This window comes from Pseudomonas sp. TE24901, from assembly GCF_054058375.1.
The window spans coordinates 1-50,743 of sequence record NZ_JBSSAF010000024.1 but is presented as its reverse complement, the minus strand read 5'-3'; the positions used below and the strand labels follow the sequence as shown (position 1 = coordinate 50,743).

The window sequence follows — 50,743 nt, the reverse complement described above, 5'->3', positions numbered from 1 at the left end:
CCGACTGGCCTGCGCTACTGCATCAACTCGGTGTGCCTGGACCTCGTTCCGCGCTGATTCAACACCGTACCCGTAAGAGACCGGCTTGCCGGCGAGGGCGATCTCACGGACGCCATCGCCGGCAAGCCGGGCTCCTACAGGGGTGATTCAGTACACGCTGCCTGCGTAGGTGGCCTCGGGAGTGCCCTTGAATTTCCCTGCCAGCGCCTGCAACCCGCGCATCAACACCGTGGTGTCCACACCCACTGCCACAAACGTCGCGCCCAACTCGATATAGCGCCGCGCCAGGCTTTCATCGGCACTGAGGATCCCCGCCGCCTTGCCCGACTGCACGATGCGCCCGATGGCGTCTTCAATCGCCGCCTGCACCTCGGGATGCCCCGGATTACCCCGGTGTCCCATCGACGCACTCAAATCCGCCGGGCCGATGAACACGCCGTCCACGCCGTCCACGGCAGCAATCTCCTCCAGATTCGCCAGGCCTTCGCGGTTTTCGATCTGCACCAGCAGGCACATCTGTTCATCCGCCAGGTCGAGGTAACCCGGGATGCTGTTCCAGCGTGAAGCCCGCGCCAGGGCACTGCCCACCCCTCGAATCCCCTGAGGCGGGTAACGCATGGCGCGCACCAGTTCGCGGGCCTGAGCGGCGCTTTCGACCATGGGCACCAGCAGGGTCTGGGCGCCGATGTCCAGCAGTTGCTTGATCAGCCCACTGTCGCCGGTCACCGGGCGAATCAGCGCCTGGCTGGGGTAGGGCGCCACGGCCTGCAACTGGGCGAGCAGGCCTGGCAGCTGATTGGGCGCGTGTTCGCCGTCGATCAGCAGCCAGTCGAAACCGGCGTTGGCGGCCAACTCCGCGCAGTACGCATCGGCGAGGCCGAGCCACAGGCCTATCTGCACCTCACCGTTGTGCAGGCGTTGTTTGAAGCGGTTGATGGGCATGTCCATGGCAAACCTCCTGGGTTCAGACGAAGCGGCAGGCAATCGAGCCGAGCTGGTCGTAGTCGACGTGGAAGGTGTCGCCTGGGCGGGCTGCGACCGGGCGGGTGAAGGAACCGCCGAGAATCACCTGCCCGGGCAGCAGGGTCACGTCATAGGGCGCCAGCTTGTTCGCCAGCCAGGCCACGCCCTTGGCCGGGTGGTTAAGCACCGCCGCCGACACCCCGGATTCCTCGATCACACCATTGCGGTACAGCACGGCCGGTACCTTGCGCAGGTCGATCTCGGTGGGTCGTACCGCACGGCCGCCCAGCACCACGCCGGCATTGGCGGCGTTGTCGGAAATGGTGTCGAACACCTTGCGCGTGGCGTGGGTGTGGGGGTCGACCTGCTGGATGCGCGCGTCAATGATCTCCAATGCCGGGATCACCCATTCGGTGGCGTCGAGCACATCGAACACGGTGCAGTTAGGGCCCTTGAGCGGTTTGCCGAGAATGAACGCCAGCTCCACTTCCACCCTTGGCACGATGAAGCGTTCGAAGGGAATGTCGCTGCCTTCGTCGAAGAACATGTCGTCGAGCAACGCGCCGTAATCCGGTTCGGTGATGTTCGACGACACTTGCATGGCTCGCGAGGTCAGGCCGATCTTGTGGCCCTTCAACGTGCGCCCGTCCTTGATCTTCTGCGCGACCCAGGCGCGCTGGATTGCGTAGGCGTCCTCGATCGTGATGCCGGGGTAGTCGAGGGAAAACTGGCGCACCTGTTCGCGGCTGCGTTCGGCGCGGTCCAGGTGGGCAGCGGCGGCGAGGATTTGCGGGGAGTCGAGCATGGCGACGGTCCTTAGTGTGGGTTGACGATGGCGGCGTGGGTGCGCAGCACCAGCAGGCCGCCGAGGGCGATAAACAGGGCGAGTACGTAGAGGGCCAGGCTGGCGCTCTGGGTGGCGTCGCGCATCCAGCCGATCAGGTAGGGCGCGAGGAACGCGGCGACGCTGCCGAACGAGCTGATCATGGCGATGCCGGCCGCCTGGGTGGTGTCCGATAGAAACGCCGGGGGCAGTTGCCAGAACATCGGCAATGCGGCGCTGGCGCCCATGCCGGCCACCACCAGCCCGGCCATCACCAGCAGTGGGTTGTGCGGTGCCAGGCCGGCCACGGCGATGCCGACGGCGGCCATCAGCAACGGCACGCACAGGTGCCAGCGACGTTCACGATGGCGGTCGGACGAACGCCCGCAACCGATCATCAAGAAACACCCGGCCAGGTACGGCACGGCGCTGAGCAGGCCCACCTGGCTGTCGCGGCCGATGCCGGCGCCGTGGATCAGCGTGGGCATCCAGAACGCCAGGGTGTTCACCGCCAGCATCACCGCGAAATACACCGCCACCAGCAGCCACACCTGGGGGTCGCGCAGGATGCCGCCGAACGAGGTGATGGTCTTGCGCTGTTCTTCGCTGCGCAGTTGGATACTCAGTTGTCGCTTTTGCTCGGCGGTCAGCCAGTGCACCGAATCGAAACTGTCCGGCAACCCCTTGAGCACCACCAGCCCCAGCAACACCACTGGCAGGCCTTCGATCAGGAACATCCACTGCCAGCCGCGCAGCCCGCCAACCTCATGGAAGTGTTCGAGGATCGCCCCGGACAACGGCCCGCCCAGCACGCCGGCCATGGGCACGGCGATGGCGAACAAGGCGGTGACCTGGGCGCGGCGGCGAGCCGGGTACCAGCGGTTGAGGTACACCAGGATCCCCGGGAAAAACCCGGCCTCGGCCACCCCCAGCAAAAAGCGCAGCACATAGAAACCCCGGGCGCTCTCCACCCACAGCATGCCGGTGGACAACAGGCCCCACACCACCATCAGGCTAGCGATCCAGCGCCGGGGCCCGACGCGGTCCAGCGCCAGGTTGCTGGGCACGCCGAACAGTGCGTAGGCGATGAAGAACAGGCCGGCGCCAAAGCCGTAGACCGTGTCGCTGAAGTGCAGGTCGCTGCTCATCTGCATCTTGGCGAAGCCGATGTTGATGCGGTCCAGGTGGGCGAACAGGTAGCACACCAGCAACAGGGGCATCAGGCGCCAGGTGACTAAACGATGGGTGCGGTCGTGCTCGGCCAGCACGCGGCTGGCCGTGGTGTGGGCTGTGCTCATGATGTTGTACTTTTTGTCTGAGAGGCCGTGGATATAAATCCCTGTAGGGGCTGGCTTGTTGTGGCGAGCAAGCTTGCTTGCGCTGGGGGGCGAAGCGCCCCCAAAAAGCCGGCTCCAGCTGCGCTGTCGAACGGGACGATTCGACAAGCGTCCTCGCCACAACAAGCCAGTTCCTACAAGGGGGTGTGTTGGCTCAGGAAGGCGTGCACATTGTTCTGCTTGAAGTTGAGCTGCGGGTGCAGCTCGACCATCTCGAACGACAGCGCGAGTAAGCGTTGTGCCTGGAGTTCAGCGAAGTGCGTGGTGATCACCGCAAACACCGCCTCGGCCACCGCCTGGCGCGTGGGCAGGTCGCGGCCGTGGCCGACCTTGAGGGTCATGTGCACGAAGGCGTAGTCGTGTTTGCCATCGGCCATGCGCCAGGTGTCCAGGCGCACGCCACGGCTGCGGATGCCGCCCAGGGGGAACACGCCACTGTCCCCCAGCACGCGGTGGACCTTGTCAAACAGGCCGGGCAGGTCGGCCTGTGGTTCGATGTTGTCGGTGTACTCGGCGATAAAGTGCGGCATGGGTTTCTCCCAGGGTTACAGCGGGAAAATCGCGTTGATCTGGCCGGTGCCCGAGCTGCCGAACGGCGGCGTGATGATCTCGGCCGGCTTGGCGTAATCCGGCCCGCCGAGCAGCCCCAGAAGCATGGCGGTGTCGTGCATCTTGCCCTCGCCGAAGCAGTGCTCGGCGTAGTCGGGCAGCATGGCGCAGAACTCTTTGAAGCGGCCTTGCTTCCACATTTCCACCACGTGCAGGTCCACCTGCTTGTCGAATTCGCGGGTCCAGTTATGGATGTTCGCTTCGGCCTGGCGGTCGTCCGAGAAACGGTGGGACAAGGAACCGGAAGCCAGCACCAGCACCTTGCGATCACTCTTCTCGATGGCCCGGCGCACGGCGGCGCCAAACGCAAAGCTGTCTTCCAGGCGATGCCAGGCGCACCAGGCGGCGATGGAGATGACCTTGAATTTTTCATCTTCCGGCACGCCCATGTGCATGTAGCGCATGGGCACCAGGGTGCCGTATTCCAGCTCCAGGCTCGGGATGTTGTGGGCCATGCTGCGCACGCCGGCTTCGTTGGCTTCGGCGGCGATCAACTCGCCCAGCTCGGGGCAGCCGGGGTAGGCGTACTCCATGTTCTTGATGAAGTGCGGCAGCTCGTTGCTGGTGTAGGTGCCCTGGAACTGCGCGCCGCAGTTGACGTGGTAACCGCTGTTGACCAGCCAGTGCACGTCGAACACCACGGCGGTGTCGGCGCCCAGCTCACGGGCACGCCGGCCGATCTCCTTGTGCCCGGCAATCGCCGCTTCGCGACAGCCGTGATGCTTGCCGGGCAGTTCCGACAGGTACATCGACGGTACGTGGCAGATCTTCGCCGCCAGGACCACTTCGCCCATGATGATTCTCCTGAATAATTATTCTTGTGATGGTAATGAGATCCTTGTGGGAGCCGGGTTATACCCCCCACCGCGGGATGTGATGGCTGCCCATGGAAATGCACACGTTCTTGATCTCGGCAAACACTTCGAAGCTGTATTGCCCACCCTCACGGCCGGTGCCGGAGCCCTTGACCCCACCAAACGGCTGGCGCAGGTCGCGCACGTTCTGGCTGTTGATAAATACCATGCCGGCTTCGATTCCGCGCGCCAGGCGGTGGGCCTTGCCGATGTCCTGGGTCCAGATGTAGGAGGCCAGGCCGTATTCGGTGTCGTTGGCCAGTTGCAAGGCTTCGGCCTCGTCCTTGAACGGGATCAGGCACACCACTGGGCCGAAGATTTCTTCCTGGGCGATGCGCATCTTGTTGTTCACGTCGGCAAATACGGTCGGCTGGATGAACTGACCACGGCTCAGATGCGCCGGCAGGTTGGCCGGGCGCTCCAGGCCACCGGCGAGCAGGGTGGCGCCTTCTTCGAGGCCGATCTTGATGTAGCCGGTGACCTTGTCGTAATGCGCCTGGGTGATCATCGAGCCGACCTGGGTGTTCGGGTCTTGCGGGTCGCCGACGATCAAGCGTTTGGCGCGGGCGGCAAATTCGGCGACGAACTGCGGGTAGACGCTTTCCTGGATGAAAATGCGGCTGCCGGCGGTGCAGCGCTCGCCATTCAAGGAGAAGATGGTGAACAGTGCCGCGTCGAGGGCGCGTTCCAGGTCGGCGTCTTCGAAGATCAGCACCGGCGACTTGCCGCCCAGTTCCATGGAGTACTTCTTCAAGCCGGCGGTCTGCATGATCTTCTTGCCGGTGGCGGTGCCGCCGGTAAAGGAAATCGCCCGCACGTCGGGGTGACGCACCAGCGCATCACCGGCCGTGGCGCCGTAGCCCTGGATCACGTTGAGCACGCCGTTGGGAATCCCGGCTTCCACCGCCAGGCGCCCCAGTTCGTTGGCAGTCAGTGGTGACAGTTCCGACATCTTCAACACCGCCGTGTTGCCCAGGGCCAGGCATGGCGCGGTCTTCCAGGTGGCGGTCATGAACGGCACGTTCCACGGCGATACCAACCCGCACACGCCTACCGGTTGGTAGAGGGTGTAGTTGAGCATCTGGTCATCCACCGGGTAGCTGTGGCCGTCCATGCGTGTGCAGACTTCGGCGAAGAAATCGAAGTTGTGCGAAGCACGGGGGATCAGCACGTTCCTGGTCTGGTGGATCGGCAGGCCGGTGTCGAGGGTTTCCAGTTCGGCCAGGTGTGGCACGTTCTGCTCGATCAGTTCACCGAGCTTGCGCATCAGGCGTGCGCGCTCCTTGGCCGGGGTGTTGGCCCACTTGGGGAACGCATTCTTGGCGGCGGCGACCGCTTGGGCGACTTCTTCTGCGCCGCCGCTGGCTACCTCACCAATGGCTTCGCCGGTGGCCGGGTTGTAGTTGATGAATACGTCTTTGCTCTCGACCTCGCGGCCGTTGATCCAGTGTTTGATCATGTCGCTCACGCCTCTTTCCGGGCGGAGAAAAAGTCCGCCTCGCTGACAATTCGGTTGACCAGGCGGCCCACGCCTTCGACTTCCACCACCACTTCATCGCCGGGCACCACATCGGCCAGGCCTTCGGGGGTGCCGGTGGCGATCATGTCGCCGGGTTGCAGGGTCATGAAGCTCGACAGGTATTCGATGAGGTAGGGGATATCGAAAATCATGTCGCGGGTGCTGCCCTCCTGGCGCAGCTCACCGTTGATCCAGGTGCGCAGGGTCAGGTTGCTCGCATCGGGCACATCCGCCACGTCGACGATCCACGGGCCGACCGGGGTGGTGGCGTCGCGGTTTTTCACGCGCAGGTTGGGGCGGTAGTAGTTTTCCAGGTAGTCGCGGATCGCGTAGTCGTTACACACGGTGTAGCCGGCCAGGTAGTCCAGGGCGTCGGCACGCTTGACGTTGCGCGCGGCCTTGCCGATGACCGCCACCAGCTCGCACTCGTAGTGCATGTAGGCAACGTTGTCCGGGCGCCAGGTGACTTGGCGGTGGCCGGTGTAGGTGCCGACGGACTTGATGAAGACCAGCGGTTCGGTCGGTGGGGTGAAGGCCAGTTCGGCGGCGTGGTCGGCGTAGTTCAAGCCCAGGGCGAACATGCTGCCGGTGGCCGGTGGTAGCCACTCGACCTGGTCCTCGGCGAGCAGGCGCCCGTCGCTCAGGCGCACGGCGTTGTCGGCCTCGACCGTCACGGCATGGATTTCATGTTCATAGCGGATGCGGGCGTGTTTCATGCTGGGGTCTCCGCCTGGATCTGGTTGGTCAGGCGACCTACGCCGCTGATCTCGACGTCAACCCTGTCGCCCGGCACTACATCCACGCGGCCTTCGGGCGTGCCGGTGATCAGCACGTCGCCAGGGTGCAGGGTCATGAACTCGCTGATTTCGGCGATCAACTGCGGGATGTCTCGCACCCAATTCGCGGTGGAGTTTTCCTGGCGCAGTTCACCGTTGACCCACAGTTTCAGGCTCAACTGATTGGCGTTTGCCACCTGATCACGTGGAACCAGTTGCGGCCCCAACGCGCAGAACCCATCGCGGCATTTGGCTTTGACGGCAGGGCGGTAGTAGCTGTCTTCCGGCAGGCTGAACTCGTTGACCACCACATAGCCGGCCACATGGGCCATGGCATTTTCCAGGCTGACACGGCTGGCGCGTTCGCCGATCACCACACCCAGCGCCGGGCCGGGTTGCAGGCGCTCGCCCTGGGGGTGCAACACCACACCAGCGTGCTCGTTGCGCGTATTCGGGGTCTTGATAAACAGCACCGGCTTGGTGGGCGGCTTCTGGTAGGGCGCCTGCTGGAAGGCGGCGAGATGCTGGTCCAGCAGGCCCTGGTAGTTCAGCGCAACGCCGAACAGGGTGCCGCTGGCAACATCATGCAGGGTACGGCTCATGCGTTTCTCCTGGCGGTGGCGACTGCTGCATAGGCAGTTCGTTAATGTGTTAACGTTATAATTAATATGTTAACAACCGTCAAGCATGGCAAAATCCAGGCGCACTCCAATAACAACAAGGGGGCAGCGTGCAGCCTATTCCCAACATCAACATCGGGCAGGTCTACGACCAGCGTTACAGCGACGCCGAGGTGCATTACGACAAGCTCGGCAACCTGGCGGGTTTTTTCGGGCGCAACATGCCCGTGCACCGGCATGACCGGTTTTTCCAGGTGCATTACGTGAAGAGTGGCGCGGTGCGGGTGTATCTGGATGACCGCCAGTACGTGGAATCGGGGCCGATGTTTTTTCTCACGCCGCCCACCGTGCCCCACGCCTTCGTCACCGAAGCGGACGCCGACGGCCATGTGCTGACGGTGCGCCAGCAATTGGTGTGGGCCTTGATCGACGCCGATCCCAGCCTGGCCTCCGGCGCCGCTTGTGTGGCGTTGACCGGCGGCGACCAGGGGCTGGATGCGCTGTTCGAAGACTTGAACGACGAGATCAACGCCCAGCGGCCCGGGCGCGCCGCCGCGCTGGACAGCCTCACGCGGCTGATCATGCTTCGCCTGCTGCGCCTGTGCGCCCATTCCTTGCCGTCACGCCCGACGCGGCACGAAGACCTGCGCATCTTTCATCGCTTCAACGAACTGATCGAGGCCCATTACCTGGAACACTGGCCGCTGGCGCGCTACGCCGAGGGGATCGGCGTGACCGAGGCGCGCCTCAATGAGGTGTGCCGACGCCTGGCCGACCTGCCGTCCAAGCGCTTGATCCTGGAACGGGTGATGCAGGAAGCCAAGCGCCTGCTGCTGTTTACCGGCAGCTCGGCCAACGAGATCTGCTACCAGCTGGGGTTCAAGGACCCGGCCTATTTCAGCCGGTTTTTCCTTCGTTATGCGCAGGTGACGCCGGGGGAGTATCGGCTGCGGCAGTCGGGTTTGCGCTGACATCCCAGGCGCCGCCCAGCGCCGTGTACAGGTTCACCTCCGCCACCAGCTGCGCCAGCCGGTCGACGATCAGCGCCTGCTGGGAGGCGAACAGCGACCGCTGCGCATCGAGGAACGTCAGGTTGCTGTCGACGCCGCTGCGGTAGCGGTGCTGCGCCAGGTCGTAGTAGGCCTGGTTGGCGGCGACGAAATCACGTTGCGCGGCCAACTGGTCGTTGAAGGTCTGGCGCGCAGCGAGGCCGTCGGCGACTTCCTGGAAGGCGGTCTGGATGGACTTTTCGTACTGCGCCACGCCGATGTCTTTTTGCAGCTTCGCGTAGTCGAGGCTGGCGCGCAGGCTGCCGGCGTTGAAGATCGGCAGGTTGATCTGCGGCTGGAATGTCCAGGTGCCCGCACCGCCCTTGAACAGCCCCGACAGTTCGTTGCTGGTACTGCCGGCGTTGGCGGTCAGGCTGATCGACGGGAAGAATGCTGCCCGGGCGGCGCCGATGTTCGCGTTGGCGGCCTGCAGCTGGTATTCGGCTTGCAGGATGTCCGGGCGCCGTCGCAGCAGGTCCGACGGCAGGCCGGCCGGCACACGCGCCACCAGGTCGTCGGCCAGCGGGCGTGACGGCAGGCGCTCATCCACCGGGCCGCCAACCAGCAGCGCGAGGCTGTTGAGGTCCTGGGCCACTTGGCGTTCATAACGGGCCACGCTGGCACGGGTGCTCTCGACCGCGGTGCGGGCTTGCACTGCATCCAGCGCCGAGGCTTTGCCGGCGCTTTTGCTGCGGCGGGTCAGCTGCCAGCTGTGATCGTTGGCGACCAGCGTCTGCTGGGCCAGGGCCAGCAGTTCCTGATCAGCGCGCCAGGTCAGGTAGGCATTGGCGACGTTGGCCACCAGGCTCAATTGTGCACTGCGGCGTGCCTCTTCGGTGCCCAAGTAGGTGAGCATCGCCTGTTCACTGAGGCTGCGCACGCGGCCGAACAGGTCCAGCTCATACGCGCTGATGCCCAGGGTGGCGGAGTAGTTGGAGGTGATCGCGGGTTTGCCGGTGCCGGTGACGTCGCCCGGCAGCCGCTGGCGTTTGCCGGCCCCCGTGGCAGACACCGCCGGGAACAGGTCCGCACGCTGGATGCGGTATTGCGCCTGGAAGGCCTCCACATTCAGCGCTGCCACCCGCAGGTCGCGGTTATTGGCCAATGCGTCGCCGATCAACTGCTGCAGGGCCGGGTCGTGGAACAGTTGCCGCCAGTCCGGCGTGATTGCCACGGTGCCAGCCTGCGCCAGGCGGTAAATGCCATTCTGCGGGAACTGTGCCGGCACCGGCGCCTCGGGGCGCTGGTACTCGGGGATCAACGAACAGCCGCCAAGCATCCAGGCCAGGCCAACGCCGGTAAGGGTCAGTCTGTTCATCAGGCGCCCACCATCCATTTGGCCAGGCCATGGCGGCCGCTCACGCCCAACTTGGCGGCGGCGCGCTTGAGGTAGGTCTCGATCGAACTGTTTTTCACGCTGAGTTTTTCCGCCATTTGCGGCACGGTGCCGCCGGTCAGCAAGCCCAGGCACACTTCCTGCTCCCGGGCCGACAGGGTGATGTCGCTGAGGGACAAGCGTTTGTAGAACTCACGTTGCAACTGTGACTGTTCCAGCAAGCGGTGCGCAGGTTCAGTGGAGGCGGGCGGCGCCTGACGCAGGATCTGTGCGTGGCGCTCCATCAACGGCAACAGCGTCTCCGACAGGCTCTTGAGAAACGACAGTTCCGCCAGGGAAAATCCGCGCTGGCCCGGCAAACGGTACAGCGAAATCACACAGCGCCGGTTGCCCTGGCGTGACACCAGGTTGCACTGGTGCGACGTGCCGCGCAGGTGCGTGCTCTTGGCCTTGGCCTTCATCTGGATCAGCAGCGGGTCCTGCATGCCGAGCATTTCCCGCAGCAGCGGGTGGTCGTTGAGCGAATGCAGTGTCTGGGACGTCGGCAGGTCCTTGTTCAGGCCCGCACTGCCCAGCAGCTTGATGTCGAGCGCGCTGTCGCGAGGTTCGTCGAGGGTCCATTCACTCAAGTCCACCAGGTGAATCGGCACCCATTTGTCCACGAGGTGCAGCATCTTGCTGGCAAATTCCTCGTGGCCGCTGGTGGAAATCAACTCGCCCATTTCGGCGTAGAAATGCGGGCTTTCCGTGTTGTTGATGCTGCGCGTCAAACTCATAGCCATCTCATCCTTGAAGTCGTACACCGTCAACGGACTCCCTGGGCCTCTGCGGGGTCGATCCGTTCCTCATGAACGTGAGTCGGCGCTCGAGATGTCATTTAGCCAGGGGATTTGTCCTACGTATGTAGCGGGAACGTGGGACACAAGCTGCCATAAAAACATCGTCATTAATTCGACGTTTCTGACGGCCTATTCCGCCGAAGAAATTTCACTCAGGGTATTTAGAGTTTTTTAACTATATGAAAAATAAAGTAAAAAATTATATGTGGGGCAAATTTGGTAAAGGTGACATCGGCCAGATATAGCCAATTTCCTACACTCATTTAATCGATTCAGCAGTGAACCATCAGCAGGCCCCGTTTCCATCCGTTTGGGTGTCCGGGTTTCGGGTGACAGACAGTCCCCCACCCCCATGCTCAAATCCGGCAATTTCGGCCTCCCTGCGCGGCCAGTGCCTGCCCCCCATGAGAAGGATCTTATGAAGCATTTCCCCAGCCTGCCGGCCAGCTTCCCCCTCACCGCTGCGCAACAGGACATCTGGCTCGACCAACTGCGTGCAGGCGACTCACCGCTGTACAACATCGGCGGTTATGTCGATTTCGCCGGCGCGGTGGTGCCTGATCGGATTCAGCGCGCCATCGAGCAGTTGGTCGCCAAGCACGACGCCTTGCGTACCCAATTGCACAGCGATGCCGATGGCCTGCCTCGGCAAACCTTCGTCAGCGAATTGCCGGTCGAAGTGGCCCTGCATGATTTTTCCGCGCTGCCCGACCCGTCGGCCGCCGCCCAGGCCTTGATGCAGGCGCATATGGCCCGGCCGTATACCATGGAGGGAGAGCCGCTGTTCCGGTTTTTCCTGGTCAAGCTCGACGACAACCACTATCGCCTGGGCACGCAAGCTCACCACCTGATCCTCGACGGCTGGGGCTTCGGCCAAATGCTGCAATCCCTGGCCCGCTTGTACACCGACCTGGAGCACGGGCGGCAACCCGAGCCGCTGGCGCCGTCCTATGTCGACTTTATCGAGGCCGACCAGCGTTACCATCAGTCGCCACGCTACGCCCGTGACCGTGCCTATTGGCTGGGCAAGTACCAGGCGCTGCCGGAGCCGTTGCTCACACCCCGGCACAGCGCGCAAACCGCCAGTAATACCCTCGTGCAAGCGTTTCCCGTGGCCTTGCTCGACCGCATGGAGCACGTGGCCAACCGTTACCAGGCGTCGGCGTTCCATGTGCTGCTGGCGGCGATGTACGTGTATTTCACCCGTACTCACCAGCGCGATGAGTGGGCAGTGGGGTTGCCAATCCTCAATCGCTCCAACGCACGGTTCCGTTCCACCGTCGGGTTGTTCACCCAGGTCAGTGCGGTGCGTTTTCAGTTCAGCGAAGCGCTGCCGTTCAGCGCCCTGGTGCGCGGTGTGCGTGACCAGCTCAAGCAGGACTTCCGCCACCAGCGCTTCCCCTTGAGCGAGATGAACCGCGAACTGGGCCTGCGCCGTGCGGATCGCGGCCAGTTGTTCGACCTGTCGGTGTCGTTCGAGCAGGACGACCATGACCTGCGCTACGGCCAGGTCCAGGCGCGGGCGGTCAAGGTGTCCAACCTGCATGAGCCGCTGCCCCTCGCCATCCACTTGCGCAGCAACCGCTACCAGGACACCGCGTGCCTGCATTGCGTTTACAACGAAGCCTATTTGCAGCACGACGAAGTCCAGGCACTGGCGCAGCGCTTTACCTGGTTGCTGGAACAGGGGCTGGAAGACACCGGGTTGAAAGTCGGCGAATTCTCCCTCGTGACGCCTGCTGAACAGGCGCTGCTGCAACGGTGGAACGCCACCGCCCAACCCAACAGTGAACCCCAGACCCTGCACGGGCGTATCGAGGCCCAGGCGGCCCGTACACCGGAGGCCATCGCGGCGATTTACCAGGGCCGGAACCTGACCTACGCCCAGCTCAATCAACAAGCCAATGCGTTGGCCCATCGCCTGCTGGAACACGGCGTGAAACCGGATGACCGCGTGGTGATCCTGGCCCGGCGCAGCCTGGAAACCCTGGTGGGGTTGCTGGCGATTCTCAAGTCCGGCGCCTGCTATGTGCCGGTGGACCCGGCGCATCCGGCCGAGCGCCTGAATTACCTGGTGCAAGACAGTGCCCCGGTGGTGGTGCTGACCCAGCACGACCTGCTGCACCGGCTGCCGGCATCGAACGTGCCGGTGATCGAACTGGACCGCCCGACCTTCCACCTGGGCAGCAACCCCCGGGTGGCCGTCACCTCGTCCAACCTGGCCTATGTGATCTACACCTCGGGCTCCACGGGCTTGCCCAAGGGCGTGATGGTCGAGCACCACACCGTGTCGAACCTGGTGGACTGGCACTGCCAGGCGTTCCACCTGCACGCCGGCAGCCACACCGCCAGCGTCGCCGGGTTCGGCTTTGACGCGATGGCCTGGGAAGTCTGGCCGGCGCTGTGCGTGGGCGCGACGTTGCACCTGCCACCCGCCCACGAGGGCGCAGAAGACATCGACGCGCTGCTGAGCTGGTGGCAAGCGCAGCCGCTGCACGTGTGCTTCCTGCCCACGCCCGTGGCCGAGTACGCCTTCAGCCAGCGCCTGGAACACCCGACCCTGCACACGTTGCTGATCGGCGGTGATCGCCTGCGTGCGTTCACTCGGGCGCAGACGTTTGATGTGATCAACAACTATGGGCCCACCGAGGCCACGGTGGTCGCGACGTCGGGCCGCGTGGACATCGGCCGGCCGTTGCACATTGGCGGGCCGATCGCCAATGCCCGGGTGTACCTGCTCGACGAGCAACAGCGCCCGGTGCCGCTCGGCGCGGCGGGGGAACTCTACGTAGGCGGCAAGGGGGTGGCGCGGGGTTACCTGAACCGCCCCGAACTCAGCGCCGAGCGCTTCCTCGACGACCCCTTCAACGAGGGCCGCATGTACCGCACCGGCGACCTGGCGCGCTGGCTGCCCGACGGCAACCTCGACTACCTGGGGCGCAACGATGACCAGGTGAAAATCCGTGGGGTGCGAATCGAGCTGGGCGAAATCGAATCGGCCCTGACGACCCATCTCCAGGTCCAGGAAGCCGTGGTGCAGTACCGCGACGGTCAACTGCTGGCCTGGTTCGTCCCGCGTGAACCGGTGGCCATCGAAGCCCTGCGAGCTCATTTGCAGGCCACGTTGCCGGACTACATGCTGCCGGCGGCCTACATGGCACTCGATACGCTGCCGCTGACCGCCAACGGCAAACTCGACCGCAAGGCCCTGCCGGCGCCGACCCAGGAGGCCTTCGTCACCCGCCGCTATGAAGCGCCGCTCCCCGGCGTGGAAACCCTGCTGGCAGAGATCTGGGCCGAGCTGTTGCAGGTGCAGCAGATCGGTCGTCATGACCATTTCTTCGAGCTGGGCGGGCATTCGTTGCTGGCGGTGCAACTGGTGCAGCGCATGCGCCAAGTGGGGTTGCGCGCCGATGTGCAGGTGCTGTTCGGCCAGCCGACCCTGGCGGCATTGGCAGCGGCGAGTGCGGCCGGCGACGTGGAGGCAACCGAACTGGCCGGCCCGGACCCTGCCAGCCTGGCGCGCATTGTTGCGAGCATTCCCGGTGGCGCGGAAAACATACAAGACATCTACCCACTGGCCCCGTTGCAGGAAGGCTTGCTCTACCACCACATCACCGATGAACACGACCCGTATCAGCAGCAGGCCCTGTTCAGCTTTGCCCGTCGCGACCAGTTGGAGGCTTTTGCGCAAGCCCTGCAACAGGTGATCAACCGCCACGATATCCTGCGCACCAGCCTGGTCTGGGACGCGCTCGAACAACCGATGCAGGTGGTGTGGCGCACCGCGCAGTTGCGCGTCGAACCCATGGGCGAACACCCAGCGCCGCTGGACTTGCGCCAGGCGCCGCTGATGGCCTTGGACTACGCCGAAGAACCCCACGCGCAACGCTGGGTCGCGCGGCTGCGCTTCCACCATTTGGTCAATGACGCCACGTCCACCACGATCCTGATGCAGGAAATCCGTGCCCACTTGCTGGGTCAGCAGGCGCAGCTGCCGGCGCCGGTGCCGTATCGCAACGTGGTGGTGCAGGCCCGCTCACCGGCCCGGCAAGCGGCGCACGAGGGGTTTTTCCGCGAGCAGCTGGGGGACGTGGACGAGCCGACCCTGGCGTTTGGCTTGCAGGAGCGCCAGGCGGATCGGGCACAGACCGAAGAGGCTGAACACCCATTGAGCGATCAGCTCAATCAGCGCTTGCGCAGCCAGGCGCGTGGCCTGGGGGTCAGCGTCGCCAGTCTGTTCCACCTGGCCTGGGCCCAAGTACTCGGCCGGGTCAGCAGTCGTGACGACGTGGTGTTCGGCACCGTGTTGCTCGGCCGCTTGCAGGCGGGTGAGGGCGCCGACCGCGCCCTGGGCATGTTCATCAACACCTTGCCCTTGCGCTTGCGGCTGGCCGGCCAGAGCGTGACCGATGCACTGCGCGACACCCACGCGCGGCTCAGCGCGTTGCTGGTCCACGAGCAGGCCTCCCTGGCCCTGGCCCAGCGTTGCAGCAGCGCCTCGCCGCTGTTCAACAGCTTGCTCAACTACCGCCATACCGACGCCGAGCGCGACCTGACCCTGGTGCCGGGCATCGCCTTGATCAGCAGCGAAGACATCCTCAGCTACCCGCTGATGCTCACCGTGGACGACACCGCCAGTGGCTTCCTGATCAAGGCCAAGGCTCCGCGCAAGGTGGGGGCCGAGCGCCTGCTGGACTACCTGGAAACCGTGCTGATCCACCTGGCGGACGCGCTGGAGCAAGCGCCGCAAACGCCATTGCGCGAGGTGCCGGTGTTGCCCGCCGGTGAACTGAACACCCTGCTGCTGGACTTCAACGCCACCGAGACCGACTACCCCGACACCCTCACCGTGCAAGCGCTGTTCGAAGCCCATGCGCGGCATACTCCCCACGCCATTGCCGTGCAGGCCGGCGAGCGGCAGCTCACCTATCGCGAACTCAACGAGCGCGCGAACCGGCTCGCCTTCTACCTGCGCGAGCGCGGTGTGCAGCCGGACGCGCGGGTGGCGCTGTGCGTCGAACGCGGGCTGGACCTGGTGGTGGGCTTGCTGGCCATCCTCAAGGCGGGCGGCGCCTATGTGCCGCTGGACCCGGGCTACCCCCGCGAGCGGCTCGCCTACATGCTGCAAGACAGCCAGCCGGTGGCGCTGCTGGTGCACGCGGCGACTCGTGACCTTACGGGTGACGTATCGATTCCGGTCATCGACTTCGACCACTGCGCCTGGAGCCAGGCGCCCAGCGGCAACCCGTTGGTGCCGGGCCTGAGCGTCGCCAACCTGGCATACGTGATGTACACCTCCGGCTCCACCGGCACGCCCAAGGGCGTGATGATCGAGCATCGCGGCCTGGGCAACCTGATGCACTGGGGCTCCCGGCTGTGCCCGAACGCTGAAGGCGGGGCGTTGTTGCAGCGTGCGCCGTTCAGCTTCGACGGTTCGGTGTGGGAGCTGTTCTGGCCGCTCACCAACGGCATGCGCCTGGTGCTGGCGCGGCCCGACGGCCACCGCGAACCGGCTTACCTGGCACAGGTGATTCGCGAGCAGCAGATCACGGTGATCAAGTTCGTGCCGGCGATGTTGCAGCAGTTCCTTGAGTTGGAAGAGTCTGCCTTGTGCACCAGCCTCACTGACGTGCTGTGTGGCGGTGGCGAACTCACCGAAGCCCTGGCCCGGGGCGTGCAGGCCCGCTTGCCCAACGTGCGTTTGCATAACGTCTACGGCCCGACCGAAGCCACGGTGGACAGCAGCGCCTGGACGCTGGAGCCCGGCGCGCCGGTGCCGGCGTTGCAGTTGCCGATTGGCCGAGCGATAGACAACACGCGCCTGTATGTGCTCGATGAGCACGATGCGCCAGTGCCGATGGGTGTCAGCGGCCAACTGCACATTGGTGGGGTAGGGGTTGCCCGTGGTTACCTGGGGTTGGTGCAACTGACGGCCGAGCGCTTTATCGACAGCCCGTTTGTCGAGGGTGATCGCCTGTATCGCACCGGCGACCTGGTGCGTTATCTGCCGGATGGCAACCTCGAATTCCTTGGGCGCAATGACTTCCAGGTGAAGTTGCGCGGGGTGCGCCTGGAGCTGGGGGAAATCGAGTCACGGTTGGCGGCGCACCCGGCGTTGCGCGAAGTGGCGGTGTTGATCCGGGATGAGCGCCTGGTGGCGTATTTCACCGTGCGAGGGGAGGCGCCGACGTTGGAGGCGTTGCGCACACATGTGCTGGCGCAGTTGCCCGAGTACATGGTGCCTGCGGCGTTTGTGCAGTTGGAGGCGCTGCCACTGAATCCGGCGGGTAAGCTGGACCGCAAGGCCCTGCCGGAGCCGGGGTTGGAGTCGGTGCTCAGCCGGGCTTATGAAGCGCCGGTTGGCGAGGTGGAGACCTTGATGGCGGGCATCTGGGCCGATGTCCTGAAGCTGGAGCGGGTGGGGCGGCATGACCACTTCTTTGAGTTGGGTGGGCATTCGTTGCTGGCGGTGAACTTGGTGGCTCGTTTGCGCAAGGCGGGGTTGGAGGTGGATGCGCGTACCTTGTTCAGCCAGCCGACGTTGGCGCAATTGGCGGCTTGCACGGTGGCGCAGGTGCAGCGGGTGGAAGTGCCTGAGACTGCCATTCCGCAGCTCAATCGCCGGCGTCGTATCTAAGGCCTGGCACAAACTGTAGGAGCCGAACGCACACTGTGGGAGCTGGCTTGCCGGCGATGGCGGTTTGTTCGTGTACATATCCATTGCTGCGGTAACGGCTACTTAGGGTTCCGCTCTTACAGCGGGTCACTTTTTGAAGAGCGCAAAAAGTAACCAAAAACGCTTCGCCCCACCACTCGGCACCTCGCCTAGGCTCGGTGTTCCCTCACTCCGGCTTGAATCCGTGGGCCGCCGCCACGCGCCATCCATGGCGCGGGGCGGCTAACCCGGCGTCCTGCCGGGTTGCCCACGGATTCAAGCCTGCGTTCGGCCAGCGTGGTTGACGGGGCGCCTCAGATCAAAATCAAAAGCGACTCGCTACGCATCGTGGATGCGTTTTTTTCCTCTGTAGGAGCCGGCTTGCCGGCGATGGCGCCGGACCTGTCGGCAACGCTCAGGCGGTCAGGTTGCGCAACAACGGCACTACTTCCGCCCCCACATGTATCGCTTCTTCCAAATGTGGAAATCCCGACAGGATAAAACTGTCCACTCCCAACTGGTGATACTCCTCGATCCGCTCCGCCACTCGGGCATAACTGCCCACCAGCGCGGTACCCGCACCGCCACGGACCAACCCCACACCGGCCCACAGGTTGGCCGACACTTCCAGCTCTCGGGCGCCACGGCCACGGCCTTGCATCAGCTGGGTCTGGCGGTTCTGGCCTACCGATTCGTAAGCCGCCATCTGCCGCTGTGCCTGATCGATGGCGTCCTTGGGGATTTCTTGCAGCAGGCGTTCTACGTGGGCCCACGCGGCGTCATCGGTGGGGGCGGCGAACACGTGCAGGCGCAGGCCGAAGCGCAAGGTGCGGCCCTGGGCGGCCGCCAGGTCGCGCATGCGGTGGATGCGCTCGGCGATCATCGCCGGCGGTTCGCACCACATCAGGTAGGTTTGCCCATGGGCCGCGCCCACACGTTCGGCGGCTTCGGAGGCGCCGCCGAAGTAGATCGGCGGTGCCTCGGCGCCCGGTGCAATCGGCGTATGGAGCGCGCTGCGGTAGTAGCGGCCCGGATGGGGCGGCGGTTGCCCGGCCCACACGGCCTGGAACATCTGCAGGAATTCAGCCGTGCGTGCATAGCGCTCGTCATGTTCCAGGAAATCTCCCAGGGAGCGTTGTTCAAAGCGGCTGGAGCCGGTCACCACATGCAGGGCCAGGCGGTTCTCGCTGAGCAGCTGCAAAGTGGCCGCACGGTGTGCGGTGTAGGCCGGCAACTCGGTGCCAGGCCGCAGGGTGAGCAGAAACCTCAGGCGGCGTACTTCCTGGGCCAGCACGGCGGTGATCAGCCACGGGTCCTCGAAGCCGCTGGCGGTGGGCACCATGATGCCGTCGAAACCGGCCTGTTCGGTGGCCCGCACGATCTGGCGCAGGTAGTCCAGGGTGGGCGCGCGTTCGCCTTGCTGGAACAACCCGACCTTGGGCAAGCCGCTGCTGGTGAGGTGGCGACCGTCGCCATTGGTGGGCAGGAACCAGTCGAGCTGGATCGGTGGGCGTGCGTCTGTGCTCATGCTACGGGCGCTCCTTGCGCAAGAGGGGCAGTACCTGTTCGCCAAACCGCAGCACATCGCCCACGGCCGGCCCGCCTTCGAGGATCAGCTGGTTCAAGCCCAGCCCGTGCAGTTCCTGCAGGCGCGTGGCGATCTGCTGCGGTGTGCCCACCAGGATCAGCGGTTGCCCCGGCGCGCGTTGCAGCAGGTTCGGGTGCACCTCCCATTGGCGCAGCGGGTGGCGCGCGCGGGGCAGGGTGGCGAGCAGTTCGTCCGGGACGTCCGCCACGGGCAACAACGCGGCGGCGGTCTCCCAGGCCAGGTCTTCGCTGTCGCCCAGGATCAGGCCGAAGGTGCAGGCGAAACCCAGTGCTGGTTGAATCGCCCGCCAGCGCTGGATCTCCTTGGCGAGGGCCTTGGGAGCGCCAGGGGCGAGCAGGCAGGTCTGGGCGTGGGCGCTCACCAGGCTGTGGCTCTGGCTGTCGTCGAGGATCAGGCCTGGGGCGGGCAGTTCGCGACGGGCGACGCCGGCGTTTTCCAGTTGGAAATAGCGGCCCTGGTAATCCAGGCCCGCATCATCGGGCGCCAGCAACTGCTGCAGGATCTCCAGGTACTCGCCGATGCGCTCGCTGCGCTGGTCACGGTTGAGCCATTCGCCAAAGGCGCTGCGTTCGCTGTTGGGCAGGTGCAACTGCACCCGGTGGCCGCTGATCGATTGCAGGCTTTGCAAGGTCGTGGCCAGCGCGGCGGGCAGCATCACCTCGGGTGGCACGCTGACCGACAAGCGCACCCGCCGCGTGTGCGCGCACAACGCCGCCGCCACGCCCAGGCTGTCAGCGCACAGTGCACCACCGGGAATCCACAGGCCATCGAGGCCGGCGTATTCCACGGCTTGGGCCAGTTGAATCCATTGCCCCGGCCGCGCCGCCCAGTCGGGGGTACACAGGGGCATCAGCCAGCTGAATTCGAGGGGCATGCATAAGCTCCGTCAGTCATCGTCTTTTCCAACCCAAGGCCGGGGCGATGTCCCGGGCAATCGTTTCCAGGCGCTTGAGGATCTGCGCCTGGGTCGAGCTTTCCGCCTGGACCACGGCGATCACGTAATCAGCATAAGGCAGCAGGGCAGGATCCTGTTGCAAGCTTTCGATCACTTCATCGGGATGGCCGTGGTGCACATTCATCAGGCGCAAATGGGCCTGCAGGTCCACCGCCTCATCGATCAGGCCTTCACGTTGCAGGCGCGGGATATGCCGCTCGATGTCCACCGCCAGTTCGGCCTGGGCGTCGGCGCGGCTGGACGCCGGGAAAATCGCACGGACCACGCCGATACGTGGCGCGCGGTCCGTGCGCGACCACGCCTGCAAGTAAGCCTCGGCCAGTGGTTTTTGCACGGTGAGTGGGTCGTGGGTCGCGGTGCCCAGCAGCAGGCCATTACCTTGTCGGGCCGTGTAGACCGCACCGTCGGTGCTGCCATGGGAATGCCACAGTCGCTCCCCCAGGCGAGGCGCGGGAGGTTGCAGGGTCAATTCACCGGCGAGCGGCTGGCCGGCCAGCAGGTGCTGCAAGCGTTGCTGATGCTCGGCAAATTCCACTTGGCGCTGGGTGGGGTCACGGTCAAACGCACTGAAGTTATCCAGGTTCGCGCCGCCGCTGCCCAGGCCCAATTGCACTCGGCCGCGACTCAATGCGTCGAGCACGCTGGCGTCTTCGGCCAGGCGGATCGGGTCCTCAAATGGCAGCACAATCACCCCGGTGCCCAGTTCGATCCGCTGGGTACGCTCGGCCACCGCCGCCAGCAGCACCAGTGGTGACGGCAGCCGACCAAAGCCGTTGTTCAGGTGGTGCTGGGCGATCCAGCCGCCGTCGAAGCCCAGCGCCTCGGCGACTTCGAATTGTTCGATCAGGTCGCGGTAGACCTGCTGCGGGTCGTCGCCAAAGGCGTGGCTGAGAAAGCCCAGTTTGAAGGTCATGACAGGGCTCCTGAGGGCCGGGCCGGTTGCCAGCCCAGGGCGGGGGCGATGTGTTCGCGCAGGGTTTCCAGGGCGCGGATGGCGTCGCGCAGCGGTGTGCTGACGGTCTGCACTTGCAGGATCAGGTGATCGTGGGCCGTCAATGCGGGGCCTTGCTGCAACTGCTCGACGATGCGCTCCACCGGGCCATGCAAGATGCCCAGGCGTTCGAGCGTGGTGTCGAAGTTGTCGTCAAGCGCGCCCTTGAACACGCCGATGCGTTGCTGGCGATCCACATAAGCCAGGATGTCGCGGCGCGTGGCGTCGCCGGGCGACGGGAACAGCGCCTGCACCCGCACAACGCGGGCCGGTGTGCCGTTGTCGCCGGTCCAGGCCTTGCGGTAGCGGTCCACCAGTTCCACGCCAGCGTGTGCCGGCAGGTGGGGGTTGGGGGCCATGATCAGGCCGTGGCCACGCTCCGCCACCCGTTCCACCCGTGAGGTGGCTTCCCACACGCGGTGGCTCAGGCCATTGGCCCGTGGCAGCAGGCGCGCCCCGTTATCGGCCAGTGGCGCGTTGCCCAGGGCACGGAGCAACTGTTGCAGGTGCTGCTCGTAATCCCGGTGCCTTGCCTCATGCTCGCGGCCGAAGGCCAGGAACGTCTCGGGATCAAACCCCGCGCCAAGGCCCAGCTCCAGGCGGCCGTTGCAGAGCAGGTCCAGCACCGCCGCGTCTTCGGCCAGGCGCAGCGGGGCTTCCTGGGGCAGCACGATAATCCCTGTGCCCAGGCTGATGCGCTGCGTGTGCTGGGCAATCGCGGCGAGCAACACCAGGGGCGAGGGCAGGCGCCCCTGCTCACTGGCGAAATGGTGTTGTGCGACCCAGCCACTGTCGAAGCCCAGTTCTTCGGCGACCTTGAACAGCGCCAGGGTGTCGCGGTAAACCTTGGGATCAGCGCTGGGGCTGTAGACCCGGCTGAGGAACCCCAGGGAAAAGCCAGTGCTCATGGTGTCAGCTCCCGGGTCAATTGTTTTTGCAGGGCGGGGCCGGCATTGAGGGATTCCGGCAGGCCGCTGAACGGGCTGATGGTCAGGTAGCCTTTGTTCAGCCACACCGCTTCATCATGCTGTTGTGCGGCGGTGGCAGCAGGGCTGTACTGGAACCCGATGCCAGGCTTCCCAGGCAGGTTGAACCGCTTGAGGTCGTCGGTGTACAGCGCTTCAAACCCCACGTAGCTGCCGATCCGCGTGAGTTTCACGCCCTTGGGCTGCGGCTCTTTGGGCAGGTTGATATTCAGGCCCAGGCCGGTCGGCAGCAGGGCGCCGTTGGGTTGGCGATGGCGGTCGAGGGCGTGTACCAACTTCGCCACCCACCGGGCGACGCGCTGTGGGTCTTGTTCTTTCAGGTCGGTACTCACCGCCAGCGCCGGGATGCCCGCCTGGACCGCCGCACTGGCAGCGTTGAACGTGCCCGACGCCAGGTTAATTGCGCCCAGGTTATTGCCGGGGTTGGGGCCGACGATGACCAGGTCGGGGTGGGGCAGGACTTTTTTCAGGCCCATCAGCAGTGCCATCACCGGGGTGCCGCTGATTTCGATCTGCACGGCCTTGCCGGCGCACTCAGGGCTTTGGCACACGCCGTTTTCGTGGGTGCTGATGTAGTAACTGTCAGGGTAGGCGGGGTCGCTGTCGCGGCCCACGCTGACTTCACGGCCAAAGAAGAACGCGCCGCCGCGCGCGCTCTGGTCGCTCTGCGGCGCGGCGATCCGCACGGTATGCCCCTGGGCCTTGAGCTCGGTGTACAAGGCGCGAATATTCGGGTGCTGATAACCGTCGTCATTGGTCAGCAGGATGTTCAAGGCAAAGGCTTTGCACGCGAACACACTGCCGCAGGCCAGCATCCAGGCGCTGCGTTTCATGCAGGAGCCCCCGTCGTAAAACGATTGGCGGGGCGTGGCAGGCCCAGGTTTTCACGCAAGGTGGTGCCTTCGTAGGTTTCGCGAAACAGCCCGCGCGCCTGCAACAGCGGGATCACTCGGTCCACAAACAGGTCAATGGCGCCGGGGAAATACGGGAAGAACACGTTGAAACCATCACAGGCCCGCGCCTGGAACCACGCCTCGAAGTGGTCGGCCACGTCTTCGGCCGTACCAATCACCGGGTTGCCACCGGCCAGGCGCAGGTACAGCTGGCGGATGCTCAGGTTTTCCTTGCGCGCCAGTTCCAGCACTTTGTCACGCCGGCTGCCGCGTTGGCCGACCGGCGTCTCGGGCAGCGGGCCGTCGAGGTCATGGCCCGACAGGTCGATGTCATCGCCCAGGGTGTCCGCCAGCAGGCGCAGGCCCAGCACCGGGTCGATCAGCGCCTGGAATTCTTCGAAGAGTGCCTGGGCCTGTTCACGGGTGTCGGCGATGAAGGGGGTGATGCCCGGCAGGATCTTGATGTGGTCCGGGTCGCGGCCGAAGGCGGCGGCGCGTTGTTTGATGTCCTGGTAAAACGCCTGGGCGCTCTCTACGTCATGGGCATGGGCAAAGATCAGCTCGGCCACTCGGGCCGCGAGGTTCTTACCCGGTTCCGATGCACCGGCCTGCACCAGCACCGGGTGGCCCTGGGGCGAGCGCGCCACGTTGAGCGGGCCACGCACCGAGAAATGCTCGCCGCGATGGTTGAGGGTGTGCAATTTGCCGGGGTCGAAATACTCGCCACTGGCTTTGTCGCGGGTGAAGGCGTCGTCGTCCCAACTGTCCCACAGGTCCTTGACCACATCATGGAATTCTTCGGCGCGCTGGTAGCGGTCGCCGTGGTCCACATGGTTTTCACGGCCGAAATTCCACGCTTCATCCGAGACCACCGAGGTCACCAGGTTCCAGGCCGCGCGGCCCTTGGACAGGTGGTCGAGGGACGCGAATTTGCGCGCGATGTGGTAGGGCTCGTTGTAAGTGGTGGTGGCCGTAGCGATCAGGCCGATGTGCCGGGTGACGGCGGCCAGGGCCGACATCAGGGTCAGGGGCTCGAAATGCTCGGCGCGCGCCGTGCGGCTCAAGGCATCGTGATGATGCCCCCACAGCGCGACCACATCGGCGATGAACAACGCATCGAACTTGCCGCGCTCGGCGGTCTGGGCGATGTGCTTGAAGTGCTCGAAATCCAGGCTGGCATCCGCCTGGGCCAAGGGGTGGCGCCAGGCAGCGACATGGTGGCCGCTGTTGGCGAGAAACGCCCCCAGCTTGAGTTGATCGGTGCGGCGGGTCATGAGCAGGTCCTATTCAAGTCAGGCACGGGGCTGGCGAACCAGCCCCGTGCGCCGGGTCAGAAGTTGTAGGTCACGCCGGTGTACCAGTAGCCGCCGGTGGTGCCGTAGGGCGAGAAGTTGCCGTAGGGGAAACCGCCTGAGCTGCTGGCCAGGTCGGTGCGTTCCGGGTACTTGTTGAACAGGTTGTTGGCGCCGGCATTCAGGGTGACGGCCTTGGTCAGGTGGTAGTCGATGTTCAGGTCGGTGATCCACGCCGGCGAGAAGGTGCGGTCGTAGATCTCGGCGGTGCCGTACTGGGTGTACTCGCCGTAGCGCGTCAGGTTGAGGGCCACTTCCAGTTTGTCGTAGGTCCAGGTGGTGCCCAGCAGCAACTTGGATTGCGGCAGGCCGTACTTGAGGTTGCCCTGGCGCTGGCGATCATAGCCGCCATCCGGGCCGAGTGCCTGTGCGGCAACGGCGGAGGCGTGGATGTCGTCGATCTGGGTGGTGTTCCAGTTGAAGCCCGCCGAGTACTTCAGGCTGCCCCAGGCACCGATGTCCTGGCGGTAGTCGCCGACCAGGTCGACGCCACGGGTGGTGGTGTCCAAGGCGTTGGTGAAGTAGGTGACGGCCTGGTTCGGGTTGAGCCCGGCAGCTGCGAGGATCGCGTTGATCTGTGCGGTGCCGCCAAGGTAGCCGGTCTGGGCGATGCGGTCCTTGATCTTGATCTGGTACGCATCCAGGGTGATGTTGGTGGCATCGGTGGGTTGCAGGGTGAAGCCGACGCTGAAGTTGGTGGATTTTTCCGGCTTGAGCTTGCTCGCGCCCAAGGCCTTGGCCACGTCGGAGTCGACCGCCACGTTGCGGTAGTCGAACAGTTGGCCGTTGACGCTGGTCTGCGAGGTGGCGCTGTAGATCTGCTGGGCCAGGGACGGCGCACGGAAGCCCGTGCTGACGGTGCCGCGCACGGCCAGGATCGGAGTCAACTGGTAACGGGTGGAGAACTTGCCATTGGTGGTGGTGCCGGAGCCGTCGTTGTAATGCTCGTAGCGACCGGCCAGGTCCACGTGCCACTTGTCGGTGAAGTCCTGCCCGATTTCACCGTAGCCGGCCAGGCTGGTGCGGCTTTTCTGCGCGGCATCGGCCGGGGTGGTGCCGGCGCCGGAAATGGTGCCGGGTGGGATCAGGGCGCCGTTGGCGCCGGTGCTGAACGGCCCGCTGGCGTAGGAGGCGAGGTCGCCCTTGCCGATCTTGTAGTCCTCGTAGCGTTGTTCCAGGCCCCAGGAAATCTGGGTCGGCTTGTACAAGCCGAGGTCAAAGGCGCGGGTCAGGTCGAGGTTGTTGGTCCACTGGCTGAAGGTTTTCACGCCGGTGTCCACCGAGGTCGGCGACGTCGGGCCGTAGCTCAGGTTGTAGGTGTCGGTGAGCGTGGCGCGGGCGTGGTCCTGGCCGAAGGTGCTGGACAGGTCGTAGTCCCAGCCGGCGGCCTTGCCTTTGCCGCCGAACGCGACCTGGAAGTCTTCCTCGATGAACCGCAGGTTGTCTTCGATGCCTTCCGGGTACGGCGTCTGGATACCGTTGAAACTCGACGGCTGGTGGAAGGCCAGGGGTTTTTCCGAGTTGCGGTGGGTGTAGGTCGAGAACGAATACAGGGTCAGCGCGTCATCCACCGGCAGCTCGGCGTTGTAGCCCAGGCTGAAGTTTTTCGCCTCGGGCAGGCCGGTGCCGTAGTAGGTGTGTCGCTGGCTGGTGTTGCCGGCGGAGTCGGTGTACGGCGCATTGTCGGAGCGATCGGAGACGTTTTGCTTCTTCGCGTCCAGGGCCAGGTTGATAAAGCCGTCGTTGGGCAGGGCCAGGCCAACGTTGCCGGTCTGGCGCACGGTTTCGCCGTCACCGTTTTCATAGTTCTGGCCGTAGCTGGTGGACAGGCTGCCACCGTGGTCGGTCTGCTTGAGCACCACGTTGACCACGCCGCCGATCGCGTCCGAGCCGTACTGGGCCGAGGCGCCGTCGCGCAGCACTTCGACGTGATCCACCAGGGCGGTGGGGATCATGTCGAGGTCCACCGGCTGCGAGCCGGAGTTGAGGTAGGTGCCGTTGTTCAGCAGTGCGCTGTTGTGACGGCGCTTGCCGTTGACCAGCACCAACACCTGGTCGCCATTGAGGCCACGCAGGCTGATGGGGCGCACCACCGAGGTGGAACCGAAGCCTGACGACGCCGGCTGGTTGAGCGACGGCAGCACTTTGCTCAAGGCGCGGGTCAGGTCACCTTGCCCGGTGGCCAGCAGTTGCTTGGAAGAAATCACATCCACCGGCGCCGGGCTCTCGGCCAGGGTACGCGCCTGGCCACGGTTGCCGATCACCACCACGGTGTCCAGCGGGTTGTCGCTGGCCGGGGCGTCGGCGGCGAGGGCCAGGCTGCTGTAGCTGGCCGCCTCGCACAGGGCGATAAATAACAGGGTATGGGCGAAGGCCTTGCCGGGTCGGCTGCCGGCGGCGCGTGATGCATTCATGATGGGAAACACTCCAGTTGGTTAAGGCGTTGGGCCTTGATCGAGGTCGGCTTGTTGGGTTCAAGCTCTGGTGAGAGGCTGGAGAGCAAAGGCTGTGCCATCGTAAAAAAATGATTAAAAACAATGGCTTGTTGTGTGGTGATAGGACGCTTTGGTGTTTTTCTAACAGTGCCATCAACAGGCTGCTGATTTTCCTACAGCCCCCACCCCCCTTGTAGGAGCCGGCTTGCCGGCGATAAGAGCCACGGACCTAGCACACGCTATCGCCGGCAAGCCGGCTCCTACGGAGAACGGTGATTGGCATAGCCCTTGCTGCCTTCGGGCCAGACCTCAACCCAAGGAAGCTTTTTTTGTATGCCTAGACCCGGCCCGCGCAACGCCCTCACTGATATCCCAGGCCTCACGGTTGGCCACGCCACGGACCTGCACGTCGACACCGGCGTCACAGTGATCCGCCCCGATGGCTTCTGGACCGCCAGCATCGACATTCGCGGCGGCGGCCCAGGCGGGCGGGAAACCGCTGCACTGGAGCCGGAAAACATGGTCGGCCAACTCCACGCGCTGGTGTTCGCCGGTGGCTCGGTATTCGGCCTGGGCGCGGCGGATGCCGTGGCGGCGAAACTCTCCCAGGCGCAGGTGGGCCTGCACCTCAAGCCCGGTGCGCCGGCCATCCCCATCGTGCCCGCAGCGGTGCTGCATGACCTGGCCAACGGTGGCGACAAAGACTGGGGCCTGGAGCCGCCTTACCGACGCCTGGGCTTTGAGGCGCTGGCCAATGCCCGCGAGGATTTTGAGCTGGGTTCGGTGGGCGCCGGCCGTGGCGCCATGGCCGGGGTGTTGAAAGGCGGGCTGGGCACTGCCTCCCTGGACCTGGGCGACGGGCTGGTGGTTGCCGCCCTGGTGGTCGCCAACCCCATCGGCTCGGTGTACATGCCCGACGGCCAAACCTTCTGGGCCTGGCCCTGGGAAGTGGCGGGGGAGTTCGGTGGCCAGCGGCCGCAAGCGGAGATGGATTGCAGCGACCCGATGCCGGAGCTCTCGCGCCTCGATTCAATGGGCCGCCTGCAAGCCGGCGCCAACACCACGCTGGTGGTGGTGGCCTGCACGGCGCAATTAACCGTGGCCGAATGCAAGCGCGTGGCGATCATGGCCCAGGACGGCATCGCGCGCGCGGTGCGGCCGGCGCATTTGCCGTTTGATGGCGACACAGTGTTTGCCCTGGCCTCGGCGGCGGTGGCCTTGACCGACGGGCCACGGCGGCAAGTGGAAATCGGCCGGATTGGCGCCGCAGCGGCCGATTGTGTGGCGCGCGGGATTGCGCGCGGCGTATTTGCTGCCCGCCAACTCCTGTAGGCGCCGGCTTGCCGGCGATGGCGGTGTCTCAGCCCGCTTATCTGGCACTGATACACCGCTATCGCAGGCAAGCCAGCTCCCACATTTGGATCTCTATTTATCAGGTGGACAGTAGTTTGCTCTGGCTCTGGCTCTGGCTTTTGATCTTGATCTTAGGCGCCCCGTTAAACCACGCTGGCCGAACGCAGGCTTGAATCCGTGGGTAACCCGGCAGGACGCCGGGTTAGCCGTCCTGGGCCAAGGATGGCCCATGACGGCGGCCCACGGATTCAAGCCGGAGTGAGGGCACACCGAGCCTAGGCGAGGTGCCGAGTGGTGGGGCAAGAGCCCTTTTGGTTACTTTTGGGGCTCTTTTCCAAAAGTGACCCGCTGTAAGAGCGGAACCCATATCAGCCGTTACCCAAATAACGGATATGTACCCCGACAGACCGCCATCGCAGGCAGCCAGCTCCCACATTTTGGAACCCTGTACATCAGGTAAAGCGTGAAACCCGGGCTTGGGCATTCGCCGCCTGATCCGGCAAACCCAGCGCCTCATACACCCGCACCAAACTGCGATTGGTCGGCACATCCCACCCGTCATACCGACGCCGCAACTCCAACGCCTGCTGCGCCCCAAACCAATCCCCAGCGTTCAACCGCGCATCCAGTTCCACCTGGGAGAACAGATCACGCTGGGCATGGCTGCCACCGATTTCATTCAACCGGGGCAGGGCGAGGGCCAAGTGTTCCAGCGCACCCTGCGCATCCCCGCGTGCATGGGCCAACAGCCCGCGCGCCAATGGCAAAGTCACCTCGCCCCACACCGGCCGCGCCGCAACACTATGCTCGCGCAACGCCGCCAACAGCTCATCCGCTTCCGGCTTGCCGGCGCGTGCCAGGCCATACAGGTACTGCACACTGAGAAACGGCTGCACCACATCCCCGGTGCGTCGCTGCAGGTAAGGCGCCAACCCCTGCCAACGCTCGCCGACGTCGATGCCCGCCAGTTCCAGGCGTGCCAGCAACGACACCGCCCCCACTTGGTCTTGGGAATACTCCGGCAGGATGCCCCACACGTGCTGGTCGTAGATCTCCAGCACCCGCTGATCTTCACCCCGCGCCAGGTAGAACAGCGCCAGGTGCCACCAATTGTGGGTGTACATAAACGAGTTCAAACCGGCCCAGTGGTGGGCCACGCTTTCCAGGAATTCGGTGCCTTCCTCGATGCGCCCCTGGGTCAGCATCACATGGGCCAGGGCATGTTGCGCCCAGGGCTCAGAGGGTTGCAGGCGCAGGGCTTCGCGGGCGCTGGCTTCGGCCTCTTCGAGCAAGTGGCATTGTTCATAGGCGAAGGCCAGCAGGCCATGGCTGTGGGCGATGTCCGGCGCGCCCGCGACAGCCTTGAGGCCGATGCACAGCAACGCCGGCCAGTTGCCCCGGTTGAACTCCAGGTACTGGTTGAGCTTGGCGGCGAACAGGTCACGGGGGTAGCGGCCCAGCAGGTGTTCGCTCAGGTGCAGGACCTGGTCGAGGTCGTCGTCGATCCAGGCGCTCAAGGCGGCCAGGTACAACTGGGCGCGCGGGTGATCGCTGTTTAACGCGGCTGCGCGCTGGCGGTATTGCTCGGCCAAAGTCGGGCCTTCGGGGGACTCGATGAACATCAGCAGCAAGCCGGCGAAGGCATTGGCCAGGGCCGAGTCAGGGGCGGCGTCCGCCGTGGCGAGAATGCCTTCGGCGCGAGGCTGGTAGCCGAGGAAGCCGCCGATGAAATCGTCCAGGCCCTGGCGGGTGGACGGGTCGAGGGTGTCGATGGGGTTGCCCAGGTAATCCAGTGACATGGGGTTAAGGCTCGTGGGTTCAGATAAGGATCACAGGGCAAAGCCTGTGCCACCTGAGCACCACAACTCTACTGTGGGAGCTGGCTTGTCGAGTCGTCGCACCGCTGCGATAGCGGTGGGTCAGGGAAATATCCAGTGTCTGAAGCACCGCTATCGCAGGCAAGCCAGCTCCCACATTGGATGTGAGGCGCTGTTGCTTTTTGCACACTCGGGCAGGGCGCTGTGGTTTTTTCATCACCCAGACGGCAACCAAGACCCGCAATCGCGCCGAAAACCCCCATGGCACAGCCCTTGCAAAATCCCTCCCAGAACCTTTCCATTCGAGGAGCCTCCATGCGCCCATTCTCTTTCCGCCGTGCCCTCTCCTGCGTGGGGTTGTGCAGCGTGCTGCTGGCCGGCCAGGCCCAGGCGCAACCCCAGGAGGGCGGGGTGCTGAACCTGGTGGCCCAGCCTGAACCGCCGTCGCTGATGCACGGCGTGGTCAGCCATGTGTCCACCCAATACGTCAGCGGCAAGATCCTCCAGGGCCTGCTGACTTTCGACACGGACCTCAACCCCAAGCCGGTGCTGGCCAAATCCTGGGCTATCTCCCCGGACGGCCTCACCTACACCTTCCAACTGCAAGACAACGTGCACTGGCACGACGGCCCGGCGTTCACCGCCGACGACGTGGTGTTCAGCTTCCAGACCTTCTACCCGGAAGTGGACAAGCGCCTGGGCGGCATCATCACCGAGTACGTCGACAGCATCACCGCCACCGGCCCGCTGCAAGTGGTCTTCCACCTGAAGAAACCCTTCGCGCCGTTGCTCTCGGCCCTGGGCAGCGGCCTGCGCCCGGTGGTGCCCAAGCACCTTTACGAGAACACTGACTTTCGCAACAACCCCTACAACCTCAAGCCGGTGGGCACCGGGCCGTTCGTATTCGTGGAGTGGAAACGCGGCGCCTATATCAAGCTGGCCAAGAACCCCAACTACTGGAAAAAAGGCCTGCCGCACCTGGACGGGATTGTCTTCCACGTGATCCCCGACGGTTCCTCCCGCGCCGCAGCCTTCGAGCGCAATGACGTGCAGGTGCTGCGCAGCGGCGATGCCGACTATTCCGACCTCAAGCGCCTGGGCGCCTTGCCGAATGTGCAGTCTTCCGAGAAAGGCTGGGAGTTGTATGCCGGCCTGGCCTTCCTGCAGATCAACACGCGCAAGCCACCGCTGAACAACCCCAAGGTGCGCCAGGCGATCCTGTATGCGCTGAACCGGCAGTTTGTCGTGGACAACATCTTCTTCGGCTCGGGCAAGGTCGCCCAGGGCGAATTCGTGTCGGGCACGCCCTACCACGACCCCCAATTGCCGCAGTACGCCTATGACGTGAAAAAGGCCAAGGCGCTGATCGCCGAATCCGGCGTGGACGTGGGCGCGGTGCGTATCCGCCTGCTCAACGGCGAGAAGGGCGGTGCCTGGGAGCGCCTGGCCGAGTACACCAAGCAAGCGCTGCAGCCACTGGGCTTCAAGGTGCAGGTGGTGACGTCCGACGCCGCCACCTGGTTCCAGCGCGTGAGCGACTGGGACTTCGACCTGACCTACAACTTCATCTTCCAGATCGGCGACCCCTACCTGACCAGCGCCTACCTGTACCGCTCCGACTACATCCTCAAGACCTCGCCGTTCGCCAACGTCAGTGGCTACAACAGCCCTGAAGCCGATGCCTTGTGGACGAAAATCGCCGACACGCCCGAAGGCCCTGCGCGCACCCAGCTCTACAGCCAGCTGGAAAACCGGCTGAACACCGACCTGCCCATCGCGCCGATCTTCGAGATGCGCAACCAGACGCTGTTCCACACGCAGGTGCATAACCTGCTGCAAACCGCCACCAGCCTCAACGAAGACTACGAAAGCGTTTACCTCGACGCGCCTGCGCCATGAACGGCGTGGTGTATCTCGGCGGGCGCCTGGTCAAGGCGCTGCTGATGGTGGTGGCGGTGCTGGTGCTGAGCTTCCTGTTGATCCACCTCGCGCCGGGTGATCCGGCGTTGCTGCTGGCCGGTGAGGCAGGGGTGGACGATGTGCAATTCATCGAGCAACTGCGCCAGACCATGGGCCTGGATAAACCACTGCTGCAGCAACTGTTGATCTACCTGGGCAATGTCGCGCACCTGGACCTGGGGTACTCCTACCGCAACCAGACGGCGGTGTGGTCGCTGATCGCCGAGCGTTTGCCCGCAACGCTGGCCTTGATGGGTTCTGCGTTTGTGCTGTCGTCGCTGCTGGGGGTGACCCTGGGCGTGCTGGCGGCGCGCGCACGGCAACGGCGTCACTGGCTCGACGGGGTGATTTCACATGGGGCGCTGCTGTTGTATGCGATGCCGCCGTTCTGGCTGGCGATGCTGTTGATCCTGTTGTTTTCCGTGAGCCTGGACTGGTTGCCCGCCTTTGGCATGGAAACCGTGGGCCAGGACTTTTCACTGCTCGACCGTGTGCAGCACCTGCTGTTGCCGTGCCTGTCGTTGAGCGTGTTGTTCCTCGCCCTGTACATCCACCTGACCCGCGCCGCCGTGCTTGATGCCCTTGGCCAGGAGTACGTGCGCACGGCCCATGCCAAGGGCTTGCACCCACGGCGGATTCTGTACGTGCACGTCTTGCGCAATGCGCTGCTGCCGGTGGTCACCTTCGCCGGCCTGCAACTGGGCCAGCTGGCCAGCGGCGCCTTGCTGGTGGAAGTGGTGTATGCGTGGCCGGGCATCGGCCGCTTGATGTACGACTCCCTGGCCCAACGCGACTACGGCGTGCTGATGGGCGGGTTCCTGGTGATCTCGATGTTGGTGGTGGGCTTCAACGTGTTGACCGATGTGATTTGCCGTTACCTCGACCCGCGCATTGGCGCCGGAGGGCAGGGCTGATGGCGGTGTTCAGACGCTTTATCCGTCAACCCTCGGCGCTGGCCGGTGCGCTGTTCTTGCTGGTATTGGCGGCGCTGGCACTGGCAGCGCCGTGGCTCACCAGCAGCTCGCCGTGGGAAATGAACAGCCGGCCGATGCTGCCACCGTTTTACGACGCCGCCCACTGGCTGGGCAGCGACCTGCTGGGGCGCGACCTCGGCAGCGGCTTGCTCTACGGGGCGCGGGTGTCCCTGGCCGTGGGGGCGCTGGCCAGTTTGGCAACCCTGGTGGTGGGGCTGATCATCGGCGCCATCGCCGGTTACTTCGGCGGTTGGCTCGACGGCGTGTTGATGCGTATCGCCGAGTTTTTCCAGATCATCCCGCAACTGGTGTTGGCGGTGATCCTGGTGGCGGTGCTGGAGCCGTCGCTGGGCACCATTGTGCTGGCGATTGCCTTAGTCGCCTGGCCGGCCGTGGCGCGGTTGGTGCGCAGTGAATTCCTCACCCTGCGCCAGCGTGAATTCGTGCAGGCCGCCCGCGTGCTGGGCCAGTCGCCGCTGGGGATCATCACCCAGCAGATCCTGCCCAATGCCCTGGCGCCGCTGCTGGTGGTGATGACCTTTGTCATGGCCACCGCGATCCTCACCGAAGCCGCCCTGGCGTTCCTCGGCTTGAGTGACCCGGAAGCCATGAGCTGGGGCTACATGATCAACGCCTCCCGTGGCCTGTTGCGGGATGCCTGGTGGATGAGCTTCCTGCCGGGCCTGGCGATCGTGCTGTGTGTGCTGGCGGTGAACCGCGTAGGCGAAGGCTTGCGCGTGGCGTTTGAGCCGGGGAGGTCGCGATGACGTTATTGAAGGTTGAACACCTGCGTATCGCTTTGCCTGAGGGGGCGGATCGCAGCCATGCGCTGTACGACCTGTCACTGCAACTGCGCAGCGGTGAATGCTTGTGTGTGGTGGGCGAGTCCGGCTCGGGTAAATCCATGCTGGCCAAGGCGCTGCTGCGCCAGTTGCCGACGCCGCTGACGGTGGAAAGCGGGCGCCTGGTGTTTCGTGATGAAGACTTGGCCAACCGTGGCGAAGCCGCCATGCGCGAGCTGCGTGGGCGCGACATCAGCATGGTGTTCCAGGAGCCGATGAGCGCGCTCAACCCGTTGTTGCGGGTGGGTGAGCAGATTGATGAAACCCTGCGTGCCCATGGGGTGAAATCGGCCGGTGAGCGCCGCCAGCGGGTGGTAGACCTGCTGGGTTATGTGGGGCTGCCGGACCCCGAGCGCCTGCGTCTGGCCTATCCCTTTGAGCTGTCCGGTGGCCAGCGCCAACGGGTGGTGATCGCCATGGCCCTGGCGTTCGATCCGGCGCTGTTGATCGCCGATGAACCCACCTCGGCGCTGGACGTGACCACCCAGGCGCAGATTCTTGAGCTGCTGCGCAAGATCCAGCGGGACAAGGGCATGGCGCTGCTGTTGATCACCCATGATTTTGCCGTGGTCGAAGCGATCGCCGACCGTGTGCTGGTGCTGGAAAAGGGGCGTGTGGTGGAGCAGGGCGGCGCTCGCCAGGTGCTGGACGAACCCCGGGCGCCTTATACCCGGCAACTGCTGGCGGCAGTCTCGGCACAACCACGGGAGCCCCGTGTCGCGGTGAGTGGGGCCGTGGTGCTCAAGGCCGAACAGTTGAACAAAGTCTTCACCACCCGCGCGGGCTGGTGGGGGCGACGCATTACCCGTGCGCTGGACGCGGTGGCGTTGCAACTGCGCGAAGGCGAGACCCTGGGCATCGTCGGTGAGTCCGGCTCGGGCAAGTCCACCCTGGGGCGTTGCCTGGTACGGCTGTTACGGGCCGACAGCGGACACATCCAGTGGCTCGGCCAAGATGTGGTGGGGTTATCCGAGGGGCGTTTGCGGCCGCTGCGCAGCGAGGTGCAGATGATCTTCCAGGACCCGTTCGCCTCGCTTAATCCGCGCCAGACGGTGGGTCGCATCATCATGACCGGGCCGTTGGTGCAAGGGCGCTCCAAAGCCGATGCTGAAGCACGAGCGCGCGCCTTGCTGGAGCTGGTGGGCTTGCCAGCCACGGCGTTCGAGCGCTACCCCCATGAGTTCTCCGGGGGGCAGCGCCAGCGCATTGGCATCGCCCGCGCCTTGGCGGTGGAGCCGAAGGTGTTGATCGCCGACGAGTGCGTGTCGGCCCTCGATGCGTTGATCCAGGTGCAGATCCTGGAACTGTTGGAGTCCCTGCAACGGCGGCTGAAATTGAGCATCGTGTTCATCACCCACGACCTGCGCGTGGCGGCGCGGTTGTGTGATCGCATTGCGGTGATGCAGAACGGGCGGGTGGTGGAGCAGGGCGACACCGCTGGGCTGTTCGCTGATGCCCAACACCCCTACACCCGCGCTCTGCTGCGATGCGCAGCACCTGAGGCCAACGCCATGTCACTGTAGTGAGCGGGCTTGCCCCGCGCGGCGTCCTCCCTGACCCCGCATGCCGCCGGCTGGAGATGCTCGGGGGCTGGACTGGCGCCGCGCGGGGCAAGCCCGCTCACTACAAAGTTCGGCGGCACACTGATGATGTTTTTTGAGGAATGCTGAGTTCATGAGTACTTCTTTTACGGACTTGCCGATTGTGCGTGGCGAGCGCTTGGATATCCGCCCCAACCGCTCCCTTAGCATTGCCCATCACGTGGGCACCACCCAGCCCGACACGGTGGTGTTTTTCTGCCACGGCGCCGGGGGCAACAAGGACCAATGGCGCCTGCAATGGCAGGCCCTCAAGGCCGACGGCTACAGCCTGGTGGCCTGGGACCTGCTGGGCCATGGCGACAGCGCCAAGCCTCGCGACGAAAGCGCCTACGCCTGGTCGGAACTGGTGGCGGACTATGGGGCGATCCTGCAGCGCTACGGGCGCGCCCATAACCTGATCATCGCCCATTCCTTTGGCACCGGACTGAGCCTGAGCACACTCTTGGCCGACAGCGGTGTGACCGTCGAAGCGGTGCTGTTGCTGGGCACGATGTTGCACCGGCCGGTGACCCGTGGCGGGTTGATGTCCTTGCCCGCATGGCTGCTCGAATGGCTGCGGCCGCTGTTGGCCAAAGGCTTTCGCGAGCGCGCCTGGCACGCCACGGCCGACCCGGCGCTGGTGGCCTATGAAGAGAAGCTCACCGAGCGCAACCCGCTGTACATGTTCAAGGCACTGATGAAACATGCGCGCTGGCCCGACGCCTCACGGATCCCCACCCTGACGTTGCCGATGAGTGTTCTGGCCGGTGACAGCGACGGCTTGACGCCCGCCAGTGGCGGCCAGGCCCTGGCCGCGCAATTGCCCAATGCGCAGTTCCAGGTGCTGGAGGCGTGCGGTCATCAACTGATGCTGGAGAAGCCCGTGCAGGTGCTGAATGCATTCAACACCTTGCTGGCAAAACGCTTATAACCAAAAAACCATCAGCTATGCGATTCAGCTATTGGATTGTTCATAAGGTAATGCATTTAATTCGGGACCTAACTCATTGTTGCACGGAATAAATCAGCGTCTTCGCGCGTTGTAATGAGTCATCGTTCCGCCTTAGAGATTAGCCATGAGCAACCCCGTTGCCGCAGCACCCGCGCCGTTGGTCCGTGTGCGTCACCTGAGCAAGGCCTTTGGCGCCCAGTCGGCGCTGGATCAGGTCAGCCTGGATATTTACCCGGGTGAAGGCGTGGCCTTGTTGGGGGCCAGCGGGGCCGGCAAGTCGACCCTGGTGAAAATCCTCGGCGGCCTGTTGGCGCCGGATACGGGTGAGGTGTGGGTCGATGGGGTGCAACAGCGGTTTGTTTCGCCGTTGTCGGCCCGTCGCGTCGGCATCGTGGCGGTTCACCAGCGCCCTGATGACGGTATTGCCCCCGGCCTGAGCGTGGCCGAGAACCTGTTGCTCGACGAGCTGTGCCAGCCCGACGCCGACTTCCTGCTCAACCGCAAGAACCTGCTGCAACGCGCTCAGGCCATCGCCGACGGGCTGGGCCTGGACCTGCCGCTGCAACACCCGGTGGAGCGCCTCGGCCAGGGGGATCGGCAACTGCTGGTGCTGGCCCGGGCCTTTGCCCTGCAACCCAAGTTGCTGATCCTCGACGAGCCCACCGCTGCCCTGTCGGCAACCGATGCCGAGCGCCTGCTGGGCCTGATCGACAGCCAACGCGCCCGGGGCGTGGCCATCCTCTACATCTCGCAACGCTTGTCCGACCTGCAACGGGTGACCAACCGCGCCATCGTCCTGCAGGAAGGCCGCCTCACCAGCGACCTCAACACACGGCACCTGCCGAGCGCGGCCTACACCCTGTTCGGCGATGTGGCCGAGCACCCGCGGGTCACGCCGGACAAGACGCTGCCGGTGCCGTTTCTGGAGCGCTTCACCCGCGCCGGGTTTATCCGCAACCGGGCGGAAGGGCGGGCGGTGCAGGAGCAACTGGCGGGGTTACGGGTCGATCCTGGCGTCGCGGGCTTGCCCCCGAAGCGCGGATACACGCCGGACGTCTGAGTGATGCGTCGTGCGGTGCCCGTTTATCCCGTTCATTTGCGGGCCGGGCGTTTATTCCCCAGACTGGTACCCCCGGCAAACTTCAGTAGCCCAGAATGCCTGACACCTTGCTTCCCCTGGCCCTGCCTGGCATTGCGCTGCGACGCTGGCGCCTGCTGCACCGCGTCAAACAGCTGCATGCCGCGCAGCTGTTCGGCGTCACTCAGTCGACCATTTCGCGTTGGGAAAGCGGCACGCAATCCATGGACTGCGCGGCACACAAGCAGTTGGAGGGCTTGTTGGCGGCTCGCCTGGATGGAGCGGCCGACCAAGTGCTGGCCCGGTTGGTCAGCGAGAGCCCACGGCCCATGCACCTCATTTGTGACCTGACCCATCGTTTGCTGGCGTGCTCGCCGGGTCGGGCCGCCGAGTTCACCCAGCCTGTCAGCGAGTTGCTGGGGCAGTCGCTCTGGCGTTTCGCGACGCCGGACATCGTCAGCAAGGAACTGGCCCTCAAGGCCTCCGGATGGCGGGACGCGTTGGCGCCGCCGGCGCTGGAGTTCACCACGGGTGCCAACGACTCCCTGCTCGTCCCCATTCGCCCCGGTCGTTGCCGCTGGACGCGAATTCCACTCTCGGACGGAACGGCCGCGCGCCTGGTCGAGACACTCTGAAGCACGGCTGCGCGCATATTTTATGCGTGGACGTCCACCCCTGCCGCGCCTAGGCTGGTAATGACGGCGTATAGCGTATGCAGAGGGTGTAATGGAGATTGAAACAATCAAGGGGCGGCTTGAATTTCTTCGCGAGGCGGAAAAACTCAAGGACGTGCTCAGAAGCGCGCACACCTCGTCGGGGCGCGCCGAAAGTACGGCGGAACATAGCTGGCGCCTGTGCCTGATGGTGATGGTCTTCGCCGACCAACTGGCCCATCTCGATGTGCTGAAGGTGCTCAAGATGTGCGTGATTCATGACTTGGGCGAGGCGATCCATGGGGACATTCCTGCCGTCAGCCAGGCGTTGTTCCCCAACAAGGGCGAGCAAGAGCGAAACGATCTGCTGAGCCTGACCCGCACCTTGGATGACAGGCTGCAGGCCGAGGTGCTGGCGCTCTGGGATGACTACGAACGTGCGCAGTCGCCCGAGGCCCTGGCCGTCAAAGCGCTGGACAAGCTGGAGACCCTCCTGCAGCACAATCAGGGCAAGAACCCACCCGGTTTCGACTATGAGTTCAACCTGGCCTACGGCAAGCGCTATACCGATGCCGACCCCCTCTTCCAGTTGCTTCGCAGCCTGATTGACGAGGGCACCCGGGAGAAAATCATCATCAACAGCAAGGCCTGCGACGAGTAGTTCGCTGGCCTATCGGGCCGATGGCACAAACGCCACGCTGCCACCGCCACGCTTCTGAAACAGCCGCTCGCCATTGTCCGGTTGGGTGGTGATCACCTGATGATCAGCCCCCAAGTACGCCAGCGGCGTGGGGTCGTCCTTGGAGTATTGCGCGAAGATGATCGTGCGTTGCGGGTCGAAGGTTTGGCCGCTGGTTTTTTCCAGCCAGGCCAACATCGCGGCGCTGTCGCCCTGGCGTGGGAAGTCCTGAGTTTCGGCGACGTAGTAGAAGGGTTTGCCGCCGTTTTGCAGGTACATCGGCAGCTTGTTGTCGACTTCCACCAGCACCATCTGCCACTGGTTCCAGGGCGCGGTCTTGACGGCCTGGGTTCGCACGTCTTCGACGAAACGGGTGACGCCGCCGTTGCTGTTGGTCCACGGGTAGACCACACCCAGCACCAGCAGCATCAGTGCAGCGGCGATGCCAAACCCTTTCTGCCAACGTGGCCAGCTGGCTGGTTTTTTCTGCAGGCGTTCGCTCACCCACCAGGCGGCCAGCAGTTGTGCAAACGGCACCAGCGGCAGCACGTAGTAGCTGCGGCGGCTGCCGCTGGCGGTGAAGAACACAAACAGCAGGCCCAGGCCCCATACCAGCCAGCGCACGTTGGGCGGGGATTGCTTCCAGTGCCGTAGCGCCAGCCACAGGCCAAGCACCCAGCACGGTGCCCAGGGCAGGGTGTAGGCGGGCAGGTAGATCAGGTAGGTGTAGATCGGCCCCATGTGGTCGAAGGGGTCGAAGAAGCGCACCACGTTTTCCTTGAACACCAGTTCCAGGCCGCTTTCGCCGTAGGTCGGTGCGCCGTAGAGGTGGGACAGCACGAACGGAATGGCATAGAACCCCGCCGCAATCACCAGCGCCAGCAGCACGCGCAGGTTGAGGTGACGTTTGTAACGCCCCTGGCTGAGCAGGTGTGGCAGCAGCACCAGGCCGGGCAGCACAAAACCGATCAGCCCCTTGAACAGCGACGTGGCCGCCAGCAGCAGGAAAAACACGCAGTAGCGGCCCAGCCGCGTGTCATCCGGCCCACGCCAGTACCACCACACGGCCGCCAGCACGCCGCACACGGTGAGTATGTCGGCGGTGGCCACCCGGGCCCAGAACAGGAAGTAGAAGGTGGTGGCGAGCATCCAGCCGGCAATCAGCCCGGTGCCCTTGCGGAACAGGCGCTCGCCGATCAGGTAGACCAGCCAGATGCTCAGCCACGCCGCGATCACCGACGACAGGCGCAACGACCAAGGGCCGAGCCCGCCCATCAGGTTGGCAAAGCCGGTGATCAGCCAGTACGACGGCAGGGGTTTGTCGTAGTAGGGCGCGCCCTTGAGAAACGGGTCGAAGTAATCGCCGCTTTGCAGCATCTGCAGGGCGATGTTGGCCCAGCGGGTTTCCGGCCCCCACACGTCGCGACTGCCCAGGCCTGCCAACAGCAGCAGCGCCGAGACGCCCAGCAGCAACAGCAGGGCACCGCGTTCGGTTTTCCAGACACTCATGGGGCTGTACTCGTGGCAGGCGTCGCGTTAAGGAAGTTTCGGGTAAATGATGAGTAACAAGGCGCCCTTGCGATACCGTTTGCCGCCCGCAGGCAACTGGCCCTCCTCGCGATGTTCGCTGGTGCTCTTGACCCGCATCAGCACGCCGACCGAACCCTGTTGGCGGGCCTCGGCCAGCCACGGCTGCACACTCTCCAGGCTGACTTTGCGGTGCACTGAACCCGCGTACTTGAGGCCATAGCGCAGTTCGCCTTCGGTGTCGTAGAACGCCACTTCTGGCCTGCGCAGGCGCCAGGACAAGGCAGACGCCGAACCCAATTCGTTGCTCAGCAAAGCATGGGTTTGTTGCAATTCATCCAGATGCTCCAGCACAAACTGGTCGGGCATTTCGTTATCGGTGATCTCTTCGGGCATGCCGGCCGGCAGCAACGCCACCAGCAGGCCGATGCCCAGCGCCGGCATGGCCCACAGCGTCAGCGGGCGGAACGCTTGCAGCAGGTTGGCGAGGATCCAGCCCAGCAGCACGATAAAGGCCAGGGACAGGCTGAACATCTCGGCGTGGCTGTTGCTGTAGAGCGGGTCATCGATCTGCAGGTAGATCAGCGCGCCCATGGCCACGAGGCCGATGGCGAAGTTGAGCAGGCCGTTGCAGCGCAAGGCGCGGGTCTTGCCCTGGTTGAGTTGGTCGATCAGGGCGTGCCCCATCAGCAAGGCCAGGGGCAGCAGGCACGGCATGATGTAGGTCGGCAGCTTGCCGTTGCTCAGGCTGAAAAAGCCCAGGGGCAGCAGCAGCCACAGGGCCAGGAACACCATCTTCGGCTGGGCTTTTTCTTTCCAGGTCTTGAGCGTGGTGCTGGGCAACAGCGCCGCCCACGGCAGGCACGACACCACCATGATCGGCAGGAAGAACCACCACGGGCGGGCGTGCTGGGCATTGTCGGCAGAGAAACGACGGATGTGCTCGTGCCAGAAGAAAAAGCGCCAGTAGTCCGGTTCCTGCAGATGAATCGCCCACACCCACGGCAAGCACACCACCACCGCCACCAGGATGGCCAGCGAGCCATAGCGCACCAGCTCACCCAGGCGGCGTTGCCAGAGCATGTAGGGCACAGCGATCAGCACGGGCAGCAGCCAGGCTAGGAAGCCCTTGGTCATGAAACCCATGGCACAGGCCACGCCCAGCAATACCCAGGCACGGAGTCGGCCGCGGGCCGTCTGGCTGTCGAGGGCAAACCAGAGCGCAACGAAGCTCAAGTTGACCCACAACGTGAACTGCGGATCGAGGTTGGAATACCCGGCTTGCCCGGCCACCAGGCCAAAGCTCATGTAGAGCAGGGCGCAGGCGAAGCTCTTGCGTGGGTCGTTCCACAGGCGGCGTGCGATGACGTAGGCCAGCAGCACGCTCAGGCCGGTGGTGAGGGCCGAGGCAATGCGCACGCCGAACAGGTTTTCACCAAACACTGCCTGGCCCAAGGCAATCAACCAGTAGCCGGCAGACGGTTTTTCGAAGTAGCGCACACCCATGAAGTGCGGTGCCACCCAGTTGCCGCTCAGGAGCATTTCCTGGCTGATCTGGGCGTAGCGTGTTTCATCCGGAATCCACAAGCCATGCAGGCCCATGGGCAACAGGTAGAACACGGCGAAGGCCAGCAGCAACACGGGCAGGGGTTTCAAACGGGTCATAAAAACGTCGCTCCTTGACGTTCAGTGGCAGAAAAAGGGTGCAAGAAAGTAGTAGTGCAAAACATCAAAGTGTTCACTAAGTCACTGAAAATAATCATGGCGTCCCTAACTAACAGGCACAACTAAACATGCCAGAAACGGGCTGTCGTTTTGCTGAACACGACAGCCGCTGGATATGTAAAAAAGTGTGTTTAAAGTTGTTTGAGCGCGGCGGGCCAATCCTGGCTGTTCATAATGCCCAGGGTCTTGAACTTGCCATTGGGCAGTACCTTGACGAACAGCGCGCTGCCGTATTCGGCGGTGATGGCATGGGGGAACCCCAAGGCCTGTTCGAAGTCGTTGATGCACGCGCTGTGCGTGATCAGCACCAGGTTGTGGTCGGGGCGTTTGTTGCTGAGGATCTCTTCACCCATGGCGTCTCCACAGATGGCCAGCGGGCCGGCGGACAGCTCGGTCTTGCCGAAGACGAACAGTGACGTCTGGGCGGTGCGAGTGGTGGGGCTGCTGAGCACGTCCGTCGCCTGCATGCCCAGGGCGTGGAAGGCTTTGCCCAGTTCGCTGGCGTGCTGCGTGCCGTTGATCGTGAGGCCGTCGGCCGGACCGAAGCAGGGATTTTTCGAGCGGTCGCAGCGTTCTTCATGGCGTACCAGCACCACCACGTCGCCGTTGCGCCAACTGGCCAGGAGCCCGGAGTTGATCAGGTGGTTGCGCACGCCCAGGTTCGTCGGCGACCTGGGCCAGAACACGAAACCGGACACCAGCAGGCTGACGATGGTCATGCCCAGCCAGAGCCTTTTCAGGCGCCTGAAAAGGCCTCGGCGCACACGCGGTTTGGTCAGGGTAAGGTCAACCACACTATTCACCATGGGCACTGTTGGCAGTGTTGTTATCAAACAGGCGCAGCGCATTGACGGATGCCCGTAGTGGAGTAGGAGACTGTCACAGGGCTGCTGTCTTTTCGCTGAACATCCAGCTGTTAAAAGTTGCCGTCACTGGCAACTAACAAGTTGCCGCTCTACGACGCGTGGAGGGCAATGTAGAGAGGCATGGGTGGGCGGTCGGTGAAATCCATGTGAAAAATTCGCACGGCGCGCAAAGTCAGCCGTTATCCTCGTTGGCAGTCCCCCGAGCGAGCGTATGTATGTTGCACGTGCAAGGTGTTCTCAAAAGTTACGCCACCGCGCAAGGGCCCCTGGCGGTGCTGGCAGGTGTCGACTTGCACTTGGCGGCGCGCAGCAGCCTGGCGCTGATGGGCGAGTCGGGCAGTGGCAAGAGCACCTTGCTGCACCTGGTGGCCGGCCTCGACCGAGTGGACGGTGGCAGCATCCAGGTGGGCGAGCAGCGCCTTGACCAATTGAGTGAGGCGCAACTGGCCCACTGGCGGCGCACCGAGATCGGCCTGGTGTTCCAGCAGTTCAACCTGATCGGCAGTTTGCGCGTGGAGGACAACCTGGCGTTCCAGGCGCGCCTGGCCGGGCGTCTTGACCCGCAGTGGCAGGCGCACCTTGTAGAGCGCCTGGGGCTGGGCGACTTGCTCAAGCGCTATCCGGAGCAGCTCTCCGGTGGCCAGCAGCAGCGGGTGGCGGTGGGGCGCGCATTGGCCTCGCGACCGGGCTTGTTGCTGGCCGATGAACCCACCGGCAATCTCGACGAAGCCACCAGCGATGACGTGCTGCAACTGTTGCTGGACCTGTTGCGCGACAGCCCCACCAGTCTGCTGATGGTCACGCACAGCCCGCGTATTGCCGCACGGCTCGACCACCAGGTGATGTTGCAGCGTGGCCGCGTCGTACCGGCGGACGTGCGTTGAGGTGGCCGTTTTTTATTGGGCGTTGCGTGCGCTGCTGAGCCACTGGCGGCGCCATCCCGTGCAGTTCTTCAGCGTGTTGACCGGGCTGTGGCTGGCCACGGCGTTGTTGACCGGTGTGCAGGCCCTCAACAGCCAGGCGCGGGACAGCTACGCCCGCGCCAGCCAATTGATTGGCGGTGAGCCTCAAGCCAGCCTCAGTGCGACCGGTGCATCGAGCTTCCCCCAGGCCCTGTTTGCCCAACTACGTCGCGCGGGGTGGCCGGTGTCGCCGGTGGTGCAGGGGCGGGTGGTGCTCAAGGGGCATGACGAGGTGCGCCTGCAACTGATGGGCATCGATCCCGTGTCATTACCCGGTAATGCCGCAGTGGCCGGGCAACGCCTGAGCCAGGCGCAGATGGCCGCGTTCTTCGCGCCGCCGGGACGTACTTGGGTGGCCCCGCAGACATTGCAATCCCTGGGGCTGCACCCGGGTGATCAACCGCAGACGGCAAGCGGGCAGGCCTTGCCGCCGTTGCAGGTTCAAACGGACATGGTCCCCGGGGTTTTGCTCACCGACATCGGCTTTGCCCAACCCTTGCTGGAGATGCCTGGGCGTTTGTCGCGGCTGCTGCTGGACAACGCCTTTGCCGCCACCCATCCCACTCCGCCTGCCGAGTTGCAACTGCATCAGGCCGAGGACAACAACCTCTCACGGCTGACCGAAAGCTTTCACCTGAACCTCGACGCCCTGGGCTTACTGTCGTTTGTGGTAGGACTGTTTATCGTGCATGCCGCCATCGGCCTGGCGCTGGAGCAGCGGCGCGGGCTGCTGCGTACCTTGCGCGCCTGCGGGGTCAGTGCGCGGATGCTGATCCTCAGCCTGGGGGTGGAGCTGGGCGTGTTGTCGCTGCTCGGTGGCGTGCTCGGCGTGGCCAGCGGTTACCTGGTGGCCAGCCTGCTGCTGCCGGACGTGGCGGCCAGCTTGCGTGGCTTGTACGGCGCCGAAGTGCCCGGCCAGTTGAGCTTGAGCCCTGGCTGGTGGTTGAGCGGGTTGGGTTTGAGCCTGTTCGGTGCACTGTTGGCAGGGGCAGGCAGCCTGTGGCGAGCAGCGCGCCTGCCGTTGCTGGCCCTGGCCAATGCCCAGGCCTGGCACGAGGCCCATGGGCGCTGGTTGCGACGCCAGGGTTGGGTGGCGGCTGCGGCGTTGCTGGTCGCGCTGCTGGCGTTGGGATTGGGCAACAGCCTGGCCGCCGGTTTTGTGCTGATGGCCGCGTTGCTGTTGGGGGCTGCCCTGGGTTTGCCGGTGATCCTCAATGCGGTATTGAAGGCGGTGCTCGGGCGCAGCCGCTCGGTGCTGGGGCAATGGTTTCTTGCCGACTGTCGCCAGCAACTGCCGGCGTTGAGCCTGGCGTTGATGGCGCTGCTGTTGGCGCTGGCGGCGAACATCGGCGCGGGTTCCATGACCTCGGGCTTTCGCCAGACCTTCAATAATTGGCTGGAGCAACGCCTTACCGCCGAGCTGTATCTCAATCCGCAGAACCCGGCGCAGGCCGAACAAATGAGCCACTGGTTGGCGCAGCAGCCAACGGTGAACACCGTGCTGCCGACCTGGCAAGTGTCGACGCAGTTGCAAGGTTGGTCGGCCGATGTGTTCGGGGTGATCGACGACCCTACCTATCGCCAGCACTGGCCTTTGCTTGACGCGGTTAATCAACCGTGGGACCTGCTGCAGCAGGGCGACACCTTGATGCTCAGCGAGCAACTGGCGCGGCGCTTGAACGTGCGACTGGGTGATCGGGTGAGTATCCCCACGCCTCAGGGGCCCTGGTCACCCACGGTGGTGGGCATCTACGCCGACTACGGCAACCCCAAGGGCCACGTGTTGGTCAATTCCACCCACTTGCTGGCCCATTGGCCGACGCTGTCACCGGCCCGCTTTAACCTGCGCATGGCGCCCGAGGATGTGGCGTCGCTGGTGCGGGACGTGCAGCACGCATTTGCGCTGGAGGACAGCCGCATTGTCGATCAACAGCAGCTCAAGGGCTATTCGAGCCAGGTGTTCGAACGCACCTTTGCCGCCACCGCCGCGCTGAACAGCCTTACCCTCGGCGTGGCCGGCGTGGCACTGTTCATCAGCCTGTTGACCCAGAGCCAGAACCGCCTCGGCCAGCTCGCGCCGCTGTGGGCGCTGGGGGTGACGCGCCGCCAACTGATGCTGCTCAACCTGGCGCAGACCTGGCTGCTGGCGCTCTTGACCTTGGTGCTGGCGTTGCCTCTGGGGCTGTTGCTGGCCTGGTGCCTGGACGCGGTGATCAATGTGCAGGCGTTCGGTTGGCGCCTGCCGTTGCAGGTGTTCCCGTGGCAACTGGCGCAATTGCTGGGGCTGGCGATGTTGGCCACGTCCCTGGCGTCGGCCTGGCCGCTGTGGCAGTTGTACCGCAGTCGCCCGGCGGATTTGCTCAGGACCTTTGCCCATGAAGATTAAGGCGTTGCTGGTTGGGGCCTTGTTGGTGCTGTTGAGTGCCTGCGATCAGGCGCCCGCACCCCAGGAGAGTTTCGCCGGCTTGGGCAGCGCGGCGGCGGACTTTGCCCAGGTGGTGCCGGGCAAGGTGTTCAGCTTTCCCGAGGACCATGGGCCTCACGCCGGTTTCCGCATCGAATGGTGGTACGTCACTGCCAATCTCAAGGATGCCGAGGGCAATGTGTTCGGCGTGCAGTGGACCTTGTTCCGCAACGCCCTCAAGGCCGGGCCGGCACAGGCGGGGTGGCAGGACCCGACGATCTGGCTGGGGCACGCGGCTGTCACGTCGGTCACCCGGCATTACGCCGCTGAGCGTTATGCGCGTGGGGGTGTTGGCCAGGCGGGGGCCCAGGCGGCGCCGTTCAATGCGTGGATCGACGATTGGAACTTCGCCACTCGCCCCGGCGCCACCAGCGCCCTGGCCGACATGCAGCTCAAGGCCCACGGCCCGCAGTTCGCCTATGATTTGCACCTGACCTCCAGCCGCCCGTTGGTGCTGCAAGGCGACAACGGCTACAGCCGCAAATCCGATCAGGGCCAGGCGTCGTATTACTACAGCCAGCCGTTTTTCACCGCCAGCGGCAGCGTGACGATCGACGGCAAGGCGTATCAGGTCAGTGGCGCCGCGTGGCTCGACCGCGAGTGGAGCAGCCAACCCCTGGCCGCCAGCCAGACCGGCTGGGACTGGTTCTCCCTGCACCTGGACCGTGGCGAACAGTTGATGCTGTTTCGCGTGCGGCAAACCGACGGGGGGGGTTACCTGACGGGCACCTGGATCGATGCGCAGGGCCGCACCCAGACCTTGCACAACGCCGACATCCAGCTCACGCCACTGGCCACCACCGACATCGACGGGCGCCGTATTCCCACGCGTTGGTCGTTGAAAATCCCCGGCAAACACCTGGATATCACCCCCCAGGCAGTCAATCCGAAGGCCTGGATGAACCTGAGCATTCCTTACTGGGAAGGGCCGGTGCAGTTCGACGGCGGGGTCGGCTATCTGGAAATGACCGGCTACTAGGTGAAGAAAATTTCATAAAAATACTGGACATGCATACAGCATATGGCTAGATTCCATCCCAGGTGACCGGATGTCACCTGAGCTTCAGTTTTTAACTATGGATGGATAAAAAATGAAATCGAAAAAAGCCTTTATGTTGGGCGCGGCCATGGCGGCCTCCTGCTTTGTCTCGGCCTTTGCCCTGGCCGAACAGTACCCTTCGCAACCGCTGCCCAAGGTGAGCGCTCAGGCCGTCAAGGAGGCGGTGCACAAAGCCCTCAAGTCCGGTGGCAAGCTCGACGCCAAGCCGGTTGCCTCCCCGCTTCAGCAGAAGCTCAAGGCGGCCATGACCGCAAAAGCGCCGGCCAAGGCCGTGGCGAGCAAGGCGGCGAAACTCTCCGCCGTCGCCACCGTCAACAGCGAGTTGAAGAAGCCCGACCAGGACAAGCTCAAGGTCGCGGCGGCCGAGTTTGCACCGCTGTTCCCGACGCTGGACATCAACACCCTCTACACCCTGAGCGAAGTGCAGACCGGCCAGGATTTCCCCTACCACTTCCACCTGCCACAGAACGGTCGTGCGCTGGTGCAATTGGTTGACCAGAGTGCGGGTGCCAACATGTCGCTGAGCCTGTTCCGCGACGATGGCCAGGGCAACCTGGAGCTTCTCGGTACGTCCGACAACCCGGGCAATGCCGATGAATACCTGAGCGCCGTGCTGCCGGCAGGTGACTACTACTGGTACATGGTGGCCAATGAGGCCAACAACGCCCAGTTCAGTTTTGGCGTAGGGGTGGACTTCAACATCGATGCCTATGAACCCAACGACACCCCGCAGACCTCGTTTGTGCTGCCTGATGCCTTGAACCGCGTGACGGGCAATATCGACAACCCCAACGATATCGACTACTTCGCCTTCCAGGCCACCCGTGGCCAGAACGTGGCGATGGCCTTGAGCGATGATCAGAAGGGCGTGCGTAACCAGTGGATCTTTGAGCGCCTGGAGGGCAACAACTGGGTGGTGGTGCCGGCCGGTAACAGCATGACCCTCTCCGGTGTCACGCCGGGCTATGTGGCCCAGGTTCGTGTGCGGGCCAACCCGGCCGTGGTCCAGGACCCTACCGCCCAGTACAAGCTCACCCTGGGTTCGGCACCGCGCCTGAACAGCTTCGACGTGAAGGGCGACAACGTGGTCCGCGTGCCGAGCACGATCTTCTGGATGGCCACCCAGGCGGCACGGAACCTGACCTGGAACACCCAATGGTCCGACTCCACGGGCGCACCGCTGCTGGGCGTTACCCCGGTGCTGCGCGTTGACAAGCACTTCACCGGCACCGAGTTCAATTGGACCGACTTCAAGGCCTCCACCGACAGCGCAGGTGCGTCTCTTTCGGGTGCGGCACTGGGCGGTTGCTTCGGCGAGTACCGCGTGGAGTACCCGGACAGCAGCACCGGCGTGAAGTACAACTGGGCCACCACCTTCAACTTCGGCGGCTGGCGGATCGAGCTGGACGAGTTCCCGGGTGTGGGCGTGGGCGGCGACAACGTGCCTTACGTGACCTTCGGGCATATCTGCACCCAGGACATCATCCATTGATGCACTGAGTGAACGAGGAGGGGCAGCCTGCAAGGGCTGCCCCTTTTTTTATTCCCGGGCCAAGGCCAGCTTCAGCGGCAGGCGCGCCATGCTCGTGCTTTTCAGCGAACCGAGGTAGAGCCAGTCGCCGTATTCCCGGGCGGTGGTGATGGGTGAATAGTTACCCGCGCTGCCATCCTGCAGGTTGGCGATGACCTTGCCCTCGGTGTCCAATCCCAGCACGAAGGCTTTGCGCTCGATGGGCTTGGGCACCACCATCAACGCCCGCACCATCACCTTGCGCAGCAACGGGTAACCGGCGAAACCATCCAGCAGCGGGTTGCGTGGCGAGTACAACGCCACCCAGAAACGGTCGTGGCCGTTGAAACTGAGGTTGTCCGGCAGGCCTGGCAGGTTGTCGATAAACAGGTCGTGGCTGCCCGCTCGCTCGCCCTTGAGCCAGTAGCGGCTGATGCGATAGGCGCCGGTTTCATTGACCAGCACGTAGTTTTCATCCGGGCCGAGGGCAACGCCGTTGGCAAATTGCAGATGATCGAGCAGTACCTCGGTGCTGCCGTTGCTGAAGTCATAGCGCAACAGCCGGCCGTCACCGCCGTGTTCGATCACGGCTTCGCCATCCTGCCCATAGCCCCAGCGGCTCGATGCATCGCTGAAGTAGGCATAGCGCCCGCTGGCGTCCACGGTCACGTCATCGGTAAAGCCGAAGGGCACACCATTGGCGCTGCTGCTCAGGGGCACGAGCTGGCGGTTCGCATCCAGTGCGAGCAAGCCCTTGATCCCGTCGGCAATGATCAGGCGCCCATCCGGGTGCAGTGCCATACCGAGGGGCCGCCCACCGGTGTTGGCCAGTACTTCCAGGGTGTGGCTGTCGGGCGAGGTGCGGATGATGCGCCCGTCATGCAGCCCGCTGATCAGAAAACCCTGGGCATCCAACAGCAGGGCCTCGGGCCCGGCGATGTCCTGGGCGCCGATCCGTTGCACATCCTTGAGTCGCTGATTCTCGGCAAAGGGCCCCTCTTTCATCGACGGCGCCTTGGGTGGCGACCAGTTCACCGGCTGCACCTTGGTCGGCATCAACAGCAAAAAGGCAATCACGGCCAGCAGCAGTACGAACAGCAGATGACGCAGTTTCTTGGGACGGGTACTCATGACGGTTCCTGGTTGTCGTGGGCGTTCGGCTCCCAGTGCAGGGTGCCGAACAGGTAGTCCATCAGGGGGAAAACGATATTGAAGTTACGCCCCTGCATGAGTTCGCGGCGGTGGTGCAGGGCGTGCAGGCGGTGCATCTGCCGGATCCACGGCAGGCGCGCCACCGGGTGTTCTGCGGGCAGGTGTTCACAGGCGTGGAACACTTCGTAGAGCAGGTAGCCCAGCAGCATGCATCCGGCGAAAAGCCCGGCGACGTTGGGGCTCAGTTGCTTGAGCAACCACCAGGCGGGCAGGGTAATCGCCAGGCTGTGCAGCACGATCAACCAGGCGGGGAAGAGGATCACGCGCCAGTCCCGGGGGCTGTCGTAGGTCATGTGGCCGGGGGTGAAAAAACTGTGGTGGTCACCGGTATGTCGGGCGTAGAACAGCCGGGCGAAGGTGTGTTTGTGGTGGCCGAGGTGGCGGTGCACGAGGTAGATGCACAGGTTGAAGAACACCAGGGTCAGGGGGACGGTCAGCCACTGGAGCGGGGTGATGCTGTGGGTGGAGGACCAGGCCAGGGTGATGCAGGTTGCGCCGTAGCCGAGTACGAATGCGGCGTGCAGCCAGGGGTTGTAGCGGGGGTGGACGTTGGCGCGGTAGTGGGCGCGGAAGGTTTCGGTGGGGTGGGGCATGGCTTGGGCTCGGTGTTTTTTTTGTTGGGGTGTGAGCTTAGTCGGTGGGTGGGGTTTTGCTTGGGGGTATATCCGGTATTTGGGTGATGGCGGAGTATGGTTTCGCCCTTACGGCGACTCACTTTGGAAAAGCCGGAGTGCCGGCCCAGCCCAAAGTAAGCAAAGGGCTCTTGCCCCAACACTCGGCACCTCGCTTAGGCTCGGTGTGCCCTCACTCCGGCTTGAATCCGTGGGCCGCCGTCCTGCCGGGTTACCCACGGATTCAAGCCTGCGTTCGGCCAGCGTGTTTGACGGGGCGCCTAAGATCAAAATCAAAAGCAGACGCGGCGGCCT

General features: G+C 64.3%; 38 protein-coding genes. 15 read left to right on the top strand and 23 right to left on the bottom strand.

From position 1 onward, the window contains the following. Window positions 1-147: 147 nt before the first annotated feature. The 8 genes from hpaI to ACVWVP_RS30005 form a co-directional block, all read right to left on the bottom strand. Window positions 148-948 carry a 4-hydroxy-2-oxoheptanedioate aldolase gene (hpaI, locus tag ACVWVP_RS30040; protein ID WP_457409709.1) on the bottom strand — a complete coding sequence of 267 codons (801 nt, stop codon included), beginning with the start codon at window positions 946-948 and terminating at the stop codon, window positions 148-150. 16 nt (window positions 949-964) lie between these two features. Then, window positions 965-1,768 carry a 2-oxo-hept-4-ene-1,7-dioate hydratase gene (gene hpaH, locus ACVWVP_RS30035; RefSeq protein ID WP_259175441.1) on the bottom strand — a complete coding sequence of 268 codons (804 nt, stop codon included), beginning with the start codon at window positions 1,766-1,768 and terminating at the stop codon, window positions 965-967. A gap of 11 nt (window positions 1,769-1,779) precedes the next feature. Continuing rightward, window positions 1,780-3,084, bottom strand: coding sequence for an MFS transporter (locus ACVWVP_RS30030; RefSeq protein ID WP_457409704.1), 1,305 nt, complete (start codon window positions 3,082-3,084; stop codon window positions 1,780-1,782). A gap of 173 nt (window positions 3,085-3,257) precedes the next feature. Continuing rightward, window positions 3,258-3,653 (bottom strand): 5-carboxymethyl-2-hydroxymuconate isomerase, encoded by a 396-nt coding sequence (locus tag ACVWVP_RS30025; protein ID WP_457409701.1) that lies wholly within the window; start codon window positions 3,651-3,653, stop codon window positions 3,258-3,260. A 15-nt stretch (window positions 3,654-3,668) separates the two neighbouring features. Beyond that, a complete protein-coding gene (hpaD, locus tag ACVWVP_RS30020) occupies window positions 3,669-4,526 on the bottom strand; it encodes a 3,4-dihydroxyphenylacetate 2,3-dioxygenase (RefSeq protein ID WP_178923158.1) in 858 nt (285 codons plus the stop codon). A gap of 58 nt (window positions 4,527-4,584) precedes the next feature. Then, entirely contained in the window at window positions 4,585-6,045 is a 1,461-nt protein-coding gene (gene hpaE, locus ACVWVP_RS30015; protein WP_178923228.1) for a 5-carboxymethyl-2-hydroxymuconate semialdehyde dehydrogenase, read from the bottom strand. A 5-nt stretch (window positions 6,046-6,050) separates the two neighbouring features. Continuing rightward, the gene (locus ACVWVP_RS30010) at window positions 6,051-6,821 is read right to left on the bottom strand and encodes a fumarylacetoacetate hydrolase family protein (RefSeq protein WP_457409699.1); all 771 of its coding nucleotides are present in this window, start codon (window positions 6,819-6,821) and stop codon (window positions 6,051-6,053) included. Next, window positions 6,818-7,483 (bottom strand): fumarylacetoacetate hydrolase family protein, encoded by a 666-nt coding sequence (locus ACVWVP_RS30005; RefSeq protein WP_457409697.1) that lies wholly within the window; start codon window positions 7,481-7,483, stop codon window positions 6,818-6,820. Before ACVWVP_RS30005 ends, ACVWVP_RS30010 begins: the two co-directional genes overlap by 4 nt. Window positions 7,484-7,611: 128 nt before the next feature. Here ACVWVP_RS30005 and hpaA point away from each other — a divergent pair, with 128 nt between their 5' ends. Beyond that, window positions 7,612-8,472 carry a 4-hydroxyphenylacetate catabolism regulatory protein HpaA gene (hpaA, locus tag ACVWVP_RS30000; protein ID WP_457409695.1) on the top strand — a complete coding sequence of 287 codons (861 nt, stop codon included), beginning with the start codon at window positions 7,612-7,614 and terminating at the stop codon, window positions 8,470-8,472. On the opposite strand, the gene adeC is transcribed toward hpaA, so the two are convergent. Together adeC and ACVWVP_RS29990 are read right to left on the bottom strand one after the other, a co-directional pair. After that, window positions 8,399-9,868, bottom strand: coding sequence for an AdeC/AdeK/OprM family multidrug efflux complex outer membrane factor (gene adeC, locus ACVWVP_RS29995; RefSeq protein WP_457409693.1), 1,470 nt, complete (start codon window positions 9,866-9,868; stop codon window positions 8,399-8,401). The two genes, hpaA and adeC, sit on opposite strands and share 74 nt — an antisense overlap. Continuing rightward, window positions 9,868-10,662, bottom strand: a complete 795-nt coding sequence (locus tag ACVWVP_RS29990; RefSeq protein WP_178923178.1) for a helix-turn-helix transcriptional regulator — start codon at window positions 10,660-10,662, stop codon at window positions 9,868-9,870. Before ACVWVP_RS29990 ends, adeC begins: the two co-directional genes overlap by 1 nt. Before the next feature lie 481 nt (window positions 10,663-11,143). On the opposite strand from ACVWVP_RS29990, the gene ACVWVP_RS29985 reads away from it, so the two are divergent. Then, entirely contained in the window at window positions 11,144-17,365 is a 6,222-nt protein-coding gene (locus ACVWVP_RS29985) for an amino acid adenylation domain-containing protein (RefSeq protein WP_457409691.1), read from the top strand. A 433-nt stretch (window positions 17,366-17,798) separates the two neighbouring features. Here the strand turns inward: ACVWVP_RS29985 and ACVWVP_RS29980 are convergent, their stop codons facing one another. From ACVWVP_RS29980 to ACVWVP_RS29950, 7 genes are read right to left on the bottom strand one after another with little or no spacing between them, the layout of a single operon-like run. Then, the gene (locus tag ACVWVP_RS29980; protein WP_457409689.1) at window positions 17,799-18,911 is read right to left on the bottom strand and encodes an LLM class flavin-dependent oxidoreductase; all 1,113 of its coding nucleotides are present in this window, start codon (window positions 18,909-18,911) and stop codon (window positions 17,799-17,801) included. Window position 18,912: 1 nt separating this feature from the next. Beyond that, the gene (locus ACVWVP_RS29975) at window positions 18,913-19,866 is read right to left on the bottom strand and encodes an LLM class flavin-dependent oxidoreductase (protein ID WP_178923185.1); all 954 of its coding nucleotides are present in this window, start codon (window positions 19,864-19,866) and stop codon (window positions 18,913-18,915) included. Between the two features lie 16 nt (window positions 19,867-19,882). Then, a complete protein-coding gene (locus ACVWVP_RS29970) occupies window positions 19,883-20,860 on the bottom strand; it encodes an LLM class flavin-dependent oxidoreductase (protein ID WP_457409687.1) in 978 nt (325 codons plus the stop codon). Then, window positions 20,857-21,846, bottom strand: coding sequence for an LLM class flavin-dependent oxidoreductase (locus ACVWVP_RS29965; protein WP_178923189.1), 990 nt, complete (start codon window positions 21,844-21,846; stop codon window positions 20,857-20,859). Before ACVWVP_RS29965 ends, ACVWVP_RS29970 begins: the two co-directional genes overlap by 4 nt. Continuing rightward, window positions 21,843-22,757: a 5'/3'-nucleotidase SurE gene (locus ACVWVP_RS29960; protein ID WP_457409683.1), complete on the bottom strand. Its 915-nt coding sequence runs from the start codon at window positions 22,755-22,757 to the stop codon at window positions 21,843-21,845. The genes ACVWVP_RS29965 and ACVWVP_RS29960 overlap by 4 nt, the downstream gene beginning before the upstream one ends. Then, a complete protein-coding gene (locus ACVWVP_RS29955) occupies window positions 22,754-24,091 on the bottom strand; it encodes an LLM class flavin-dependent oxidoreductase (RefSeq protein ID WP_457409680.1) in 1,338 nt (445 codons plus the stop codon). The genes ACVWVP_RS29960 and ACVWVP_RS29955 overlap by 4 nt, the downstream gene beginning before the upstream one ends. 56 nt (window positions 24,092-24,147) lie before the next feature. After that, entirely contained in the window at window positions 24,148-26,583 is a 2,436-nt protein-coding gene (locus ACVWVP_RS29950; protein ID WP_178923192.1) for a TonB-dependent receptor plug domain-containing protein, read from the bottom strand. 354 nt (window positions 26,584-26,937) lie between these two features. Between ACVWVP_RS29950 and ACVWVP_RS29945 the strand changes: the two genes are divergently transcribed. Then, window positions 26,938-27,936 carry a P1 family peptidase gene (locus tag ACVWVP_RS29945; protein WP_457409678.1) on the top strand — a complete coding sequence of 333 codons (999 nt, stop codon included), beginning with the start codon at window positions 26,938-26,940 and terminating at the stop codon, window positions 27,934-27,936. A 473-nt stretch (window positions 27,937-28,409) separates the two neighbouring features. Here the strand turns inward: ACVWVP_RS29945 and ACVWVP_RS29940 are convergent, their stop codons facing one another. Beyond that, window positions 28,410-29,756: a tetratricopeptide repeat protein gene (locus tag ACVWVP_RS29940; RefSeq protein ID WP_457409676.1), complete on the bottom strand. Its 1,347-nt coding sequence runs from the start codon at window positions 29,754-29,756 to the stop codon at window positions 28,410-28,412. Window positions 29,757-30,089: 333 nt separating this feature from the next. Between ACVWVP_RS29940 and ACVWVP_RS29935 the strand changes: the two genes are divergently transcribed. From ACVWVP_RS29935 to ACVWVP_RS29900, 8 genes are all read left to right on the top strand, one after another. Beyond that, the gene (locus ACVWVP_RS29935; RefSeq protein ID WP_259175420.1) at window positions 30,090-31,673 is read left to right on the top strand and encodes an ABC transporter substrate-binding protein; all 1,584 of its coding nucleotides are present in this window, start codon (window positions 30,090-30,092) and stop codon (window positions 31,671-31,673) included. Next, a complete protein-coding gene (locus ACVWVP_RS29930; RefSeq protein ID WP_457409673.1) occupies window positions 31,670-32,647 on the top strand; it encodes an ABC transporter permease in 978 nt (325 codons plus the stop codon). Before ACVWVP_RS29935 ends, ACVWVP_RS29930 begins: the two co-directional genes overlap by 4 nt. Then, complete coding sequence (locus ACVWVP_RS29925; protein ID WP_457409671.1) at window positions 32,647-33,474, top strand: ABC transporter permease; 828 nt, start codon at window positions 32,647-32,649, stop codon at window positions 33,472-33,474. Before ACVWVP_RS29930 ends, ACVWVP_RS29925 begins: the two co-directional genes overlap by 1 nt. Next, window positions 33,471-35,072: an ABC transporter ATP-binding protein gene (locus ACVWVP_RS29920; RefSeq protein WP_457409669.1), complete on the top strand. Its 1,602-nt coding sequence runs from the start codon at window positions 33,471-33,473 to the stop codon at window positions 35,070-35,072. Before ACVWVP_RS29925 ends, ACVWVP_RS29920 begins: the two co-directional genes overlap by 4 nt. Window positions 35,073-35,223: 151 nt before the next feature. After that, window positions 35,224-36,060 carry an alpha/beta fold hydrolase gene (locus ACVWVP_RS29915; protein ID WP_457409668.1) on the top strand — a complete coding sequence of 279 codons (837 nt, stop codon included), beginning with the start codon at window positions 35,224-35,226 and terminating at the stop codon, window positions 36,058-36,060. 145 nt (window positions 36,061-36,205) lie between these two features. Then, on the top strand, window positions 36,206-37,141 hold the full coding sequence (locus ACVWVP_RS29910; protein WP_178923204.1) for an ATP-binding cassette domain-containing protein: 936 nt from the start codon (window positions 36,206-36,208) through the stop codon (window positions 37,139-37,141). Between the two features lie 95 nt (window positions 37,142-37,236). Continuing rightward, on the top strand, window positions 37,237-37,794 hold the full coding sequence (locus ACVWVP_RS29905; protein WP_178923206.1) for a helix-turn-helix domain-containing protein: 558 nt from the start codon (window positions 37,237-37,239) through the stop codon (window positions 37,792-37,794). Window positions 37,795-37,885: 91 nt separating this feature from the next. Then, window positions 37,886-38,473 (top strand): HD domain-containing protein, encoded by a 588-nt coding sequence (locus tag ACVWVP_RS29900; RefSeq protein ID WP_178923208.1) that lies wholly within the window; start codon window positions 37,886-37,888, stop codon window positions 38,471-38,473. A gap of 9 nt (window positions 38,474-38,482) precedes the next feature. On the opposite strand, the gene ACVWVP_RS29895 is transcribed toward ACVWVP_RS29900, so the two are convergent. From ACVWVP_RS29895 to pmrG, 3 genes are all read right to left on the bottom strand, one after another. Further along, the gene (locus ACVWVP_RS29895) at window positions 38,483-40,000 is read right to left on the bottom strand and encodes an ArnT family glycosyltransferase (RefSeq protein WP_457409664.1); all 1,518 of its coding nucleotides are present in this window, start codon (window positions 39,998-40,000) and stop codon (window positions 38,483-38,485) included. 27 nt (window positions 40,001-40,027) lie between these two features. Next, window positions 40,028-41,683: a lipid IV(A) 4-amino-4-deoxy-L-arabinosyltransferase gene (arnT, locus tag ACVWVP_RS29890; RefSeq protein ID WP_457409662.1), complete on the bottom strand. Its 1,656-nt coding sequence runs from the start codon at window positions 41,681-41,683 to the stop codon at window positions 40,028-40,030. A gap of 191 nt (window positions 41,684-41,874) precedes the next feature. Next, a complete protein-coding gene (pmrG, locus tag ACVWVP_RS29885; RefSeq protein WP_457409660.1) occupies window positions 41,875-42,549 on the bottom strand; it encodes a lipopolysaccharide core heptose(II)-phosphate phosphatase PmrG in 675 nt (224 codons plus the stop codon). Between the two features lie 275 nt (window positions 42,550-42,824). Here pmrG and ACVWVP_RS29880 point away from each other — a divergent pair, with 275 nt between their 5' ends. The 4 genes from ACVWVP_RS29880 (at window position 42,825) to ACVWVP_RS29865 (ending at window position 48,587) form a co-directional block, all read left to right on the top strand. Then, the gene (locus tag ACVWVP_RS29880) at window positions 42,825-43,493 is read left to right on the top strand and encodes an ABC transporter ATP-binding protein (protein ID WP_457409658.1); all 669 of its coding nucleotides are present in this window, start codon (window positions 42,825-42,827) and stop codon (window positions 43,491-43,493) included. 1 nt (window position 43,494) lies between these two features. Then, on the top strand, window positions 43,495-45,957 hold the full coding sequence (locus ACVWVP_RS29875; RefSeq protein ID WP_457409656.1) for an ABC transporter permease: 2,463 nt from the start codon (window positions 43,495-43,497) through the stop codon (window positions 45,955-45,957). After that, window positions 45,947-47,014 carry a lipocalin-like domain-containing protein gene (locus tag ACVWVP_RS29870; RefSeq protein WP_457409654.1) on the top strand — a complete coding sequence of 356 codons (1,068 nt, stop codon included), beginning with the start codon at window positions 45,947-45,949 and terminating at the stop codon, window positions 47,012-47,014. The genes ACVWVP_RS29875 and ACVWVP_RS29870 overlap by 11 nt, the downstream gene beginning before the upstream one ends. A 112-nt stretch (window positions 47,015-47,126) precedes the next feature. Beyond that, the gene (locus tag ACVWVP_RS29865; protein WP_457409651.1) at window positions 47,127-48,587 is read left to right on the top strand and encodes a hypothetical protein; all 1,461 of its coding nucleotides are present in this window, start codon (window positions 47,127-47,129) and stop codon (window positions 48,585-48,587) included. Window positions 48,588-48,635: 48 nt separating this feature from the next. Here the strand turns inward: ACVWVP_RS29865 and ACVWVP_RS29860 are convergent, their stop codons facing one another. Beyond that, window positions 48,636-49,736 carry an SMP-30/gluconolactonase/LRE family protein gene (locus ACVWVP_RS29860; RefSeq protein ID WP_259175403.1) on the bottom strand — a complete coding sequence of 367 codons (1,101 nt, stop codon included), beginning with the start codon at window positions 49,734-49,736 and terminating at the stop codon, window positions 48,636-48,638. Next, on the bottom strand, window positions 49,733-50,410 hold the full coding sequence (locus ACVWVP_RS29855; protein WP_259175401.1) for a sterol desaturase family protein: 678 nt from the start codon (window positions 50,408-50,410) through the stop codon (window positions 49,733-49,735). Before ACVWVP_RS29855 ends, ACVWVP_RS29860 begins: the two co-directional genes overlap by 4 nt. Window positions 50,411-50,743 lie beyond the last annotated feature (333 nt).

Bases quoted from the DNA above. Each gene is read 5' to 3' on its own strand.
- pmrG (WP_457409660.1), bottom strand. From the start codon at position 42,549: ATGGTGAATAGTGTGGTTGACCTTACCCTGACCAAACCGCGTGTGCGC.
- hpaE (WP_178923228.1), bottom strand. From the start codon at position 6,045: ATGATCAAACACTGGATCAACGGCCGCGAGGTCGAGAGCAAAGACGTA.
- hpaD (WP_178923158.1), bottom strand. From the start codon at position 4,526: ATGGGCGAAGTGGTCCTGGCGGCGAAGATCTGCCACGTACCGTCGATG.
- ACVWVP_RS29870 (WP_457409654.1), top strand. From the start codon at position 45,947: ATGAAGATTAAGGCGTTGCTGGTTGGGGCCTTGTTGGTGCTGTTGAGT.
- ACVWVP_RS29930 (WP_457409673.1), top strand. From the start codon at position 31,670: ATGAACGGCGTGGTGTATCTCGGCGGGCGCCTGGTCAAGGCGCTGCTG.
- ACVWVP_RS29895 (WP_457409664.1), bottom strand. From the start codon at position 40,000: ATGAGTGTCTGGAAAACCGAACGCGGTGCCCTGCTGTTGCTGCTGGGC.
- ACVWVP_RS29860 (WP_259175403.1), bottom strand. From the start codon at position 49,736: ATGAGTACCCGTCCCAAGAAACTGCGTCATCTGCTGTTCGTACTGCTG.
- ACVWVP_RS30030 (WP_457409704.1), bottom strand. From the start codon at position 3,084: ATGAGCACAGCCCACACCACGGCCAGCCGCGTGCTGGCCGAGCACGAC.
- ACVWVP_RS29945 (WP_457409678.1), top strand. From the start codon at position 26,938: ATGCCTAGACCCGGCCCGCGCAACGCCCTCACTGATATCCCAGGCCTC.
- ACVWVP_RS29985 (WP_457409691.1), top strand. From the start codon at position 11,144: ATGAAGCATTTCCCCAGCCTGCCGGCCAGCTTCCCCCTCACCGCTGCG.
- ACVWVP_RS29965 (WP_178923189.1), bottom strand. From the start codon at position 21,846: ATGAGCACTGGCTTTTCCCTGGGGTTCCTCAGCCGGGTCTACAGCCCC.
- adeC (WP_457409693.1), bottom strand. From the start codon at position 9,868: ATGAACAGACTGACCCTTACCGGCGTTGGCCTGGCCTGGATGCTTGGC.
- ACVWVP_RS30025 (WP_457409701.1), bottom strand. From the start codon at position 3,653: ATGCCGCACTTTATCGCCGAGTACACCGACAACATCGAACCACAGGCC.
- ACVWVP_RS29900 (WP_178923208.1), top strand. From the start codon at position 37,886: ATGGAGATTGAAACAATCAAGGGGCGGCTTGAATTTCTTCGCGAGGCG.
- ACVWVP_RS29970 (WP_457409687.1), bottom strand. From the start codon at position 20,860: ATGACCTTCAAACTGGGCTTTCTCAGCCACGCCTTTGGCGACGACCCG.
- ACVWVP_RS29950 (WP_178923192.1), bottom strand. From the start codon at position 26,583: ATGAATGCATCACGCGCCGCCGGCAGCCGACCCGGCAAGGCCTTCGCC.
- ACVWVP_RS29925 (WP_457409671.1), top strand. From the start codon at position 32,647: ATGGCGGTGTTCAGACGCTTTATCCGTCAACCCTCGGCGCTGGCCGGT.
- ACVWVP_RS29960 (WP_457409683.1), bottom strand. From the start codon at position 22,757: ATGAAACGCAGCGCCTGGATGCTGGCCTGCGGCAGTGTGTTCGCGTGC.
- ACVWVP_RS29905 (WP_178923206.1), top strand. From the start codon at position 37,237: ATGCCTGACACCTTGCTTCCCCTGGCCCTGCCTGGCATTGCGCTGCGA.
- ACVWVP_RS30010 (WP_457409699.1), bottom strand. From the start codon at position 6,821: ATGAAACACGCCCGCATCCGCTATGAACATGAAATCCATGCCGTGACG.
- ACVWVP_RS29865 (WP_457409651.1), top strand. From the start codon at position 47,127: ATGAAATCGAAAAAAGCCTTTATGTTGGGCGCGGCCATGGCGGCCTCC.
- ACVWVP_RS29935 (WP_259175420.1), top strand. From the start codon at position 30,090: ATGCGCCCATTCTCTTTCCGCCGTGCCCTCTCCTGCGTGGGGTTGTGC.
- ACVWVP_RS29855 (WP_259175401.1), bottom strand. From the start codon at position 50,410: ATGCCCCACCCCACCGAAACCTTCCGCGCCCACTACCGCGCCAACGTC.
- ACVWVP_RS29915 (WP_457409668.1), top strand. From the start codon at position 35,224: ATGAGTACTTCTTTTACGGACTTGCCGATTGTGCGTGGCGAGCGCTTG.
- hpaH (WP_259175441.1), bottom strand. From the start codon at position 1,768: ATGCTCGACTCCCCGCAAATCCTCGCCGCCGCTGCCCACCTGGACCGC.
- ACVWVP_RS29880 (WP_457409658.1), top strand. From the start codon at position 42,825: ATGTTGCACGTGCAAGGTGTTCTCAAAAGTTACGCCACCGCGCAAGGG.
- ACVWVP_RS29955 (WP_457409680.1), bottom strand. From the start codon at position 24,091: ATGACCCGCCGCACCGATCAACTCAAGCTGGGGGCGTTTCTCGCCAAC.
- ACVWVP_RS29910 (WP_178923204.1), top strand. From the start codon at position 36,206: ATGAGCAACCCCGTTGCCGCAGCACCCGCGCCGTTGGTCCGTGTGCGT.
- hpaI (WP_457409709.1), bottom strand. From the start codon at position 948: ATGGACATGCCCATCAACCGCTTCAAACAACGCCTGCACAACGGTGAG.
- ACVWVP_RS29940 (WP_457409676.1), bottom strand. From the start codon at position 29,756: ATGTCACTGGATTACCTGGGCAACCCCATCGACACCCTCGACCCGTCC.
- ACVWVP_RS29975 (WP_178923185.1), bottom strand. From the start codon at position 19,866: ATGCCCCTCGAATTCAGCTGGCTGATGCCCCTGTGTACCCCCGACTGG.
- ACVWVP_RS29980 (WP_457409689.1), bottom strand. From the start codon at position 18,911: ATGAGCACAGACGCACGCCCACCGATCCAGCTCGACTGGTTCCTGCCC.
- ACVWVP_RS30005 (WP_457409697.1), bottom strand. From the start codon at position 7,483: ATGAGCCGTACCCTGCATGATGTTGCCAGCGGCACCCTGTTCGGCGTT.
- ACVWVP_RS29920 (WP_457409669.1), top strand. From the start codon at position 33,471: ATGACGTTATTGAAGGTTGAACACCTGCGTATCGCTTTGCCTGAGGGG.
- ACVWVP_RS29990 (WP_178923178.1), bottom strand. From the start codon at position 10,662: ATGAGTTTGACGCGCAGCATCAACAACACGGAAAGCCCGCATTTCTAC.
- arnT (WP_457409662.1), bottom strand. From the start codon at position 41,683: ATGACCCGTTTGAAACCCCTGCCCGTGTTGCTGCTGGCCTTCGCCGTG.